The sequence below is a fragment of the Sphingopyxis terrae subsp. terrae NBRC 15098 genome, from assembly GCF_001610975.1.
Taxonomy (GTDB): Bacteria; Pseudomonadota; Alphaproteobacteria; order Sphingomonadales; family Sphingomonadaceae; genus Sphingopyxis; species Sphingopyxis terrae_A.
On sequence record NZ_CP013342.1, the window covers coordinates 2,421,667 to 2,477,595 of the forward strand.

Annotated in this window: 54 protein-coding genes (2 of these 54 cut by a window edge); 19 read left to right on the forward strand and 35 right to left on the reverse strand. The window is 64.2% G+C overall.

Annotation, left to right across the window (positions count from 1 at the left end; genetic code table 11):
• Positions 1–137, reverse strand: partial view of an adenylosuccinate synthase gene (locus AOA14_RS11615; protein WP_003048950.1) — the 5' portion only. 1,153 nt of this gene lie to the left of the window's left edge; only the first 137 of its 1,290 coding nucleotides appear in the window; it begins with the start codon at positions 135–137; its stop codon lies off the left edge, out of view.
• A 188-nt stretch (positions 138–325) separates the two neighbouring features.
• Here AOA14_RS11615 and AOA14_RS11620 point away from each other — a divergent pair, with 188 nt between their 5' ends.
• Entirely contained in the window at positions 326–1,288 is a 963-nt protein-coding gene (locus AOA14_RS11620) for an alpha/beta hydrolase (RefSeq protein WP_238929641.1), read from the forward strand.
• A gap of 219 nt (positions 1,289–1,507) precedes the next feature.
• Positions 1,508–1,885, forward strand: a complete 378-nt coding sequence (locus tag AOA14_RS11625; RefSeq protein ID WP_062903134.1) for a DOPA 4,5-dioxygenase family protein — start codon at positions 1,508–1,510, stop codon at positions 1,883–1,885.
• On the opposite strand, the gene AOA14_RS11630 is transcribed toward AOA14_RS11625, so the two are convergent.
• The 3 genes from AOA14_RS11630 to AOA14_RS11640 all read right to left on the reverse strand — a co-directional run bounded on the left by AOA14_RS11630 (position 1,882) and on the right by AOA14_RS11640 (position 5,976).
• Positions 1,882–2,997, reverse strand: a complete 1,116-nt coding sequence (locus AOA14_RS11630; RefSeq protein WP_202988483.1) for an ATP phosphoribosyltransferase regulatory subunit — start codon at positions 2,995–2,997, stop codon at positions 1,882–1,884. The genes AOA14_RS11625 and AOA14_RS11630 overlap by 4 nt on opposite strands.
• A 145-nt stretch (positions 2,998–3,142) precedes the next feature.
• Positions 3,143–4,729: a phosphoglycerate dehydrogenase gene (gene serA, locus AOA14_RS11635; RefSeq protein WP_062901926.1), complete on the reverse strand. Its 1,587-nt coding sequence runs from the start codon at positions 4,727–4,729 to the stop codon at positions 3,143–3,145.
• Positions 4,730–4,848: 119 nt separating this feature from the next.
• On the reverse strand, positions 4,849–5,976 hold the full coding sequence (locus tag AOA14_RS11640; protein ID WP_062901927.1) for a phosphoserine transaminase: 1,128 nt from the start codon (positions 5,974–5,976) through the stop codon (positions 4,849–4,851).
• Between the two features lie 171 nt (positions 5,977–6,147).
• Here AOA14_RS11640 and AOA14_RS11645 point away from each other — a divergent pair, with 171 nt between their 5' ends.
• On the forward strand, positions 6,148–6,849 hold the full coding sequence (locus tag AOA14_RS11645; protein WP_062901928.1) for an extensin family protein: 702 nt from the start codon (positions 6,148–6,150) through the stop codon (positions 6,847–6,849).
• 57 nt (positions 6,850–6,906) lie between these two features.
• Entirely contained in the window at positions 6,907–7,779 is an 873-nt protein-coding gene (locus tag AOA14_RS11650) for an LOG family protein (protein WP_003048961.1), read from the forward strand.
• Positions 7,780–7,833: 54 nt separating this feature from the next.
• Here AOA14_RS11650 and AOA14_RS11655 read toward each other — a convergent pair whose 3' ends face one another.
• On the reverse strand, positions 7,834–8,277 hold the full coding sequence (locus AOA14_RS11655) for a c-type cytochrome (RefSeq protein WP_062901929.1): 444 nt from the start codon (positions 8,275–8,277) through the stop codon (positions 7,834–7,836).
• The gene (locus AOA14_RS11660; protein WP_062901930.1) at positions 8,277–8,930 is read right to left on the reverse strand and encodes a c-type cytochrome; all 654 of its coding nucleotides are present in this window, start codon (positions 8,928–8,930) and stop codon (positions 8,277–8,279) included. Before AOA14_RS11660 ends, AOA14_RS11655 begins: the two co-directional genes overlap by 1 nt.
• A gap of 176 nt (positions 8,931–9,106) precedes the next feature.
• Here AOA14_RS11660 and AOA14_RS11665 point away from each other — a divergent pair, with 176 nt between their 5' ends.
• Entirely contained in the window at positions 9,107–9,997 is an 891-nt protein-coding gene (locus AOA14_RS11665; protein ID WP_062903135.1) for a prephenate dehydratase, read from the forward strand.
• Between the two features lie 7 nt (positions 9,998–10,004).
• On the opposite strand, the gene AOA14_RS11670 is transcribed toward AOA14_RS11665, so the two are convergent.
• The 11 genes from AOA14_RS11670 to AOA14_RS11715 all read right to left on the reverse strand — a co-directional run bounded on the left by AOA14_RS11670 (position 10,005) and on the right by AOA14_RS11715 (position 20,444).
• Positions 10,005–10,679 (reverse strand): CDP-alcohol phosphatidyltransferase family protein, encoded by a 675-nt coding sequence (locus tag AOA14_RS11670; RefSeq protein ID WP_062901931.1) that lies wholly within the window; start codon positions 10,677–10,679, stop codon positions 10,005–10,007.
• Positions 10,680–10,829: 150 nt separating this feature from the next.
• Positions 10,830–11,321: a hypothetical protein gene (locus AOA14_RS11675; RefSeq protein ID WP_062901932.1), complete on the reverse strand. Its 492-nt coding sequence runs from the start codon at positions 11,319–11,321 to the stop codon at positions 10,830–10,832.
• Complete coding sequence (gene polA / locus AOA14_RS11680; protein WP_062901933.1) at positions 11,318–14,131, reverse strand: DNA polymerase I; 2,814 nt, start codon at positions 14,129–14,131, stop codon at positions 11,318–11,320. The genes AOA14_RS11675 and polA overlap by 4 nt, the downstream gene beginning before the upstream one ends.
• A gap of 110 nt (positions 14,132–14,241) precedes the next feature.
• Positions 14,242–14,562: a hypothetical protein gene (locus tag AOA14_RS19795; protein WP_202988248.1), complete on the reverse strand. Its 321-nt coding sequence runs from the start codon at positions 14,560–14,562 to the stop codon at positions 14,242–14,244.
• Between the two features lie 57 nt (positions 14,563–14,619).
• The gene (gene purT, locus AOA14_RS11685) at positions 14,620–15,801 is read right to left on the reverse strand and encodes a formate-dependent phosphoribosylglycinamide formyltransferase (RefSeq protein WP_062901934.1); all 1,182 of its coding nucleotides are present in this window, start codon (positions 15,799–15,801) and stop codon (positions 14,620–14,622) included.
• Entirely contained in the window at positions 15,798–16,289 is a 492-nt protein-coding gene (locus AOA14_RS11690; protein WP_062901935.1) for a GFA family protein, read from the reverse strand. Before AOA14_RS11690 ends, purT begins: the two co-directional genes overlap by 4 nt.
• Positions 16,290–17,319: 1,030 nt before the next feature.
• Entirely contained in the window at positions 17,320–17,745 is a 426-nt protein-coding gene (locus AOA14_RS20300; protein WP_062901936.1) for a winged helix DNA-binding protein, read from the reverse strand.
• Positions 17,742–18,149 carry a JAB domain-containing protein gene (locus AOA14_RS19800; protein ID WP_062901937.1) on the reverse strand — a complete coding sequence of 136 codons (408 nt, stop codon included), beginning with the start codon at positions 18,147–18,149 and terminating at the stop codon, positions 17,742–17,744. The genes AOA14_RS20300 and AOA14_RS19800 overlap by 4 nt, the downstream gene beginning before the upstream one ends.
• A 116-nt stretch (positions 18,150–18,265) precedes the next feature.
• Positions 18,266–18,763, reverse strand: a complete 498-nt coding sequence (locus AOA14_RS19805; RefSeq protein WP_062901938.1) for a hypothetical protein — start codon at positions 18,761–18,763, stop codon at positions 18,266–18,268.
• Positions 18,764–18,945: 182 nt separating this feature from the next.
• A complete protein-coding gene (locus AOA14_RS11710; RefSeq protein WP_202988249.1) occupies positions 18,946–19,437 on the reverse strand; it encodes a helix-turn-helix domain-containing protein in 492 nt (163 codons plus the stop codon).
• A gap of 449 nt (positions 19,438–19,886) precedes the next feature.
• Positions 19,887–20,444, reverse strand: a complete 558-nt coding sequence (locus AOA14_RS11715) for a TetR/AcrR family transcriptional regulator (RefSeq protein ID WP_062901940.1) — start codon at positions 20,442–20,444, stop codon at positions 19,887–19,889.
• Positions 20,445–20,512: 68 nt separating this feature from the next.
• Between AOA14_RS11715 and AOA14_RS11720 the strand changes: the two genes are divergently transcribed.
• The 3 genes from AOA14_RS11720 to AOA14_RS11730 are packed head-to-tail and all read left to right on the forward strand — an operon-like array spanning position 20,513 to position 21,636.
• Complete coding sequence (locus AOA14_RS11720; RefSeq protein WP_202988250.1) at positions 20,513–20,941, forward strand: hypothetical protein; 429 nt, start codon at positions 20,513–20,515, stop codon at positions 20,939–20,941.
• Positions 20,938–21,282 carry a hypothetical protein gene (locus AOA14_RS11725; protein ID WP_062901942.1) on the forward strand — a complete coding sequence of 115 codons (345 nt, stop codon included), beginning with the start codon at positions 20,938–20,940 and terminating at the stop codon, positions 21,280–21,282. The genes AOA14_RS11720 and AOA14_RS11725 overlap by 4 nt, the downstream gene beginning before the upstream one ends.
• Before the next feature lie 3 nt (positions 21,283–21,285).
• A complete protein-coding gene (locus tag AOA14_RS11730; protein WP_062901943.1) occupies positions 21,286–21,636 on the forward strand; it encodes a hypothetical protein in 351 nt (116 codons plus the stop codon).
• A gap of 61 nt (positions 21,637–21,697) precedes the next feature.
• Here the strand turns inward: AOA14_RS11730 and AOA14_RS11735 are convergent, their stop codons facing one another.
• The 4 genes from AOA14_RS11735 to AOA14_RS11750 form a co-directional block, all read right to left on the reverse strand.
• A complete protein-coding gene (locus AOA14_RS11735; protein ID WP_003040873.1) occupies positions 21,698–22,243 on the reverse strand; it encodes a fasciclin domain-containing protein in 546 nt (181 codons plus the stop codon).
• An 84-nt stretch (positions 22,244–22,327) separates the two neighbouring features.
• Entirely contained in the window at positions 22,328–22,996 is a 669-nt protein-coding gene (locus AOA14_RS11740) for an anti-sigma factor (RefSeq protein WP_062901944.1), read from the reverse strand.
• Positions 22,989–23,597, reverse strand: a complete 609-nt coding sequence (locus tag AOA14_RS11745; RefSeq protein WP_322787181.1) for a sigma-70 family RNA polymerase sigma factor — start codon at positions 23,595–23,597, stop codon at positions 22,989–22,991. The genes AOA14_RS11740 and AOA14_RS11745 overlap by 8 nt, the downstream gene beginning before the upstream one ends.
• Before the next feature lie 4 nt (positions 23,598–23,601).
• On the reverse strand, positions 23,602–25,092 hold the full coding sequence (locus AOA14_RS11750; protein ID WP_062901945.1) for a phytoene desaturase: 1,491 nt from the start codon (positions 25,090–25,092) through the stop codon (positions 23,602–23,604).
• Positions 25,093–25,215: 123 nt separating this feature from the next.
• On the opposite strand from AOA14_RS11750, the gene AOA14_RS11755 reads away from it, so the two are divergent.
• Positions 25,216–25,671 (forward strand): DUF3429 family protein, encoded by a 456-nt coding sequence (locus AOA14_RS11755; protein WP_238929642.1) that lies wholly within the window; start codon positions 25,216–25,218, stop codon positions 25,669–25,671.
• Here the strand turns inward: AOA14_RS11755 and AOA14_RS11760 are convergent.
• Together AOA14_RS11760 and folE are read right to left on the reverse strand one after the other, a co-directional pair.
• Positions 25,646–26,638, reverse strand: coding sequence for an NAD(P)/FAD-dependent oxidoreductase (locus AOA14_RS11760; protein WP_238929643.1), 993 nt, complete (start codon positions 26,636–26,638; stop codon positions 25,646–25,648). The two genes, AOA14_RS11755 and AOA14_RS11760, sit on opposite strands and share 26 nt — an antisense overlap.
• A complete protein-coding gene (folE, locus tag AOA14_RS11765; protein WP_062901947.1) occupies positions 26,638–27,270 on the reverse strand; it encodes a GTP cyclohydrolase I FolE in 633 nt (210 codons plus the stop codon). Before folE ends, AOA14_RS11760 begins: the two co-directional genes overlap by 1 nt.
• A gap of 137 nt (positions 27,271–27,407) precedes the next feature.
• On the opposite strand from folE, the gene AOA14_RS11770 reads away from it, so the two are divergent.
• Together AOA14_RS11770 and AOA14_RS11775 are read left to right on the forward strand one after the other, a co-directional pair.
• Complete coding sequence (locus AOA14_RS11770; protein ID WP_062901948.1) at positions 27,408–27,995, forward strand: PAS domain-containing protein; 588 nt, start codon at positions 27,408–27,410, stop codon at positions 27,993–27,995.
• A 69-nt stretch (positions 27,996–28,064) separates the two neighbouring features.
• On the forward strand, positions 28,065–28,808 hold the full coding sequence (locus AOA14_RS11775; protein WP_062901949.1) for an SDR family NAD(P)-dependent oxidoreductase: 744 nt from the start codon (positions 28,065–28,067) through the stop codon (positions 28,806–28,808).
• On the opposite strand, the gene AOA14_RS11780 is transcribed toward AOA14_RS11775, so the two are convergent.
• Positions 28,802–29,719, reverse strand: coding sequence for a cryptochrome/photolyase family protein (locus AOA14_RS11780; protein WP_062901950.1), 918 nt, complete (start codon positions 29,717–29,719; stop codon positions 28,802–28,804). The genes AOA14_RS11775 and AOA14_RS11780 overlap by 7 nt on opposite strands.
• 99 nt (positions 29,720–29,818) lie before the next feature.
• On the opposite strand from AOA14_RS11780, the gene AOA14_RS11785 reads away from it, so the two are divergent.
• Complete coding sequence (locus tag AOA14_RS11785) at positions 29,819–30,850, forward strand: IS110 family RNA-guided transposase (RefSeq protein ID WP_062901951.1); 1,032 nt, start codon at positions 29,819–29,821, stop codon at positions 30,848–30,850.
• A 215-nt stretch (positions 30,851–31,065) separates the two neighbouring features.
• Here AOA14_RS11785 and AOA14_RS11790 read toward each other — a convergent pair whose 3' ends face one another.
• Both AOA14_RS11790 and AOA14_RS11795 read right to left on the reverse strand, forming a co-directional pair.
• Positions 31,066–31,698: a cryptochrome/photolyase family protein gene (locus tag AOA14_RS11790; RefSeq protein WP_238929644.1), complete on the reverse strand. Its 633-nt coding sequence runs from the start codon at positions 31,696–31,698 to the stop codon at positions 31,066–31,068.
• Positions 31,699–32,318: 620 nt separating this feature from the next.
• The gene (locus AOA14_RS11795) at positions 32,319–33,392 is read right to left on the reverse strand and encodes an AraC family transcriptional regulator (RefSeq protein ID WP_062901952.1); all 1,074 of its coding nucleotides are present in this window, start codon (positions 33,390–33,392) and stop codon (positions 32,319–32,321) included.
• Positions 33,393–33,552: 160 nt separating this feature from the next.
• On the opposite strand from AOA14_RS11795, the gene AOA14_RS11800 reads away from it, so the two are divergent.
• From AOA14_RS11800 to AOA14_RS11820, 5 genes are all read left to right on the forward strand, one after another.
• Complete coding sequence (locus AOA14_RS11800; RefSeq protein WP_062901953.1) at positions 33,553–36,201, forward strand: TonB-dependent receptor plug domain-containing protein; 2,649 nt, start codon at positions 33,553–33,555, stop codon at positions 36,199–36,201.
• 110 nt (positions 36,202–36,311) lie between these two features.
• Entirely contained in the window at positions 36,312–38,342 is a 2,031-nt protein-coding gene (locus AOA14_RS11805; protein ID WP_062901954.1) for an acetoacetate--CoA ligase, read from the forward strand.
• 30 nt (positions 38,343–38,372) lie between these two features.
• Positions 38,373–39,698 (forward strand): spinster family MFS transporter, encoded by a 1,326-nt coding sequence (locus AOA14_RS11810; protein WP_062901955.1) that lies wholly within the window; start codon positions 38,373–38,375, stop codon positions 39,696–39,698.
• 112 nt (positions 39,699–39,810) lie between these two features.
• On the forward strand, positions 39,811–41,412 hold the full coding sequence (locus AOA14_RS11815; protein ID WP_238929645.1) for a tannase/feruloyl esterase family alpha/beta hydrolase: 1,602 nt from the start codon (positions 39,811–39,813) through the stop codon (positions 41,410–41,412).
• Between the two features lie 46 nt (positions 41,413–41,458).
• Entirely contained in the window at positions 41,459–41,926 is a 468-nt protein-coding gene (locus AOA14_RS11820) for an alpha/beta hydrolase-fold protein (RefSeq protein WP_202988251.1), read from the forward strand.
• A 164-nt stretch (positions 41,927–42,090) separates the two neighbouring features.
• Here AOA14_RS11820 and AOA14_RS11825 read toward each other — a convergent pair whose 3' ends face one another.
• From AOA14_RS11825 to guaA, 4 genes are all read right to left on the reverse strand, one after another.
• Positions 42,091–42,291, reverse strand: coding sequence for a hypothetical protein (locus tag AOA14_RS11825; protein ID WP_186401750.1), 201 nt, complete (start codon positions 42,289–42,291; stop codon positions 42,091–42,093).
• 80 nt (positions 42,292–42,371) lie between these two features.
• A complete protein-coding gene (locus AOA14_RS11830) occupies positions 42,372–42,683 on the reverse strand; it encodes a hypothetical protein (protein WP_062901958.1) in 312 nt (103 codons plus the stop codon).
• Positions 42,684–42,780: 97 nt separating this feature from the next.
• Positions 42,781–42,987 (reverse strand): cold-shock protein, encoded by a 207-nt coding sequence (locus tag AOA14_RS11835; protein WP_062901959.1) that lies wholly within the window; start codon positions 42,985–42,987, stop codon positions 42,781–42,783.
• Between the two features lie 628 nt (positions 42,988–43,615).
• Positions 43,616–45,202, reverse strand: a complete 1,587-nt coding sequence (gene guaA, locus AOA14_RS11840; protein ID WP_062901960.1) for a glutamine-hydrolyzing GMP synthase — start codon at positions 45,200–45,202, stop codon at positions 43,616–43,618.
• 243 nt (positions 45,203–45,445) lie between these two features.
• Between guaA and AOA14_RS11845 the strand changes: the two genes are divergently transcribed.
• Positions 45,446–47,872, forward strand: coding sequence for a TonB-dependent receptor plug domain-containing protein (locus AOA14_RS11845; protein ID WP_238929646.1), 2,427 nt, complete (start codon positions 45,446–45,448; stop codon positions 47,870–47,872).
• A 14-nt stretch (positions 47,873–47,886) separates the two neighbouring features.
• Here AOA14_RS11845 and AOA14_RS11850 read toward each other — a convergent pair whose 3' ends face one another.
• The 4 genes from AOA14_RS11850 to AOA14_RS11865 form a co-directional block, all read right to left on the reverse strand.
• The gene (locus AOA14_RS11850; RefSeq protein ID WP_062901962.1) at positions 47,887–48,936 is read right to left on the reverse strand and encodes a glycosyltransferase family 4 protein; all 1,050 of its coding nucleotides are present in this window, start codon (positions 48,934–48,936) and stop codon (positions 47,887–47,889) included.
• A 7-nt stretch (positions 48,937–48,943) separates the two neighbouring features.
• Positions 48,944–49,825, reverse strand: a complete 882-nt coding sequence (locus tag AOA14_RS11855; RefSeq protein WP_062901963.1) for a UDP-2,3-diacylglucosamine diphosphatase — start codon at positions 49,823–49,825, stop codon at positions 48,944–48,946.
• A gap of 144 nt (positions 49,826–49,969) precedes the next feature.
• The gene (locus tag AOA14_RS11860; protein WP_062901964.1) at positions 49,970–51,403 is read right to left on the reverse strand and encodes an aldehyde dehydrogenase family protein; all 1,434 of its coding nucleotides are present in this window, start codon (positions 51,401–51,403) and stop codon (positions 49,970–49,972) included.
• Between the two features lie 98 nt (positions 51,404–51,501).
• Positions 51,502–53,148, reverse strand: coding sequence for an acetolactate synthase large subunit (locus AOA14_RS11865; RefSeq protein WP_202988252.1), 1,647 nt, complete (start codon positions 53,146–53,148; stop codon positions 51,502–51,504).
• Between the two features lie 253 nt (positions 53,149–53,401).
• Between AOA14_RS11865 and AOA14_RS11870 the strand changes: the two genes are divergently transcribed.
• The gene (locus tag AOA14_RS11870; protein WP_238929647.1) at positions 53,402–54,256 is read left to right on the forward strand and encodes a hypothetical protein; all 855 of its coding nucleotides are present in this window, start codon (positions 53,402–53,404) and stop codon (positions 54,254–54,256) included.
• A 474-nt stretch (positions 54,257–54,730) separates the two neighbouring features.
• Here AOA14_RS11870 and cobT read toward each other — a convergent pair whose 3' ends face one another.
• Positions 54,731–55,929 carry the 3' portion of a cobaltochelatase subunit CobT gene (gene cobT, locus AOA14_RS11875; protein WP_062901967.1) on the reverse strand. The gene runs 625 nt beyond the window's last position, so the window shows 1,199 of its 1,824 coding nt (coding positions 626–1,824); the start codon falls outside the window, past its right edge; the stop codon is at positions 54,731–54,733.

Consider the following 55,929-nt stretch of genomic DNA (forward strand, 5'->3'; position numbering starts at 1 on the left):
CCGACGACCAGCGTGTGACCGGCGTTATGGCCGCCCTGAAAGCGGACGACCGCGTCGGCGCGGCTGGCGAGCCAGTCGACGATCTTGCCCTTGCCCTCGTCGCCCCACTGCGACCCGATGACGGTAACATTTGCCATGACGCTGTCCTGCTGAACGGGGCCCTTTCGACCCGGCGCGGCCTTAGCGGATTTGGCTGTCGAGGCAAGGGCGAAGGCCGTAAAATCGTGCCGCGCCGCGCCGATCGCGGCTGTTACATCTTGTCATAACATCGCGGTGCGCGGTCACATCCTCGCGACAATTGCAGGCTAGTGACCCGACGGACAGCATGATGACGGAGGCGATGATGACGCGGCGATTTTCGACCGGATGGGCCGCCATGGCGGCGTTTGTCGCGGCGAGCCTGATGGTGCCGGGCCCCCTCGCCGAGGCGCGGGAACGGCTGCGCGAGCGGATTGCCGAACGCATGGCGGAGCGCATGGGCGCCGATGCCGGGGCAAAGGTCGCGGGCAGCGAAACGATCGCCTATGGCCGCGGTCCGCTCCAGACGCTCGACATATGGCGCGCAAAGGGCGCGGCCGGTCCGGCGCCGCTGATCGTCTTCGTGCATGGCGGCGGCTGGAAGCGCGGCGACAAGGACAATGCGACCGGTCAGTTCAAACCCGAACATTATCCTGCCGAGGGCTATGCCTTTGCGTCGATCAACTACCGCCTTGTCCCCGCCGCGACGGTCGAGGAGCAGGCGGCCGATGTTGCGGCAGCGGTGCGGGCGATCGTCGACCGCGCCGATGCGCTGGGCATCGACCGGCATCGCATCGTGCTGATGGGGCACAGCGCGGGTGCGCATCTGGTCGCGCTGGTCGGCACCGACCCGCGCTATCTGAAAGGCGCCGGCCTGTCCTTTGCCGATATTGCTGGTGTCATACCGATCGACGGGGCGGCCTATGACGTGGCGGCGCAGATGAAGGACGGGCCGCAAATCATGCAGTCGACCTATACGCAGGCCTTCGGCACCGATCCGGCGCGCCAGCGCGCGCTGTCGCCAACGGCGCAGGCGGCGGCACCCAACGCCCCCGCCTTTTTGCTGCTGCACGTCCAGCGGCCCGACGGCGTGCGCCAGGCCAGGGCGCTCGGCGCCGCGCTCGATGCCGGCGGCAGCCGCGTCGCGTTCGGCAGCTTTCCGGGCGAAGGATTGAAGGGCCATGCCGAGATCAACCGCCGCCTCGGCGATCCGTCCTACGCGGCGACCGCGACGGTCGACGCGTGGCTGAAGCGGGTATTCGGGCGATAGCTTCTGGGAGGCGACCAACCGCTCCACGCCTTCCAACATTTCGTGATCCCGGACTTGATCCGGGATCCATTCACGCAGTGCCGGAATAGTGGATCCCGGATCAAGTCCGGGATGACGAGGGGAGAAGGGGCCGCTACGGTCGGGATCGCCTCTGCGCGGAGCCGTTTCTCGCAAGGCCGGTGAACTGCGGGCTTGCCGATGCCCGCCAACGAGGCGCCAATGACCGATCCCGACGCACCCTATCACGCGCATATCTATTACGACCCTGCCGAGCGACCGGCAGCGGCGACCTTGCGCGACGCCTTCGGTGCCGATCCTGCAATCCTGTTTGTCGGGGCCATGACCGATGGCGCGGCCGGGCCGCATCCGATCGCGCAATATGAGGTGCATTTCCTTGCGCGCCATCGCGCCGCCGTCGTGAAGGCGATCGAGGCGACGGGGCTGCGCGCGCTCGTTCACCCGCTCACTGACGACGATCTCGCCGATCACACCCGCCTTGCGCACTGGATCGGCGAGCCGATCGAGCTCGACGTGACCGTACTCGACCCGCCGGGCGTCAACCAGGGGATTCCGCGTTTCGGCGTTTCGGATTTTTAAGCGGCAACTGGCCCTTCGGGGCCGAGCGTGAAGCCGCAGCCGAGCCGCGCCGCTTCGTCGGCATCGGTGAGCGCCGCGACCGTTTGCCATCCATCCGCGCGCAGGCTGGCGGCGAGCGCCGGATCGTGGCCGAGCGGCAGGAATATCCGCCGATCGCTGTCGCGCTCGACGCCCAATCCTTCGTCGATCAACGGGTCGGGGTAGAGCGAAAAGCCCACCGCTGGTTCTTCCTGATCGTCGCCGACCGGGATCGCATAACCGCCGCCGCGGCCGATTGCGTCGCCCTGGCCGGGAACGAAGATCTGGAAGCCGAACCAGCTTTGATAGGCAAAGCCGTGACGTTCGGTCGGATCGAGGGTCAGATCGGCGCGGCCGCGGATCGGCGCCGCGATTTCTTCCAGCGCGTCGATACGACTGGTGAGTACGCCCGCGGTGTCGAACGCGCGCAGATCGGCGATCGCGCGGTCGAAAGGCCCCGTCGCGCGCAGCAACGGCAGATAGGCTTCGGCTCCGATGCGCGCGAGCGCGCCGGCATCCTTGGCGTCGAGTTCGTCACGCAGCATCTGCAGATCGGCCGTAATGGGCAGCGGACCGGCGGCGAGCAGGTCGACGACATCGGGCAGGGTGAAGTCGATCGTAACCCGGCCGATACCCGCCGCATCGAGCGCGTCGATCGCGACCGATACAATCTCGCGCGCGGCGGCGACGCTGTCGCTGCCGATCAGTTCGGCGCCGACCTGCAGCATTTCGCGCGCCGGGCGGAGCTGGCTCGCGCGCAGCTTGACCACCTGGCCAGCATAGCACAGGCGCAGCGGCCGCGGCGCATGCCCGAGCAGCGAGGTTGCGATGCGACCGACCTGCCGCGTGATGTCGGGTCGCAGCGCGAGCGTGCGCTGCGACACCGGGTCGGTGAAGCGGAGCAGATCGCGCGCGGCGCGTTCGTCATTGCCGCCCAGCGTTTCGCGAAATTCGGCGAGCGGCGGCGCAACGCGGCCATAGCCGTGCGCGCGCATCGCATCGACGAGCGCGCGGGTCACGCGCGACGCGGCCTCGGCCTGCGCGGGCAGGCGGTCGCGAAGGCCTTCGGGCAGCAGGGCAGGGGCCTTGGTCATCATTGGGCCTTAGGCTGGCAGCGATAAGGTTTCAACGCCGCGCATGGGGTCGTTCGCGCCGGGCCGGACCGACATACCAGAGGGGAGAGAGCCTGTGAGGCATCGCGGCGTCGGCCCGGCGCAAACCGGTCAAGGGAAAGGAGCCTTAGAACTTCAGTCCCTTCACCATCTTGACGCCGGGCAGCTGGCAGACCTGCCACAACAAAGGTTCGGGCATGGCCGAGTCGAGGCTGAGCAGCAGCACCGCCTCGCCCCCGGCGGCGCGGCGGCCGAGGTGGAAGGTGCCGATGTTCAGCCCCGCATCGCCCAGCGTGCTGCCGATACGACCGATGAAGCCGGGCGCGTCCTCGTTGACGATATAGAGCATGTCGCCGTCGAGATCGGCCTCGACCTTGATGCCGAACATTTCGACGAGGCGCGGTTCGTTGTTGCCGAACAGCGTCCCCGCGACCGAACGGTCGCCGGCTTCGGTGGCGACGGTGACGCGGACGAGGGTGTGATAATCGCCCTCGCGATCATGGCGCACCTCGCGCACGTCGAGGCCGCGTTCGCGAGCAAGATGCGGCGCGTTGACCATGTTCACGCTGTCCGAATAACGGCGCATCAGCCCGGTCAGGACCGCGGCGGTGATCGGCTTCAGGTTAAGCTCGGCCGCCGCCCCCTCGACCTCGATCGAGATGGTGGTGAGGTTGTCGTGGGCGAGCTGCCCTACCAGACTGCCCAGCTTTTCGGCGAGGCTCATATAGGGGCGCAGCTTCGGCGCCTCCTCGGCCGACAGGCTGGGCACATTGAGCGCGTTGGTAATGCCGCCGGTGAGCAGATAATCGGAAAGCTGTTCCGCTACCTGGATGGCGACATTGACCTGCGCTTCGTCGGTCGATGCGCCGAGGTGCGGCGTGCAGATGAAGTTCGGCGTGCCGAACAGCGGATGATCGGCGGCCGGCGGTTCGGTCTGGAACACGTCGAGCGCCGCGCCCGCGACATGGCCGCTGTCGAGCGCCTCCTTCAGCGCCGCCTCGTCGATCAGGCCGCCGCGCGCGCAGTTGATGATGCGCACGCCCTTCTTGGTCTTCGCAAGATTTTCCTTCGACAGGATGTTGCGCGTCTGGTCGGTCAGCGGCGTGTGCAGCGTGATGAAATCCGCCTTGGCGAGCAATGTGTCGAGATCGGCCTTTTCGACGCCGAGCTCTATTGCGCGCTCGGGGGTCAGGAACGGATCGAAGGCGACGACCTTCATGCGCAGCCCCAGCGCGCGCTCGGCGACGATGCTGCCGATATTGCCGCAGCCGATCAGGCCCAGCGTCTTCGACGTCAGTTCGACCCCCATGAAGTCGTTCTTCGGCCATTTGCCTGCTTGCGTCAGCGCATTGGCCTCGGGAATCTGGCGCGCGAGGGCGAACATCATCGCGATCGCATGTTCGGCCGTGGTGATGCTGTTGCCAAAGGGCGTGTTCATCACGACGACGCCCTTCTTCGACGCCTCGGGAATGTCGACATTGTCGACGCCGATCCCGGCGCGGCCGACGACCTTCAGGTTCGTCGCGGCGGCGAGGACGTCGGCGGTGACCTTGGTGGCCGAGCGGATCGCAAGGCCGTCATAGGCGCCGATCATCGCGATCAGCTCGTCCTTCGTCTTGCCGGTGATGACATCGACGTCGATGCCGCGTTCCTTGAAGATCGCGGCGGCTTTGGGATCCATCTTGTCGGAAATCAGAACTTTGGGTGCGGTCATTTCGGTAGCTTTCAAAACTCCGTTCGTCCTGAGCTTGTCGAAGGACAGTGCTTCTCTTGGGCGTCGGAAAATAAGAGCGGCCCTTCGACAAGCTCAGGGCAAACGGAAGAGGGGAGGCGTCAGGCCTTGAGCGAGGCGTAAGCCCAATCGAGCCAGGGCCCGAGCGATTCGATATCGGCGGTGTCGACCGTCGCGCCGCACCAGATGCGCAGCCCCGGTGGAGCATCGCGATAGCCGGCGATGTCATAGGCCGCGCCCTCGGCTTCGAGCAGCCCGGCGAATTTCTTGATGAAATCCGCGTCGGCCCCAGCGACCGACAGGCACACCGACGTCTTCGATCGGCTGGCGGGATCGGCGGCGAGATGGCTCAGCCATCCGCGTTCGGCGACGATCGTGTCGAGCGCCGCGGCGTTCGCATCGCTGCGCGCCTTCAGCCCGTCGAGACCGCCCAGCGACTTCGCCCATTCGAGCGCAAAGATCGCGTCTTCGACCGCGAGCATCGAGGGGGTGTTGATCGTCTCGCCCTTGAACACGCCTTCGGCAAGCGCGCCCTTCGACATCAGGCGGAACACCTTGGGCAGCGGCCAGGCCGGCGTATGGCTTTCGAGCCGTTCGACCGCGCGCGGACCCAGGATCAGCACGCCATGCCCGCCTTCGCCGCCGAGCACTTTCTGCCAGCTGAAGGTCGCAACGTCGATCTTGTCCCACGGCAGGTCATAGGCGAACACCGCGCTGGTCGCGTCGGCGAAGCTCAGCCCCTCGCGGTCTGCCGGAATCCAGTCGCCGTCGGGAACGCGGACGCCGCTGGTGGTGCCGTTCCAGGTGAAGAGCACGTCGTTCGACCAGTCGACCTGGCCCAAATCGGGAAGCTGGCCGTAATCGGCGCGGATCACCGTGGGATCGAGCTTGAGCTGCTTGGCGACATCGGTGACCCAACCTTCACCGAAGCTCTCCCAGGCCAGCGCCGTCACGGGGCGGGCGCCCAGCATCGTCCACATCGCCATTTCAAAGGCGCCGGTGTCCGATCCCGGCACGATGCCGATGCGGTGCGTATCGGGCAGGCGCAGCATCTCGCGCATCAGGTCGATGCAATATTGGAGGCGCGTCTTGCCGATCTTCGCGCGATGCGAACGGCCGAGCGATTCGGTGTTGAGCTTTTCGGGGGACCAGACCGGCGGCTTCGCGCACGGACCGGAGGAAAAATAAGGACGCGCAGGCCGTGCCTGCGGTTTACGCACTTCAGTCATGTCAGACTCTCCTTGCAGAGAGCTCGCGCGGCGTTGGGACCGCGTGGCCCGGCGCCGCGTTTAAGGCGGTGCGCGCAACTGTCAAACAAAATGCGCGGGACGTGCGAAATTTCCGGCAAGCCGCGCCAAAGCTTTACGCCCTGTTAACCAAGATGTCGGTAAATTGACGCCATGCCGATCCCGCCGTTCCTGAAGCCCCGGATCCTGGTCGCCGCAACCGCGGCGCTGACGCTCTCGGCCTGTTTCAGCACCCCCGACGTGATGAAGCGGAGCGATGCCAAACGCCCCGCCGCGACCAAGCAGCAGCGGCCGCAGACGATCGGCGCTGCATCCTTCAGCAGCCCCGAGGCGCAGCAATGCGCCTTCGATCTCAAACAGGCGGGGGTGCGCTTCACGTCGCTGCCCGATCAGGATCATGGCGGCGGCTGTACCTCGATCGATTCGGTCAAGCTGCTCGACATCGGCACCCCGGTGTCGAACCTCGGTCCGATGACCTGTCCGCTCGCGAAGAATTTCGCCGCCTGGGCGCAATATGCCGTCCGCCCCGCGGCGCGGAAATTCTTCGGGCAAGAGGTGGTGAAGATCGAAACCTTCGGCACCTACAGCTGCCGCAACATCTATGGTGGCCGGTCGGGCCGTCTGTCGCAGCACGCCTATTCCAACGCGATCGACGTGTCGGGTTTCGTCCTTGCCGACGGACGCCGGATCATGCTCGATGGCGGATGGAAGGGCGACCGGGCGTCGCAGGACTTCCTGCGTGCGCTGCACAGCTCGGCATGCCGCCGCTTCGGCACGGTGCTCAGCCCCGATTATAACGCCGCGCATTACAATCATTTCCACATGGACATGAGCGGCAACGGCTTCTGCCGCTGACCAAGCCCGCGCGCGGGCGTCTTGGCAAAGTCAACCGAAGCGGCTAGCCGTCCGCTAATGACAAAAGATAAACAGACCCATCGTTCGCGTTTTCACAAAGCCAAAGACGACGCCCAATTCGCCCAGCAGGCGACCTCGACCCCGCAGACCGCAAGCGAAGCCTATAAGCTCGCATTTCAGGATACCGACTTCCTGCTGCGCGAAGACCTGCGTCCGGTGCGCTTCCAGCTCGAACTGCTCAAGCCCGAACTGCTGCTCGACGAAGCGAAGATCGAATCGACGCTCGTCATCTACGGCTCGGCGCGTATTCCCGAACCCGATCAGGCGGACGGCCTTGAGGCCGCGGCGACCGACGATGCGTCGCGCAATATCGCGCGGCGTCTGAAGGCCAAGGCGCGCTATTATGACGAGGCGCGCAAGCTGGCGCGGCTGGCGAGCCAGGTTCCCGTCGATGCCAATGGCGATCGCAATTTCGTCGTCTGTTCGGGCGGCGGGCCCTCGATCATGGAAGCCGCCAACCGCGGCGCGGCCGACGAAGGGCGCGAATCGATCGGGCTCAACATCGTGTTGCCGCACGAACAGGCGCCAAACCGCTATGTCACCCCGTCGCTGAGCTTCCAGTTCCACTATTTCGCGCTTCGCAAGATGCACTTCCTGCTGCGCGCGCGCGCTGTCGCGGTCTTTCCCGGCGGTTTCGGCACCTTCGACGAAATGTTCGAGCTGCTGACGCTGATCCAGACTGGCAAGATCAAGCCGATCCCGATCGTGCTGTTCGGCAAGCAGTTCTGGAACCGCGTCGTCGATTTCGAGGCGCTGGTCGAAGAGGGCGTGATCAGCGCCCGCGACCTCAAGCTCTTCACCTTCGTCGAACATGCCGAAGAAGCCTGGGACGTCATCCAGAGCTTCTACGCCAACGCCGATCATCACTAGGGCCAGGAACACCAAGGGCTTGGTCCCTGCGTAACGAACGCCGGACGGACCGGGCTATTTCGACTGGTCTTCGAGGTAGAGGATCAGCGCCTGGCGATCGGCAGCGTCGATGACCCCGGCAAAGGCCATGCGCGTGCCGGGGACGGTCTTCATCGGATCGGCAAGATAGATATCGAGTGCGGCGGCGTCCCAGACGCCGCCCTTTGCCTTCATCGCGCCCGAATAGGCAAAGCCCGGATGCGACGCGACCGGGCGGCCGACGATGCCGTGCAGGTTCGGGCCGATGCCGTTCGGGCCATCCTTGTCGATCGTGTGGCAGGCGGCACAGCGCTTGAAAATCTGTTCGCCCATCGCCGCCGTCGGCGCGACGGCAGGCGTTGCCGGAGCCGCGGTTTCGGCCACCGGTGCATCGCTCGCCGCCGTGTCCGCCGGCGGTGCGGCCTTGCCGCAACCGGCAAGCGCCAAAACGCCCGCCAGAAGGACGGGCGCGCGGCGCATTATTTCTTGGCTTCGGTGGGCGCGGCAGCCGCGCCTTCGGCCGGGGCGGCGGCCTTGTCGCCTTCGGCGGCCGGTGCCGCGCCATCCTTGCCCTCCGCCGGAGCGGCGGCATCGGCAGCCGGTGCCGCTTCGGGCGCGGGCAGCGGCAGGTTCGAACCTTGCGCGTTCAGATAGACGATCAGGTTGGCGCGGTCCTCGGGGCTCGACAGGCCGGCGAACGACATTTTCGTGCCTGGCGCGAACTTGCGCGGGCTGGTCAGCCAATGGTCCATCTTTTCGAAGTCCCAGTTGCCGCCGACGCTCTTGAGCGCGTCGGAGAAGGCGAAGCCTCCCTTGCCCTGGCCGATGGCTTCGCCCATCGTGCCGTAAAGATTGGGGCCGATACCGTTGGCGCCGCCCTGATTGATCGTGTGGCAGGCGGCGCATTTCGCGAACACCGCTTCGCCCTTCGCCGGATCGGCGGCTGCGAGCAGGTTGGGCAGCGGCACCGCCGCCGCGCCGCCGCCGCCACCGGCTTCGGCGTCTTCGATAGGAAATCCGGGCTTTTCAGGGGCATGGCTCGCACCCAGCATGCCGGTGCCGATCGTCAGGCCCAGCGCGCAGATACCGGCGAAGAGAGCCCAGCCGGCGATAGTATTGTTGCGGTCGTCCATGTCAGGCCCCGTTCGCTGGCGCCCATCCCGGGCGCATCGATTGATTTGGACGCTCCCTTACTTGGGCATGGGCGGGGGCGCAAGGGGATGAAATGTCCCGGCGGCATGCGCGCGGTCGGTTGCCTCGCCATCGCAGGGCCGCTATGCGCCGCGGCGCGGTTTTCTGGAAGGCGTTCATGGGCAGCTATTCGGCTTCGGCACAAAGACTGGTCGACACGATGACGGCGGCGGCGCTCGCCGATCCCGCGCGGGGGCTGGCCTTTCAGGGCGCGCCCGGCGCGAACAGCGACCTTGCGGCGCGCGAGTTCGACCCGCAGGCGCTGCCGCTGCCCTGCTACAGCTTCGAGGATGCGATCGAGGCGGTCCGCGACGGGCGCGTCGACCGCGCGATCATTCCGATCGAAAACAGCCTGCACGGCCGCGTCGCCGACATTCATTTCCTGTTGCCCGAATCCGGCCTGTCGATCGTCGGCGAACATTTTCTGCGCATCCGCCACGGATTGATGAGTCGCAATCTTGGCCCCGTCACGCGCGCGATGAGTCACGAACAGGCGCTGGGACAGTGCCGCCACTGGCTGCGCGCGCACCATATCTCGCCGATCGCGCATAGCGACACCGCGGGCGCTGCGGCCTGGGTTGCCGACAGCGACGAGGTCGGGCTCGCTGCCGTCGCGCCGCCGCATGCCGCCGATCTTTACGGGCTGACGCTGCACGAATCGGGCATCGAGGATGCCGATCACAATATGACGCGTTTTGTCGTGCTGGCGCGCGAACCGCTTGTTGACCTGCCTGCCGATGTGCCGCGGATGACGACCTTCATCTTCGAGGTAAAGAATATTCCGGCCGCGCTCTACAAGGCGCTGGGCGGCTTTGCGACCAATGGCGTCAACATGACGAAGCTCGAAAGCTATCAGGACGGCGGCAGCTTTGCCGCGACGAAATTCTATGCCGATATCGTCGGCGCGCCGGGCGAGGAAAATATCGACCGCGCGCTGGAGGAACTGGATTTCCAGACCAAGACGCTGCGTCTGCTCGGCACCTACCCGCAGGCGCGCGTCCGCGGTTGACCCGCCCTCAGGGTTCGCGGCGGGCCAGCGCGCGCGCCAGCGTCAGGCTCTGGATCACGAACAGCGTCACCAGAATGCTCGCCACGCCAAGCCCGAACAGGTCGAGCGGCGAGAAATGGCTGCCGAGAACGCGCTCGTCGCCGAGCGCAGGCATCGCGAGCGTCAACGCCATCAGCATCAGCCGCAATTCGGTCGGCCCGCCCGCAAGGTAGGAAAGGCGAAATTCGCCGACGACCTTCGCCGCAAGGAAAGTGTGGATCGACAGCAGAAAATAACCAACAACCCCCAGCAGCGCGACATCGAAGCGCAGGAAAGGGCTCATCCCCATGCTCGCGACCATCAGGAAGGTCGCGATCGCATCGACGCTATGGTCGACGAAATAGCCATAGGTCGGCCGCTCGATCTTGCGCCACCGAGCAAGGCTGCCGTCGAGCGAGTCGCCGAACCAGTTGACGACATAGCCGGCGAGCGACAGCGCCAGCCAGCCGCTGCCGAGCCAGCTCAACAGATAGCCGCTCGCGACCATCAGGGCGCCCGCAAAGCCGAGCGCCGTGAGCTGGTCGGGCGTTACCCAGGCGGGCAAACGCGCGCATAGCCAGTTGAGCAGGCGGCGCTCGCCACGCGCGAGGATATTCTGCTGGATACGCGTTGCCACCGGCGCGCGCTTGTCCGCATTGCTCATTGGATGTCCGCCTTTTCCGGCCCCATCACATGTCTGCGCCCTGTCATCAAATTGTCATAGGCTCCGCGCGGCGGCGCGCAAGCCTTAACCCGCGCGGCCGGGCGCAGGCGAAGCGCGTTTCGGCGCCCGTATCGCGCGGTCAGTGCGGTCTCAATCCTGCCAGGGGCCGATTTCGCCGACGTCGCCGACGGTGCGAAAGCGCACCGCGCCATCGACCCATGCCACTTCCCACAACGGTGCCGGGCGCGCCCATTCGCCGATCACGAACAGCGGCAGCCGGTTCGCGGCGACGAAGGCCAGATCGTCCGCAGTCGGTCCGGGAATGATCGTTTCCATCCGTTGGTGCAGCCGCACCACCGCCAGCGTCCCCGCCGGCGGCGCGGGCAGCGACTGCCGCGCCGGAAAGGCAAGGCTCGCCATGACCGCGGGATAGCCTTTGCCGTCGCGTGTAAGGAGCAGGATCTTGTCGGGATTGGCATAGGGCCCGCCAGTCGGCCGCCCTGCCACCTTGCGCCCGTCGATCGCCGCAAATTCGCGCAGATCCTGATCGGCGACGGGGGACGGGGCCGCCGTCTCGACGCCCGGGGCTGTGGCTGCAGGACCGGCTGCCTGCACCGCGAAAAACAGGAGCGCAGCGATCAATGCGCGTCGCCCCAGCTCTTGCCGGTTCCGACCTCCACCTCCAGCGGCACCGACAGCGTCAGGACCGGCTCGGCGGCGGCGGCCATCACGCGGCGGATCACGGCGCCGGCGGCTTCGGCCTTGTCCTCGGGTGCCTCGAAGACGAGTTCGTCATGGACCTGGAGCAGCATCTTCACCTCATCCAGCCCCGCCTCGGCGAGCGCTACGGGCATGCGCGTCATCGCGCGCTTGATGAGGTCGGCGCTGGTGCCCTGGATCGGCGCGTTGATCGCCGCGCGTTCGCTGCCCTGGCGTTCGTTCTGGTTCGCCGCCTTGATGCGCGGAAACCAGGTTTTCCGGCCGAACAAGGTCTCGGTATAGCCGCGCTCGCGCGCGCGCTCGAGCGTGCCCTGAATATAATCGGAGATGCCGGGGAAACGCTCGAAATAGCGGCTGATCAGCGCCTGTGCCTCGTCGGGCGTGATTTCGAGCCGGCCCGCAAGCCCCCAGCGCGAAATGCCGTAGAGGATCGAGAAGTTGACCGTCTTCGCCTTGGCGCGGGTGTCGCGATTGACCTCGCCGAACAATTCGATCGCGGTCGCGGCGTGAATGTCCTGCCCCTGCGCGAACGCCTCCTTGAGTTCGGGGACATCGGCCATATGCGCGGCGAGCCGCAGCTCGATCTGGCTATAGTCGGCGGCGATCAGCACATGGCCCGGCGCGGCGATGAAGGCATCGCGGATCTGGCGGCCGATCTCGCTGCGGATCGGGATATTCTGCAAATTGGGATCGGTCGACGACAGCCGCCCGGTCTGCGCGCCGACGAGGCTGTAGCTGGTATGGACGCGCCCGGTCTTCGCATTGATCTGTTGTTGCAGCGCGTCGGTATAGGTCGATTTGAGCTTGGCAAGTTGCCGCCATTCGAGGATCATGCGCGCGATCGGCACGCCGTCGCGTTCGAGCCGTTCGAGTTCATTCTGGTCGGTCGACCAGTCGCCCGACTTGCCCTTGCGCCCGCCCTTGAGGCCGAGCTTGTCGAACAATATCTCACCTAGCTGCTTGGGACTGCCGATGGTGAAGGGCTGTCCTGCCTCGGCATGGATCGCGGTTTCCATCCGCGCCATTTCCTGCGCGAATTCGCCCGACAGGCGCGCCAGATAATCGCGGTCGACCATGATGCCCGCGCGCTCCATCGTCTCGACGACGCCGGCAAGCGGCCGGTCGACCATCTCGTAGACGCGGGTGCCGCCTTCGAGCGGCAGGCGCAGCTTGAGCAGCCGCCACAGTCGCAGCGCGACGTCGGCATCCTCCGCGGCATATTCGGTCGCGCGGGCGAGCGGGACTTCGGCGAAGCTGATCTGCGATTTGCCGGTGCCGCACACCTCCTTGAACGACAGGCAGACATGGTCGAGATGCAGCTTTGCCAGCTCGTCGAGGCCGTGACCATGTTGGCCCGCATCGAGCGCGAAGCTCATCAGCAGCGTGTCGTCACAGGGCGCGACGCGGACGCCATGCTGCGCCAGCACGCCGATGTCATATTTCAGATTATGGCCGACCTTCAGCACCGCGTCGTCGGCGAACAGCGCGCCTAGGCGGGCGATGGCGTCGGCCATCGCAATCTGGTGGGGCTTTTCGGCGAACATGTCGGTGCCGCCATGGCCGAGCGGGATGTAGCAGGCCTGCCCCGGCGCGATCGCCATGCTGACGCCGACCAGCTCGCCGGTGACGCTGTCGAGGCTCGCCGTTTCGGTATCGATCGCAACGACATGCGCCGCCTTCGCCGCCGCGATCCAGCGGTCGAGCGCGTCGAGGTCGGTCACGCATTCATAGGCCGCGCGGTCGATCGCCGGCATGGCGGGCAGCACCGGCGTCGTCGGGCCGGTGGGCGCCGCCGCGGCGGGCGCAGCGCCGGCGCGCGGCAGCGTGGGCGGCCCACCGGGGGCAACGCCATTGTCGAGCTTGGCGGAAAGCGAGCGAAAGCCATGTTCGTCCAGAAACAGTTTGAGCGGCGCCGGCGGGATCGCGTCGAGCTTCAGACTGTCGAGCGTGTCGGGCAGCGGGCAATCGCGTTTCAGATCGACCAGTACGCGCGACAGTTCGGCCATCGCCCGATGCTCGATCAGATTTTCGCGCAGCTTCGACGCTTTCATCGTCTCGGCCCCGTCGAGCGCCGCGGTCAGATTGCCATATTCCTGGATCAGCTTGGTCGCGGTCTTGGGTCCGACCCCGCGCACGCCGGGCACATTGTCGACGCTGTCGCCCATCAGCGCGAGCACGTCGCCGACGAGGTCGGGGGAGACGCCGAACTTCTCGTGCACCGCGTCGATCCCCAGCCGGACATTCTTCATCGTGTCGAGCATGTCGACATGCGGTCCGTCGGCGGGTTCGCGGATCAACTGCATCAGATCCTTGTCGCTGCTGACGATGGTCACGTCCCACCCTTCGCGCACCGCGGCCTCGGCATAGGAGGCGATCAGATCGTCCGCCTCATACCCCTCCATCTCGATGCATGGCAGCGAAAAGGCGCGCGTCGCGTCGCGGATCAGCGGGAATTGCGGGCGCAGATCTTCGGGCGGCTCGGGACGGTTCGCCTTATACTGATCGTAAATCTCGTTACGGAACGACTGGCTCGAATGATCGAGGATGACCGCAAGGTGCGTCGGTCCGTCCGCGTCGTGCAGATCCTTCGCGAGCTTCCAGAGCATCGTGGTGTAGCCGTAGACCGCACCGACCGGCACCCCGTTCGGGTTCGTCAGCGGCGGCAGGCGATGATAGGCGCGGAAGATGTAGCTGGAGCCATCGACCAGATAGAGATGATTCTTCTGTGACATGGCGCGGGGTGTAGCAGGGGGAAGGAAGGCGGCCTAGCTATGTCGGGGTGCCGGGTTGGGAAAGGTCTGCTTTGGGGTAGGAAGCGGACAAAACTGAAAGCCGGCTGCCTTTAAAAAGAAGCGTGCCGACGAAATGATCCCTCATAACTTTTAATCGCGGCCGATAGTTCGCGCTTCCTTCGCGCCAATGTGCGGCTCCTTAGGAATGCGATTGCGGCGAAAGTCAGCCCTACGCTGCCGAAGGTGCCGTCAAATCGGTCCAGTTTCGAGTAAGAATAGGCTTCGCCGACAATACCGACAAGCGCCGTTGCCCATGCGGCCCAAATCATGAAGCGCTCTCGATGCCACGAAATCGACTCTTCTGGTCGGCCACTCCGAGGATTACTTACATAGCCCTCGAACTCGAACAATGATGTCACAATCTTGAACATGGCTTTGAATTAACCGGGACCACGCACGTCCGCAACCGGTCACAACCCGCGCCCCACTCACCCCGGATATCGGATCGCCAGCCTGTCCGCCGCCGCGACAGCGGCTGCCCGCGCGTCGTCAGTGGTGCCGCCCGCCACCTTTGCCAGTGCCACCCCCATGCGGCGATAGGGCCGCGTGACGGGTTTGCCGAAGAGGCGCGCGTCAACGGAGGTTTCGGCGTTCGGCGGCGTCAGGGCTTCGGCGAGGCCGGTGATCGCGAAATCACTTGCGTCGCGGTCGGCGAGCAGCACGGCGCTGGCGCTGGCTTGCGGCACGTCGACGGGCGGAATCGGCAATCCCAATATCGCGCGGGCATGAAGGTCGAATTCCGAATATTGCTGCGAAATCAGCGTCACCATGCCGGTGTCGTGCGGGCGCGGGGAAAGTTCGGAGAAGATGACATCGTCGCCCTTCACGAAAAATTCGACCCCGAAAATGCCATGGCCGCCGAGCGCATCGACGACCTTCGTCGCCATCGCCTGCGCGGCTTGCAGCGCCGCCGCCGACATGGCCGCGGGTTGCCAGCTTTCGCGATAGTCGCCGCGTTCCTGCCGATGTCCGATCGGCGGGCAGAAGGCGACGCCGTCCTTGTGGCGCACCGTCAGCAGCGTGATCTCATAATCGAAATCGATGAAGGCCTCGGCGATCACGCGCAGCCGGTCGCCGCGCATCCCGGCGGCCGCATAGTCCCATGCCGCGTCGATCCCGGCGGCGTCCTTCACCGTGCTCTGCCCCTTGCCCGAAGAGGACATCACCGGCTTCACGACGAGCGGAAAGCCGATCCGCGCCGCGGCGGCGGCGAGTTCTTCGCGGCTGGTGGCATATTCGAAGGTCGAGGTCGTCAGGCCCAGCTCGCTTGCGGCAAGGTCGCGGATCGCATCGCGGTTCATCGTGAGCTGGGCCGCGCGTGCCGAGGGGACGATGTGAAACCCTTCGGCCTCGAGTTCGGCCAGCACTTCGGTCCGGATCGCTTCGATCTCGGGCACGACATGGTCGGGGCGGTGCTTTTCGATCGCGGCACGCAGCGCGTCGCCATCGAGCATCGAGAAAACCTCGGCCTCGTCCGCGACCTGCATCGCGGGCGCGCCGGCGTAACTGTCGCAGGCGATCACATGGCAGCCGAGCCGTTTTGCCGAAATGACGAACTCGCGGCCAAGCTCGCCGGAACCGAGCAGGAGAATCTTTGCAGTGGGGGTCATTCAGGCCATCTTTCGGTATCGTGGTCGGGATGTTGATGATTGGTCGCCGCGATCGCCGCGACAAGATCGGCCATGGTTTCCTCGGTCGTGCCTTCGGCCTGGATCGGCAGATCGGCGAAGACGGGCAGGCGGGCCTCCAGCCCGAACTGGAAACGCGGCGCGAAACGGCTGGGGTCGTCGAACGATCCCGTCGTCAGATTGATATGCTTGCTCTCGAAATAATCGTAGAGCAGCGGCGTGCCGCAATCGGCGCAGAAGCCGCGCGCCGCCTTGTCCGAACTGTTGAAGGTCGCGGGCGTCCCGCGCGTCCAGACGATGGCATCGCGCGGAACACCGATCAGCGCGATAAAGAAATTGCCGGCGGCCTTCTGGCACATGCGGCAATGGCAGATATGCGACGTATCGAGCACCGCGCTGACGCGATAGCGCACCGCGCCGCACTGGCAGCCGCCGGAGGCATCGACCTCAAGTCGTTCGTGGCTGCCCATGATGCGTCACTCCCATGCAAATATTTATCGCTCCGTGAGGCGCCGATAAATATTTGAAAAAAAATTGGTCAGAGTTGACCGACAGGCGCCTCGTCAGATTCTTATGCTTTTGAAAATGAGCGAAAATTTGCCGATTTTAAAGTCTCGCTTTCAAAGGCAATCGGTAGAGCTAGATGATGAATCCGGCTTTTTTTCCGGTCTCCGCCCTTCCAATCGAATCGCTGATGCCGGAGTTATTCTCTTACATCGACCAGTTCAATTGTTGCTTCACTGCCGGACTTGGGCAGCGATACCGCACATACCGTCAGTCGATCTGCCTTCCCCCAACTATTCTGGCATGCAACGTCCGCTTCGTGCCTCATGTCGGCCGTTCCGACATAGATTGGTGAGCGTCCGAAGGTGGACTTTGCACATGCGGCGGATTCAAAAGGTCCCTTCGGTCGGCCATATGAACGAACGAGCCGGTAGTATCTTAAAGCTCCAGCGGCGCCCTCTATGGATGTGCGGAAGGCGCGGCGTACGTTGTCGCAGGCCTGAATCGCAAGGAGATGAGGACGACTTTTGGGGCTGTTCGACCTCACAGGGAAGGTCGCGCTGGTGACCGGCGGCAATGGCTGTATCTGGCTCGGTGATCCACCGCATTGCCGAGGAGGGCTATCGCATCGTGCTGGGCGGAGGGCATGTCAAAACCATTTGAGCAGCTTGTGGCTATCCGGACGAAGACCGGGAGCTTCGCCAAAAGCAGCGGCAGCGCGGCCTTGACGGGGCCTAAGATCAGGGAACATTCGTTCGCCTCGATATTTGCCACGCAATTTTCCTACGTGCCAAGGGGTTGGCGCGCGGTTCGCTGCGACGATCCGCGTGCTCTGCCAATCCACCCGGTGGCGAGGCAAAATTGATCATAATCGCGTGCTGCCTGCCCGCCGATCCAGGTGCATGGCGACAACGTGCCGGGACGCGGTCATGTGGCGCAGCTCCTACCCTACCGATATTATATGGGGAGTCCGGCCTGGCGTCTTGCGCGCTGCTGTCAGCCTTGGCGCCCTTGCTTGGTCGCCCCCGCGGCCAGTCCGCCGGCAACGGCGCTGCGCAGGCAACGCTCGATTGTCTCGAGCCCCGCCTCGGTCAGCGAGAGGAGAACGACGCGGGCATCGCTCGCGGCGCGTCGGCGTTCGATCAACCCCAGTTCGGTAAGCTTGCCGATCCATCGCAGCGCCGTCGTCGCGGGTACGGCGGCCGCAATGCACAGGCTGTGCACGCTGACCGCGCGCCGTTCGCCGCGCTGGATATAGAGATCGAGCAGCATGTCCCACGCCGGCTCGGCAAAAATGTCGAGACCGAATATCTGCTCGCGTCGCCGCCTGAAGGCATATTGCGCTTGGGCAAAGGCGATCAGAGGGGCGTCGATGTCGCACTCGACGAGGCGCAATGTCGGTGTCTCGCGCTGCCAGCTCATAGCAGCCCCCTGGCGCGCATGCTCACGACGCGGCCCCCGCCGACGATCAGATGATCGTGCAAGCGAATATCGACCGCGGCAAGCAGTCCGCCGATCTTGGCGGTGAACGCCTCGTCGGCAGCGCTCGGCTCGCTCGATCCCGACGGATGATTATGCGCGAGGATCACCCCGTGCGCCTCCGCCTCGAAGGCATGCGCGAGAAGCGCACGCAGCGACGCGGAGACGTGGGTGATCGTCCCGTCGGCGATCTGTTCGTCAGCTATATAGTCGGAAACGCTGTCGACAAATATCGCATGAAGTCGCTCGGTCGGAGCGTCGTTCAGTTGGATCAGCAAATAATCGTGCAGCCGTGAATCGCCGGCATGTACCGGGCTGCGCGCGCTTTGCTCGCGCAGCCCGGCCATGACAAGGGCCCGCGCCGCGGCGATTGAGCCGGCCAGGTGCTCGTCGCCGTCAAGAGCGCCTGACAGCTGTCGCGGCGAAGCAGCGAGGGCGCGGCCAAGGCCCCCGAAATGCGTGATCAGTTGGCGGGCGGCCGTGGTAGCGCGCTCGGCGGCGAAGGGGGCGAGGAGCTCCGCCAGGACGGATACGGCCCGTGGCGTCGCTGTCGACGCGCGTGGCGCCAGATCCCGAACCCCAGGATCGGCAAGATGATATAAAAGGGAGCATAGACCATCAACCCGTAAGCGAGCTTTGGGAAGCTGGTGGTCAGTTCGCGCGAGAAATGCCCGATCACCGAGACGAGCTGGAAGGCGGCTAGCCATAATGGATATATCCTGTTCGCCCAGAGCGCGACGGCAATGAAGCCCGCCGCCATCATGAGGTCGAATGTCAGGTGACCGATGTCGACCGATCCGTAGATCGCGCCATGGCCCGCCAAAAGGTGATAGACGGGGTCGGCGAGGGTCACGAAGCCAAGAATTGCCACGCAGATCTGTTCGGGTGCCGCTCCCCAGCGCAGTGCTGCTGCACCGAAGAGAAGCATCATCACCAGATTTGCTATTTGAAGCCGGTCCATCGGCACAGCGTGGCGCGGCGCAGCGGACGGGTCAACGCCTGGGCGATTGTAAGGCGCGCCGAAGTCTCGTCGGCGCCGCGAATCTGGTGACGAGACCGCTCCATAAACTGAGTGTTGCCTTCATTGTCTTTCCCCTCGCAGCGGCGCCCGCGGCCGATGCATTCCAATGGACAGGGGATCGGTCAGCCGTTCACGATATCCGCAAGCGCTCTGGCGACGCCAAGGCCGACCGCCAGACTGGCAAGGATCGCGAGCAGAATGATCGCGATCGCCGCACCGCGGGATAGCATGGCGTTGCTGCCATCGAGCATCCCCGGGACGACGCGCGGCTGCGGCATCTCCTCGGCCCAGGGCGCATCCAACCGAACGGCGATGCTGTCCCGAAGCCTGGCGGCCGTCTCGCCCGCATCGCTCCCGTCCCCGGTCTTCCCGAATGCAGCGCGTGCGCCTAGCTGTATAAATCCGTCATCATTTTCTACACATGGTACGGAGGCCTCCGCATCCGGCGCCATGCGATTGCGCCAGTCGCGATAGCGCCGCACAAGCTCGTGTCGCGTAATGCCGCCGAGGCGCAGACGCAGCACTTCGATGCGCCGGTTGATCGCGGGCTCGCTGACCGCGAGCGCACCCGCGATCTCCTTGCTGGTACGATTATTGGCGAGCAGTTCGAGCACGGCCCGCTGCTTTTCGGTCGCAAATGTAAAATCGTCTTCGCTGTCGCCCACGCGCTTCCCTCATCGGTGTTGAACCTAGCATAACCATCTGCGCTGATCGCAATCAATGATCGGGAGTTTTTTGGTTGAATCGGGGCGTCGAAGAGCCGGGATGCCGATTATGAACCGCTGCACCTTTCAGGATATGAAACGCGTTGCCTGAAGGCGCTGGCTGCCTTCGGGTCACGCTTTTTTGTTGAGCGCTTGACGGATAGCCGCCGACGACCCACATTCCCCTTATCGTTCAACAACGGAAAGGAGGTGGTCTGATGTCTCATTGTCATATGCCGCATGCGGCAACGCTGATGAGCTTGGCCTCCGCCATGGAGCGGCCGCTTATCTGAGCAAAGCCCCTGTTGGCTGACAATGGAAAGGCCGTCCCGCAAGGGGCGGCCTTTCACGTACCGCGATCAGCGAGGACGACCGAGATGGGAGATAGCGCGCGCGGCGCGCGCCGCCAGATCGGGCCCGCGGCCGATGTCGATGATCGCGAGACCGTCAACCGCCGCGACGATCATCGCGGCGACGGCCTGCCGATCGGCGGCCTCGTCAATCGCAAGATGCGCCTCGACCCATGCCAGGAAGCCGGCCAGCATCGCTTCAGCGATGGCGGGGAAAGGGGCTTCGCCGCGGCCCGCCGCTGCAATCATCTGAACCCATAGTCGCATATAGGGCCGGATTTCGGCGCGCGTGACGAGTGCCCCGGCCCGTTCGAGGAGGGCAAGCGGCGCGAGCCTCTCGCCTTCGCCGACCGCTTCGCCAATATGCCCGGCAAGGTCCGCGGCGATCCGCTGCGCGGCGCAGCCCAGCACCTCGGCCTTGTCGGTGAAATAATAAAGCAGCATCCGGTCGCTGACCGCCGCCGCGCGCGCGAGCTCGCGCAAACTCGTCTGCGCGAGCCCATGGTCGAGCAAATGCGCTGCCAGAGCGGCCTCGACCCGTGCACGCTGTTCTTCGCGGCTGACCATCTTCACCTCTTGCGCCCGCTGCTAGCGATCGATATGAATGTAGCAACTGCTACATGGATTCGTATCTCATGATGTACGGACCTGACCATCAGCTGTTCGAGGTTGCGCCCATTGGCGCGGCGCTGGTCTTTATCGCTTTCATCTTCATCAAAATCGCGGGCCCGGCCAGAGCGCGCGGTAGCTGGCTATTGGCGGCGGCAACGTCATCGCTCTTCGCGATCTGGAGCGGTTATGCCGTGCTTACCGGCGGTTGGGCCGGCTTTTGGCCGCTTCATCAGGCCGGCGTTTGGGGCAATCAGATCTGGTTCGATCTGCTGCTCGCGGTCGGCACCGCCTGGTCGCTGCTCCTGCCGCGCGCGCGATCGGTCGGGATGCGGGTGGTCCCTTGGACCCTCTTCGTCCTTGCGACCGGCAGCATCGGCCTTTGTGCGATGCTCGCGCGCTGTCTTTATCTGGAAGCATCGCCGCAGGGCGAATTGGGAGGGGATTTGGCATGACCTTGTTTCGGCTGTTTCTGGCGACCTGTTTGGTCGTCATCATCGCCTATACCGGCGTCACCATCGCGCATCACGGCTGGAATCTGCTGCCGGTCTTTTTCGGCGACATGGCGGCAATGCGTTGGCCCGGCCAGTTCAATCTCGACTTCTTCTGCTTCCTGCTGCTCTCGGGCATCTGGACCGCGTGGCGGGGGCATTTCAGCGCGGTATCGCTTCTGCTGGGCCTCGTCGCGGTTTTTGGCGGGATGCTGTTCCTGTCACTCTATCTCTTGTGGCTGAGCTACCGATGCCGCTGCGATGCGCGGGCGATGCTGCTCGGTCCGGTGCGCGCACAAGGCTGAACCATGACGCCGATGCTTTACGTCTCGCTCCTGCTCAACGTCGCGGTCCTCATACCGGTTTGCCTGGGTCTTGCGCGCGGCGCCCGCTGGGCCGACGAGGCATGGGGGCCGCCGAGTCCGGCGCGGGGCATATTGCTCAGCATCTATGCCGCGATCCTGATCCTGTCGGTGCTGCTGCTGTTGCTCGGCCAGCCGTTGCTCGCCGCGCCACTGCTCGCGGTGCAGATACTTTACAAGCTGATGGCGCCCTTCATCGTGCGAGACTGGCGCAATCCTGTCATCCTGAGCAATCTCGCTATCGCGGCGGTTCATTGCGTGACGCTTGCCGGGCTTTGGTCTGGCTTGCGTCTCTGAACATCCGCTTCGCTGTAAAGAGCCCCCCCGCCGCGCAGCGTGCAGCGGGGGGCGCATCGCTTTACGGCATCAGGACCGCGTCGATGACGTGAATGACGCCATTCGACTGCAGAACGTCGGCGGGACCGATCTTTGCCTTGCCGCCCTTGGCGTCGCTGACATACCAGCTTCCGTCCTTCTGCCAGACGGTAAGGGCTTCGCCCTCGACGGTCGTCAGAACGGCCTTGCCGCCGTTGGCCGCCGCCTTTGCCGCAATGTCGGCCGCAGTCAGGCGTCCGGGTACGACGTGATAAGTCAGGATACCGGTAAGCTTAGCCTTGTTTTCCGGGAGAAGCAGCGTGTCGACCGTACCGGCGGGCAGCTTTGCAAACGCCGCATCGGTTGGCGCGAAGACCGTGAAAGGCCCTGGCGAGGCGAGCGTGTCGACGAGACCGGCGGCCTTCACCGCCGCGACCAGCGTCTTGTGATCGGCTGAGGCTGCAGCATTTTCGACAATATTCTTCGTCTCGTACATCGCGGCGCCGCCGACCATGGGATTTTTGGCGTGGGCGCCGGTGGTCGCGAGCGCGGCAGCGGCAAGGGCAAGAGTGATGTGCGAAATCTTCATCGAACATTCCTTTCCTGAATTTTTCGCCCCGGATGGGGGAGGGGCAGTGAAGCTACGGAATGGCTCGGCGGGCGGATGCACCCGCTAGATAAAAATTATCGCGCCGCGCGCGAGTGGCGGTCCGCTGGGCCGGAGGTGCGGCGTCGTCGAAGGTGCCTCGATCGTGATCGCGAACTCGCTGCCGCTCTGAACCAGCGGCCTGAGCGCGCGCGGCATGATCATTTCCGAACGCCCTTGCGGTGCAAGCTGGCCGAGCGACACCGGCGCCATGCCGGGCCGCAGGATCCAAAGTTCCGGGCGCCCCGGCCCCGGCAGTGCTCCCGCTATCTCGACGTGCATCCGGCCCGACTTGGCCGCATAGCGCGCTCCGACCACTAGGTCGGGACCGACCAACGTCGCGACCGCAAGGTTCGGTACACGGCGCGCCTCGGGGGAAGGCCAGACCAGAACGGTCAGCATCAGAAGGGCCGCTGCCCCCGCCATCGCCATCGAGGCGCGCGGCCAGCGGCTCTGCGACGCCTTCCGCGCATCAATCGCGACGGCGATGCGGGTCCAGACCTCGCGCGGTGGCAATTGGTCTTCGACCTGCCAGGCAAGCGCGCCGAAATGCTCTTCCCAGGCCGCGACCTCGGCGGCAAAGCGCGCGTCGCTTGCAAGGCGGGCGGCGGCGATTGCCTGCTCATCCCGCGATAACAGGCCGAGCACCAGTTCCGCGGCGAGCACGTCGGCGGTGGCGGAACGACCGTCAGACATCGCCGAGGCAGGCGCGCAAGCGAACGAGCGAGCGCCGGATGATGCTCTTGATCGTGCCGAGCGGCAGCGCTTCGCGCGCCGCAAGTTCGCGGTAGGAAAGCCCCTCGAAAAAGGCGGTCCGCAAAAAGCCCGCGGCGCGCGCATCGAGCGCCGCGAGGCAGCGGTCGATGGTCGCGCGGCTGTCGCGCTGGTCAAGCAGCGCGTCCGGACCCGCGCCTTCGTCGGCGCGCAGGCTCAGCGCGTCGTCGATCGGTTGCTGGCGCAGCAGGCCGCGTGCTTCGGCCGAGCGGCGCCAGTCGATCGCGGCATTGCGCGCTATCGCGGCGAGCCAGCTGATCGGGCTTGCGCGCCGCCGGTCGAAGCGCGCCGCATTTTCCCAGATCTTGAGATAGGCGCTCTGCAGCACATCTTCCGCCTGCGCCCTTTCGCCGCAGATTCTGAGGCAGATACCGAACAGCTTCGCCGAGGTCAGACGGTAGAGCGTGCGCATCGCCTCCTCGTCGCCGCGGCCGACCGCCTCGATCGCGCGCACCAGCCGCGCGCGCGCAATATTGACGAGCGTCTCGCGGTCGGCCTGCATCATGGGGATCGCGGTTGCCACGGCGTCAATCCGCGACCACGAGTGCGGCGGCATCGAGCATCAGCCCGGCGGTGGCCTTGGCGCTCGCGACGACGCCGGGAATCCCCGCGCCGGGGTGGGTGCCCGCGCCGACAAAATAGAGATTGTCGATCGCGTCGTCGCGATTGTGCGTCCGGAACCAGGCGCTTTGCGTGAGCGAGGGCAGCAAGCTGAAGGCGCTGCCGTGATGCGCGGCCAGATCGGCCGAAAAATCGCGCGGCGTATAGTGGAAGCGGGTGACGATCCGTCGGGAGAGATCGGGCAGCAGCCGTTCTTCGAGCTTGGCGATGATCTTGCGCGCGAGCTTCTCGCCTTCGCGGTTCCAGTCGATCGCGGCGTGGCCGAGATGGGGGGCCGGGACGAGCGCATAAAATGTGCTGCGCCCCGGCGGCGCGAGCGAGGGGTCCGTCGCGCTTGGGTGATGGAGGTAGATTGCGAAATCGTCGCTAAGCACGCCGCGGCGATAGATATCGTCCAGCAGTTCGCGGTAGCGCTCGGCGAACAGGATCATGTGATGGGGAACGCCGGGATAATGGCCCTCGACCCCGAAATGCAGAACGAACAGGCTCGGCGACCATTTCTTGCGGCCGAGCCGTCGCGCCATCTTTCGCCCCCGCCCGCCAGCGAGCAGGTCGCGATAGCTGTGCATGACGTCGGCGTTCGAGGCGATGGCGTCGGCGCGCAGCGAATGGCCGCTCGCGAGCGTCACCCCCGTGGCCCGGCGGCCTTCGCTGTGAATGCGCACCACCTTGTCGCCGAGACGAAGGCGGCCGCCCAGTCGCTCGAACTGGCGGACCAGTCCCGCGACGAGCGCGTTGGTCCCCCCTTGCGCGAACCAGACGCCGCCGTCTTTTTCGAGCTTGTGGATGAGCGCGTAAATGGCGCTTGTCGCCATCGGATTGCCGCCGACAAGCAGCGTATGAAACGAAAAGGCCTCGCGCAGCCGCGCATCCTTTATATGCGAGGCGACGGTCGCATAGACCGATCGCCAGGCGCGCTGTCTGGCGAGCGCGGGCGCCGCCTTGAGCATCGAGGCGAAATCGAGAAACGGCACCGCGCCCAGTTTCACATAGCCTTCGGAATGAACCGCTTCGGAATAGCGCAAAAAGCGCTCGTAGCCTGCGACGTCGGCAGGGTTGAAGGCGGCAATCTCGCGGCGCAGCGCGGGTTCGTCATTGCCATAATCGAAATGGCTGCCGTCGGGCCATTGCAGGCGGTAGAACGGCGAAACGGGCAAAAGCGTGACATCGGCCGCCATATCGGCGCCGGTGAGCCGCCAAAGCTCCGCAAGGCAGGCGGGGTCGGTAATGACCGTCGGTCCCGCGTCGAAGGTGAAGCCGTCGCGCTCCCACACATAGGCGCGGCCGCCCGGACGGTCGCGTGCTTCGACAAGGTCGACGGCAACGCCGGCCGACTGGAGGCGAATGGCCAGCGCCAACCCGCCTATTCCGGCTCCGATCACGATTGCCCTGCGCACAGATAATCTCCTTGGATGGTCGAAGCTTAGGCCGCGATGGCGCGCCGGGCGACCTGTCCTTTGGGCGGTATGTGCCTCAAAGGGCAGCTTGCCGCCGCGCGCGGCCCATGCTGGACGGCGCGCATGAAGCTGACCGCAATCACCGTGTCGCCTGCTACGCGCCGTCTCGGCTTCGCCGGGCTGCTTCCTGCCGCGGCATGCCTCGCGCTCATGCTCGCCGGCGGTGAGGCCTGGCGCTGGACCGCTCTCGCCATCGGCTATCTCTATGCCGTGCTTATCTTCTCCTTCCTGGGCGGCGTCTGGTGGGGACTCGCCGTTCTGTTCGCGGACGCGCCGCGCTGGACTCCGCTCGCGGCGGTGATGCCGAGCCTCATCGGGCTCGCGAGCTTTGCCCCGTGGCTTTTCGGCTACCCTTGGCCGCGGCCGTCGCTGATTCTGGTCGGACTTCTGCTGCTGGTTTCGCCGCTGATCGATCGCGCCATCGTCGGCGCCGCGCCCGGTGGTGACGCGTGGATCATTTTGCGCGTCCAATTGTCGACCGGGCTTGGCGTACTCAGCCTGTTGATCGCGCTTCTCTGACGACCTCGGACGTCAGCTCGCTGCGCTCGGCGAAGGACGCAGCGATATGGCATCCCAGCCGATCGCCGCGCTCCCACGCGGCTTCGACAAAGCCGTGCGCGAGCCAGTCGCCGCAGGCACCGAGGCCGATTGCCGGATTCCACAGATCGACCGGATCACGGCCGGACGGCTGGCCGAACAGCCAGCGATGCGCGTGGCTGTGGATGGGCTGGGGGAGAATGAGGTCGTGCGCGCGCGCGAGGTCAACCAGCAGCGCTTGGCAGATTTGATCGGCCGGCCGCGTCAGATTGGCCTCGCTCCATTCCCAGCTGGCCTGAACCACCCAGCATTCGGCAGCGCTGCGCCCAGGGCGCGTGCCATTGCGCATCGCGAGCGTGACGGGACCGTCGCCGCGTATCAGATCGGCCGCCGCGCCGATCGGCCGCGCGAAAAGGAAAATTGCCGACCATATGGGGTGCGAGCGGATCGCCATTGCCGCGCGGGCCATGGTGAAATCGTGCAGCGACAGAAGCGGAGCGGCCTGTTCTGCCGGGATGGCGACGACGGCGGCATCAAAAGGCGCGAAGCGCCTGCTTTCGCTGTGTACCGTCCAACCCGCAGGGCTGCGCGTCAGCGCCGTGACAGGGGTCGACCAATGAATGGCATGTGCGGCGCCATAGGCTTTGAGCGGCGCGTTCATCGTCGGCACCCCGATCCACGCATCGCGGCCGGCAACGGGCCAGCGGGCTGCAAGCCCAGCGGCTTCCCACTGGCTGACAAGCGCCGAAAAGCCCGCCGACCGTGCGGTAAAATGCGTCGCGCCATGATCGATCGCGATGGTGCCTTGATCCGAGTCGATGCGGCGCGTCGACATGCGCCCTCCGGACCCGCGCGCCTTGTCGAACAGCACGGGTTCGTGGCCCGCCGCACGCAGCGCCGCGGCGCACGCCAGTCCGGCTATTCCTGCCCCGACGATCGCGACGCGCATCAATAGCCCATCAGGCTGAGCACTTCCTTGCGGCTGCGCTGATCTTCGAGGAAGCAGCCGAGGACGCGGCTGGTGACCATGCCGACGCCGGGGGTGCGCACGCCGCGGCCGGTCATGCAGCCGTGCTGCGCGTCGATCACCACCGCAACGCCATGCGGGTGCAGATTGTCCCAGATGCATTTGGCGACCTCGGCGGTCAGCCGTTCCTGCACCTGCAGGCGGCGGGCATAGCCGTTGAGCACGCGTGCCAGCTTGGAAATGCCCACCACGCGCTCGCGCGGCAGATAGGCGATCGAGGCCTTGCCGGTGATCGGCGCCATATGATGCTCGCAGTGCGACTGAAAGGGGATGTCGCGCAGCAGGACGATCTCGTCATAGCCGCCGACCTCTTCGAAGGTGCGCGACAGATGGACCGCCGGATCCTCGCCATAGCCGCTGCAATATTCCTTCCACGCCCGCGCGACCCGCTTGGGCGTGTCGAGCAGGCCCTCGCGCGCCGGATCGTCGCCGACCCAGCGGATCAGCGTTTCGATCGCGCGCGCGACGTCGGCGGGAACCGGAAGTTTGCCATCGTCCGAAACCGGAGGCACGTCCGGCGTGTCGAGAAAGGGAGGGCGGGCGACGAAGTTCATGGTGCGGTACCTCGGGTGGCGGCCCGGAGGGGAGGTGAGGGAAGAGGGCCGCCGACTATGACTTGCATTGCGGCGCTGCTTTGTCGCAACATGTCCATTGGGGCAGGTCGCTCCCCGAAGATGAAAGTCCGAATTGCATGTCCCTCAAAGCGATGATCGCAACCAGCCCGATCGCGGCGGTCATCAGCGATCCGCGGCGCCCCGACAATCCGATCGTCGAATGCAACGATGCCTTTGTCGCGCTGACCGGTTATTCCGCCGACGAGATCATCGGACAGAATTGCCGGTTTCTGACCGGTCCGGGAACCGAGGCCGAGCTCAGCCAACAGTTGCGCAGCGCCATCCGCGAACGGCGTCCCGTGCTCGTTGAAATCCTCAATTACAAGAAGGACGGCACGCCTTTCCGCAACGCTGTTCTCGTCGCGCCGATCTTTGGAAGCGATGGCAGCCTCGAATATTTTCTGGGGTCGCAGATGGAAGTTGACGATGGTGTGCTTCTGCGCGGCGAGCGCCAGGCGGAGGCGCGCGCGCGCATCGACGCGCTTTCACCGCGGCAGCGCGAGGTGCTGCTGCTGATGGCCGAAGGCAATCTCAACAAGCAGATCGGCTACAGCCTCGGCCTTTCGGAGCGGACAGTGAAGATGCACCGCGCCGCGCTGCTGAAGGCGCTCGGCGTGGCGACCACGGCCGACGCGATTCGCGTTGCGGTCGAAGCCGGCTTTTGATGACCACAAGGGCAGACTGCACCAAAGGCGGTATCGCCTGAGCGCCGCCATCGTGCAAACCGCCGCGCGATGAACGAAAGACGCGGGAGAGGGACGCCGCGCCGGGCCTGCGTGCTCGGCGCGAGCGGTGGTATCGGTTCGGCGCTGGTCGCGGCGCTTGAGCGTCGGGGCGTCGAGAAAATCTATGCCGGATCGCGGCGCGCGATTGCAGCGAGAAGCCCGGCGGTGACGTCCTTCACCTTCGACTTCGCCGATGAAGTGAGCCTTGAAGAGGCTGCAACGACAATCGCCGCCGAAGAGCCGCTCGACCTCATTCTGGTCGCGACCGGCCTGCTGCACCGCGCCAGCGCGGTAAGGCCCGAAAAATCGGTGCGGCAGCTCGACCCTGCATCGCTTGCTGAACTTTTCCACGTGAACAGTATCGGCCCGGCGATTGCGGCGAAGCATTTCCTGCCGCATCTCGCGCGCGATGGCCGCGCGGTCATGGCCTTTCTTTCGGCACGCGTCGGTTCGATCGGCGACAACCGTCTCGGCGGCTGGTACGGCTACCGCGCGTCGAAAGCGGCGCTCAATGCCTTCGTACGCGGCATTGCGATCGAGGCGAGCCGTATGAATCGCGAGAGCATCGTCGTGAGCCTGCACCCCGGCACGGTCGACACGCGGCTTTCGATGCCGTTTCAGCGCGGTTTGGCGGCGGGGCAATTGCAACGCGCCGAACAAAGCGCCGATCATCTGCTGCAGGTGATCGAGCGCCTGACAGCCGAGGATAGCGGCGGCTTCTTTGCGTGGGATGGGCAGCCAATCGTCTACTGAGAACCGTCTTCGTCCATCGCCGCCAGAAATCGACTTGCTTCGCTGCGGATCTGCCTCTGTTCCTTCTCGGCAAAACGGTTCCAGCCGCGCAGAACCGGTTGCATGCGGGTATTGGCGCCAAGCCGCACCGCGTGCCGCGCGATGAAATCCCAATAGAGAAAATTGAAGGGGCAAGCTCCCGCACCGGTCCGCTTTTTGACATCGTAGCGGCAGCCGCGGCAATAGTCCGACATGCGGTTGATATAAGCGCCGCTCGCCGCATAAGGCTTGGATGCAAGTAGCCCGCCGTCGGCGAACTGGCTCATGCCCAGCGTATTGGGCAGCTCGACCCATTCATAGGCATCGGCATAAACGGCGAGATACCAGCGGTGGAGCTCGGCCGGATCGACTCCCGCCAGCAGCGCGAAATTGCCGGTGACCATGAGCCGCTGGATGTGGTGCGCATAGGCCTCATCACGCGTCTGGCGCACGCAGGCGGCAACGCACGCCATATTGGTATCGGCGGTCCAGTAGAATGCGGGGAGCGGCCGCGTGGCGCCGAGCCGGTTCTCATCGGCATAGCCGGGCATGAAATGCCAATATATGCCGCGCATACATTCGCGCCATCCGAGGATCTGGCGAATGAAGCCTTCGGCGGCGTTGATGGGTACGCGTCCCGCGCGGCAAGCCTCGTCGACGCTGGCGCAAACCCGGCGCGGATCGAGTAGCCCGCAATTGAGATACTGCGCGATCACCGCATGGTAGAGAAAAGGCTCGCCGGCGAGCATGGCGTCCTGATTGTCGCCAAAGCGCGCGAGCCGATGCGCGACGAAATCGTCGAATGCCGCTTCCGCATCGGCACGGGTGACGGCAAATCCGAATGGCGACAGCGCACCGAAATTATCGGGGAATCGGGTTTCGACCATCGCCATGACATCGCGTGTGATGACGTCGGGTGATGGGGTGGACGCCCCCCGGCGGCATCGATGTGCCATAGTGGAGGTGTTATCACACCACTAGAGGAGGCGTCCGTGTTGGAAGTTAGCATAATCGGATTGGATATCGCGAAGAATGTTTTTCATGCGCACGGCGCGGATGCGAGCGGGCGAGCACTGTTCAGCCGCAAGATCGGCCGAGGGAAGCTGCTGGAGTTCTTTGCTGGGCACCAGCGTTGTACGGTCGCGCTGGAAGCCTGTGGGGGCGCGCACCATTGGGGCCGAGAGCTGACACGGCTGGGATACAAGGTGAAGCTGATCCCGCCCGCGTATGTGAAGCCGTTCGTGAAGCGGAACAAGAATGATGCGGCGGATGCGGAGGCGATCTGCGAGGCCGCCCAGCGCCCGAGCATGCGGTTCGTGGCGATCAAGAGCGAAGAGCAGCAGGCGTCAGGCCTGGTGTTCCGGACCCGTGACCTGCTGGTGCGGCAGCGCACCCAGCTGATCAATGCCATCCGAGGTCATCTTACCGAATATGGCTGGGTAGCGCCCAAGGGTCCCTCGCACGTCGCGATGCTCGGCGATCTGCTTGAGGACGAGATGGCCTCGTCGCTACCCGAGGCAGCCAGGTCGATGTTCCGCACGATGCTCGACCTGCTGGAGGAGCTGAACGAGAAGATCGGCGATCTCGACAAGGAGATTGCGCGCCGGGCTCGTGAGGATGCCGTCGCGAGGCGGCTTATGACGATCCCTGGGGTTGGACCGATTACGGCCACCGCATTGGCGGCTCTGGCGCCTCCAGCAGAAAGCTTCACCAAGGGACGGGACTTTGCGGCGTGGCTAGGTCTGGCGCCAAGGCAGATGTCGACGGGCGGCAAGCAGAAGCTGGGCTCGATATCCAAAATGGGCGAGCGCACACTGCGGCGATTGCTCATCATCGGTTGCAGTGCGGTGGTCCTGCAGGCCAGCAAGCGAGGCGCGCCTCAAGGCTCCTGGCTCGAGCAGATGATGGCGAGGAAACCGCGTATGCTAGTCACGGTTGCCCTTGCCAACAAGACAGCGCGGATCATCTGGGCCGTGCTTGTAAAGGGAGAGGATTACAGAGCTCCGGTCGCAGCCGCGGCGTAAGCCAAGGCGGACCAGAGGTCGCCGGAAGGCGTAGTCGGTCGAAGGAGAGTATGGCACAACAGTCGGCGAGACGGGGCCGGAAGAACCAGGGCTTTCCACTGTGCCGCGAGCACGCTGTGGGTGATGTGGTTCCGGTCCGCGAACTCCCATACGGGCCCGCAGCCTCCGATGCTGCATTGCAAGGCCGGACAGATGGCCGCATCCGACTACGTGCACTACCTCCAAAAATCGCTTGCGTCTTTTGGGGCGTCCACAGATGGGAAAGCGTGCGGGCGGGTCATCAGAAGATCGCGCTCGGCGGGTTTGCGGTTGTCGGCATCGAAATTCCAGCGGCCGCCGAGCGGGACTTCGCCATCCATCAGCAGCCCCGTCTCGCGGCGCATCATGCGGTAGAAATATTCCATCCGCAGAGTCTTCCGACCCTCGGCCCACGCCGCGAATTGATTGGGTGCAGAGAAAAATCGGTCGTCGGCGAAGATGGTGCAGTTCGTCCAGGCACGCATCGCCTCGGCGAGGCGCCACTCGCCCGCTTCGGTCACGCGCAAGGGAAGGTCGCCATGGCGATTGCGTGCGCGCGCAACCTCGCCGCCGAGCGATCCGCTATTGTCCGGATCGTCGAGGCGGACATAGTCGACGCGCCATCCCTGTGCGCACATCTCCTCGGCAAAATGGCGCATCGCGGAAAAGAGAAAGGCAAGCTTCTTGCGGTGGTGGGGAACGTATCCCGCTTCTTCGGCGACTTCGGCCATCAGCAGAATCGTGTCGGCCGGCGACGCATCGCGGAGCGACGAGATGGCGGGGGTCAATTGGTCTCCCAATATCAGGACAATCTCGCTGGGTCTGGTCATGGCACCGCGCGGCGGCATTCGCTCGGCCCTCCGGGACGGGACAGGGCTGACGGATGTGGATGATGGTCCATAAAACAGACGATGCAGCGCGCTTCGGGCTCCGCCAATATGGACTTTCGGCCAGCCATTTTGGCAGAGCAGCGTGTCTGGTTAGAGGCATCCGGCTAGAGCGCACCAGCCGGTTCTATGACCGGGAAAGCCATCCATTATGCCGTTCGTCGACGGGTGTCAGCCTTCGTCGGCGGCGCTGGTTACGCATTTTTCCTTTCCAAAATGAGTGGATTATAGCCGAAATCATTTGAGCGGACTGCCTCACCAATTTCCATTTTCCGTCGGGAACTCCGACCCGATAACCCGCGTATTGCCGCCGAGCTTCAAAACAACATTGGGTTGAATGCTTTTCACCGGGCTGCGCCGTCTGGCGCGGTCCGGAATATCTCGTCAGCCCTGCATCGTTATCGATTGCAAAAGGCCATTCCGCCGCGACGTCCAGAGCGACCAAATCGACGGCGGCGCGCGCGCTATGTCGCGGCTGCGATTCCCACCCGAAAACGGACAGACCGCGATCCGCCCCAGGCGGCAACGCCTGTTTCGCCCAGGCCGCATCACTGCGATCTCGGCTATTTTTCCGAGCGGACTTCGTTGATCGTTTTGCCGGTCCACCTGCGGACGGCGCGGCGCAGGTTGGCGCTGTCGCTGAAACCGACCTTCCAGGCGACATCATCGACGCTCATGCGTGTTGTCTGCAGATATTCGATGGCGAGTTTCCGGCGGACATCGTCGACGATCTCGCCATAGCTCGTGTCTTCGGCGGCCAAACGACGGCGCAGCGTGCGTTCCTGCAGCCCGATTTGTTCGGCGATCGCCGTCATCGAGGGGAAGTGGTTCGGGGCGAGGAGCAGGAGTTGATAAACTTCCCCCGACAGTCCCGATGATATTCGCGATTGGCCGATCAGCCGGTCGCATGTCTCTTCGAGCATCGTGCGCGTCAACCGGTTGCCCAGTTCCGGCGTCTGTTCGAGGATGCCGATCGGATAATGCAGTTCATTGGCATCCGCGGCGTAGAAGCAGGGGCAGGACAGTTCGCGTTCGTCCTCCGCCGAGCGCGCCTCTTCGGGCAGCGCGAACCGCGCGCGGACCGGAACATTGTCCGATCCCGCCGCATCGCGAATATGGGTGTAGGTCATCTTCATCTGTTGGCGGATGAGGAAAGTGCGCACGTCATTGCTCATCACGTCGCGATAGATTTCCTGAAATTGCCAAACGGCGACCTCTCCTTCCGTCCGCCAGCCAAGCCGTACCGTGGGGGTGGCGAGCGGCTGGTAGCGTACGGCGAAGTCGAAGAAGTCGCGCATCGTCGGCGAGCACATCAGCGCATAACCGTACATGCCATAGGCTGACAGATGCAGCCGCGACCCGATCGCGAAGGCGTCCGCGAACCGCGCACCGGCCACCACGATATTTTCGCAGGCGGTCAGATACTGGCCGATCGAGGTCAGCGTATGCGGATCGCGCACCTCGGCCAGCGTCAATCCCGTCCGTTCAAGTACGGTCGCCGCATCGATTCCACGCCCCGCCACCGTATCGATGACGGTCGCGATCTTGAAAGGGGCGAAGATGCGTTGATTAAGCGAGGGGAAGCCGGCGCGCGGATTGCGGCTGGTCAGCGTGCTCTGATCCTCGTCGACGGTCATAGCAGCCCTTTCGTGCGATCTTGTCCTCTAGAGACATAGCGATGTCCGACAATGCTCTTACCAACGGCTCTGGCAAACCATAAGCAGCATAGCAAGCCGGCAACGTCCGGCCGCGGCAATGTCCGTGACCAAGACAAGAGCAGCAGGGAAGAGGATCATCATGTCGACCAGATTCATTCTTACGGGGAGCCGCGCGCGCATGTTGTGCGGTTCGGCCATCTTCGCGGTCATGCTGGGTGCGGCCACCGCCGCGCAGGCGCAAGGCGCCGGCGCGAACGATGCGGTCGAGGATAGTGCGGCGGGGAGTGACTCCGAGATTATCGTCACGGGCTCCAGCATCCGCGGCATCCCGCCCACCGGCTCCGGCCTTATCAGCGTGTCGCGCGATGATGCCAAGTTGATCGGGGCCGCGAGCACCCCCGAATTGCTCGCGACCGTGCCGCAGCTCAACAGCTTCAACACCGCACCGCGCACAAGCAACGGCGGCCTCGGTTCCTTTGCGCCCGGCCTGCGCGGCTTGCCGCCGGCTGCAACCTTGCCGCTGATGAACGGCCATCGCCTGATCTCCGGCAGCACCCAGCAGACCAATCCGGACTATCCGTTCCTGCCCGAACTCGCGATCGAACGCGTCGAGATCGTCGCCGACGGCGCATCGGCGATTTACGGGTCGGATGCGGTCGCGGGGGTTGTCAATTTCATCACCCGCAAGCGCGTGTCGGGCTTCGAGGCCAATGTTCGCTATGGCTTTGCAGACGATTATCATGCCTTCAACGCCGGCGCGATTTTCGGGCATGCCTGGGACAGCGGTTCCTTCGTCGCCGCGTATCAATATTCCGAAAACAGCAACATCACCGGGGCCGACCGCCGGTATCGCTCGCTCGATTTTCGTGCTGCGGGCGGCATTGATACGCGCTCGACCGTCTGCCCGGACGCGAACGTCAATCTGTTCACCGGCACCATCTATGCTGCGCCGAGCCTGACGCCGGGGATCAACACTTGCGATCCGCGCGGACCCGTCGACCTGGTACCGCAGAACCGCACGCACAGCCTTTTCGTGTCGGCGCGGCAGGAGCTCTCCTCCGCGGTCACCGTGTGGGCCGATCTTCTCTATTCGGACCGCAAGGATATTGTCCAGGCGGCGCTGCCTGGTCAGACCTTCGTTCTGCTGACGGCGGCCAACCCGTTTTTCCGCCCCCCGCCGGGAACGGGAACGACTTATGAATATGTCGATTTCAGGCCCGACAATCTGGTTGGCGACGATCATTTCGACCAAAGCTACCGTGTCCGGACGGGCAATGCGACGGCCGGTCTCGACGTCAAGCTGGCCGGCGATTTCAAAGCCAGCGTTTATGGAACCTTCAACTGGTCGCGGAACGACACGTTCCAGCCGGGCATCAACACGACGGCGCTGGCAACGGCCGCCGCCGGAACGACGGCCGCGACCGCGCTCGACCCGTTCCGTACGGGGACGAGCTCCGCTGTCGTTGCGGCTATCCTGGATAATCCGACCGACTTCACCAATCACCAACGCACCCGGATCGGCGCGGTGAAAGTCGATGGCCCGCTGGCGGATTTGCCGGGCGGTGCGATCAAGGTCGCGCTCGGCGCCGAATATCGGCGCGAGACATATGATCAGCGCGGATCGAGCGGCGGTGTGGGCTTCCCCGAGGACCTGAAACGCAGCGTCCAGTCGCTTTACGGCGAGCTGTTTGTGCCGATCGTGGGCGAGGGCAATGCATCGCCGATGATGCGCAGCCTCACGCTGTCGCTTTCGGGGCGCTACGATCACTACAGCGATTTCGGTTCGACGACCAATCCCAAGGTCGGCCTGACCTGGGAACCGGTCGAAGGGCTGAATTTCCGGGGTAGCTATGGCCGCTCGTTCCGCGCGCCGGGGCTACGCGATCTAGGGTCCACCGTGGGGTCCTATTATGCCGCGGCGGCGCTGGTCGATGCGTTCGGTGCGCGCGACCCGTCGCGCGGGGCGACGCAAGTAAACACAATTCTCCTCTACGGCGGCAACCAGGCGCTCAAGCCCGAAAAGGCGCGGACCTTCTCCTTCGGCGTCGATCTGCGGCCGCGGCTCGCGCCCGATTTCAGCGCGAGCGCGACCTTTTATGATATCAAATATGATGATGTCATCGGAACCCCTTCGGGACTGGGCGCCATCCTGTTCAGCGACCCAACCTTCGCATCGCGGGTCATCCGCAATCCGACTGCGGGACAACTAACCGACGCGATTACCGACACCGTGCCCTTTTTCTACACCTTCGCGGCCATCCCGACGATCGGCAACATCCTCGACCTGCGTCAGGGCAATTTCGGCATCCGCAAGACCAACGGGATCGATTTCGATCTGCGCTATCGGCACACGGCGGGTTTCGGCACCCTCTTCGGCGGCATCGCGGGCAATTATATCCTGAAATATCGCAACCAGTTGTCGCCGACGTCCGCGGTCAGCAACTCACTCGAGGCCGGGATACCGCGAACCACGCTGCGCACGACATTGGGCATCGCCGCGGGGCCGGTGACGCTCGCCAATTTCGTCAACCATCGCAGCGGCGTGACGGCCGCCTATGCGACGCCAACCGGGTCGAGCCTCTACAAGGCCAAAGGCTATACGACGGTCGATCTGCGACTCTCGCTGAAGCTTCCCGACCTGCCATTCGCCAAGGGAACCGAGGTCGCGCTGCAGATCAACGATCTGTTCGACAAGACACCGCCTTTCTTCCCAGGCACGGACGGCATCGGCGGCGCCTATAATGCGATCGGGCGTTATGCCGCCATGAGCCTGCGCACATCCTTCTGATGCGGATGGCAGCGCGTCCGTGAGGGCGCGCTGCTGTTCCTTGCGGTCGACGTTCGTGAGCGCGCGCGAACCTCGGCTTCCTTCCGACATGAGATAAGGTTTGCCATTCGATGCCAATTGCCAGCAACAGCGCGGCCATCGCGGCTCCCGCCCCGCAGATCCGCCTGTATCTCGAACAGCTCAAGGCCACGTGCGACCTAGAGTTCGCGCATTATGACGATTTGCACCGCTGGTCGGTGACCGATCTCGAAAGTTTCTGGCGCAGTATCTGGGACTATGACCGGATCGAATCGCGGACGCCCTTCTCCGCGATGCTCGGCGCAGACACGATGCCGGGTGCGCGCTGGTGCGAGGGCGCCGAGGTCAGCTATGCGCGCCATGTTTTCCGCCACGCCGCGGCAGCGGATTCTGCCGGGCAGCCCGCCATCGTGGCGGTGAACGAACGGGGGGAGCAACGAACCCTCGGTTGGGCCGAGCTCAAGCGGCAGAGCGCCTCACTGGCCTTGGAACTACGCCGGCGCGGGGTGGGGCGGGGCGATCGCGTTGCGGCCTACCTTCCCAATATAGCCGAGGCGGTGGTGGGCCTGCTCGCGTGCGCCAGCCTGGGGGCGATATGGAGCCTGTGCTCGCCCGACATGGGGACCAATGCGGTGCTTGATCGGCTGCGGCAAACCGAGCCCAAGGCGCTCATCGCTGTCGATGGCGTCTTCTACGCTGGCAAAGCCATGGATCGTAGCGCCTGCGTCGCCGAAATTTGCGCCGCGCTTCCCTGTATCGAGGCATTGTTCGTCATCGAAAGCGGGTTCGGCGCTGGGGCGGTGCCGGGGGCGGTGGCGTTCGAAGCGGCCATCGCGCGGGACGATGCCGAGGTCGCCGGCTTTGAGCCCGAATGGCTACCCTTCGACCATCCGCTGTGGATCCTCTATTCGAGCGGAACAACGGGACTTCCGAAGGCGATCGTGCACGGGCACGGCGGGGTGCTGCTGGCAACCGCCGCGGGGCGACTCCATTTCGATCTCGGACCGAGCTATGAGTCCAATAATTTCGGCGACCGCTTCCACTGGTTCAGCGCCACGGGCTGGGTGATGTGGAACATTCAGGTGGGCGGACTGCTCAGCGGGACGACGATTTGCCTGTTCGACGGATCGCCGAGCGGTTCCAAGGCCGATCCTGACTGGACCCGGCTCTGGCGCTTTGCGGCAGAGAGCGGAGTGACCTGGTTCGGCGCCGGCGCTGCCTTCTTCGCGAGTTGCCGCAAGGCCGGGCTCGACGTCGCCGGACTCGACGGGTTGCACCGGGTGCGCGCGCTCGGTAGCACTGGCTCGCCGCTACCGCCGGACGTCCAGCGCTGGGGTTCGGCGCAGTTCGCCGCCATCGGACGGCCCGATATCTGGTGGTGCAATGTCAGCGGCGGTACCGAGATCGCCGCCGCCTTCATGGCCGGAAATCCCGAGTTACCCGACACGCCGGGGCGGCTTCAGTGCCGCCAGCTCGGCGCCGCCATCGAGGCTTGGGACGAGCGGGGACAGGCTGTGATCGGCGAGGTCGGCGAACTTGTCTGCACCCGTCCCTTCCCCAGCATGCCGCTCTATTTCTGGGGCGACGAAGACGGCAGCCGCTATCGCGACTCCTATTTCGCCGAATGGCCCGGCATATGGCGTCACGGCGACTGGCTCACGATCGGGGCCGACGGCAGTTGCACCATTTCCGGCCGCAGCGACGCAACGATCAACCGCCACGGCCTGCGCATGGGAACCGCCGAAATCTATGCTGCTGTCGAGCGCCTGCCCGAAATCGTCGACACGATGATCATCGACGTCGAGCGTGAAGACGGCGACAGCACGCTCATCATGTTCGTCGTGCCGGCGGAGGGGCGAGCCGTCGACCCTGCGATGGAGCAGGCGATTGCATCGGCCATACGTTCGAGTCTCTCGCCGCGCTTCGTGCCCGATCATCTGATCGAGGCACCCGGCATCCCGCACACGCTTTCTGGAAAGAAGCAGGAGCTCCCGATCAAGCGGCTGTTCGCCGGATGGCCCGTTACCAAGGTCATCAGCGCCGACGCGACCGCGACGCCTGAGGTCTTGCCTTGGTACATCGATCGGGCACAGCGCTGGAACGGGGCGGGAGATAGGATGTGATAACGCAAATGGTCTGGGAGAGGACGCGATATGGACAATAGGACATTTGCGGACAGGTCTGACCTGGAACGATCGAAGCCGGCCGGGCATCACGGCCTTGTGCTCGGCATGCTGTGCTTCGTCTATGTGCTGAACTTCCTCGATCGCCAGCTCGTCTCGATCCTCGCCAAGCCGATTCAGGACGGCTTGCACATCACCGACAGCGAACTCGGCCGGATCACCGGTTTCTATTTTGCGCTCTTCTATTGTTTTATCGCGATTCCTGTTGGTTGGCTCGCCGACCGCACCAATCGCGTAAAGGTGCTTTCGATCGCTTGCGGCCTGTGGAGCGCCGCGACCGCGGCATGCGGCATGGCGGCGAACTATGGGCAACTTGTGGCGGCACGTATGGCGGTTGGTGTCGGCGAAGCCGGCGGCGTTCCGCCGTCCTACGCGATCATATCGGACACGTTTCCGCGCGAGCAGCGCGGCACCGCGATGGGCATCTTCAACCTCGGCCCGCCGATCGGTTCGGCGCTCGGGGTCGCGTTCGGCGCGTCGCTCGCGGCGGCCTATGACTGGCGCGCGCCTTTCCTCATCGTCGGCGCGATAGGCGTCGTTACCGCAGTCCTCGTCTATATCATCGTGCCCGAACCCGCGCGCGGCCGCTTCGACCCGCTTCCTGCGGCCGCGGCGGAACCGGCGCACAGCTTCGGGCAGGCGATCCGCGCCTTTTTCGGCAACAGGATATTGACGCTCGCGGCGCTAGCCAGCGGTGCCGCAAATTTCATCACCTATGGCGTCAGCAATTTCGCCACGCTTTTTCTCATGCGTGAGAAGGGGATGACGCTTGAGGAGGTGGCAATATGGTACGCGCTGGCGGTCGGCCTCGGAATGGGGGCGGGCATTTTCGTCTCAGGGCGGCTGATCGACCGGTTCGGCGTTACCAACAAGGCGGCCTATGCGAGCATCCCGGCCTGGTCGCTCGTTCTCGCCTTGCCCTTCTTTCTCGGCTTCGCTGCTGCCGACAGCTGGCAGGTCGCGCTCCCCCTCTTGTTCGTGCCGCTCTTCCTCAATTCCTTTTTCCTCCCTGCCACGGTGACGTTCGTGCAGAGCGAGGTCGATCCGGGCGCGCGCGTGATATCGGGCGCGCTGCTGCTGCTGGTCATGAACCTGATCGGCCTCGGTCTCGGGCCAACTTTCGTCGGCATGGCCAGCGACTTTTTCCGGCCGCAATATGGCGAGCACGCACTCCGCATGGCCTTTTATTCGCTGTCGCCAATGTATCTCGTCGCCGCGCTGCTCTTCGCCTGGCTTGCGCGAATGATCAAACGGTCGTCGCCAGCATCCGGCGAGCCGCGGCAGGCCGGCGATTAGACGAAAAATGCGCTTGGCGCGCAGCGAGGTTGCGCGGCGGAACTGGGCACCGACAAGAAGACGGGAGACAGATATGACGCGGAAATATGGCGCCGCTTGCCTTACGGCCCTGGTGGCCGGATTGTTGGTTCCTACGGCGGTAGCCACGGCGGCGGAAACGCCGTCGTCCGCCGACGCCGCACGGCGCTGCACCAACCTCGCCCGATTGCGCCTTGCCGACACGACAATCGAAAGCGCTGCGCTTGTCCCTGCAAAGGCCGCCGAGCTCGGCATAGCGGACGACATGCCTGGCTATCGAAGCTTCTGCCGCGTGGTTGCGCGCGTGCGCTCGGACCTAGATTCTGACATTGGCGTCGAGATATGGCTGCCGACCGAGCGATGGGCCGGCGTCTTCCATGGCAATGGCAACGGCGGCTTTGCCGGTGTCCTTGCCGGCGGCTATTCGGGAATGGTCGATGGTCTGCGCCGCGGATTTGCGACCGCGACGACCGATGCCGGAACCGCACCGGCGTCGCCGCTGGATGGTGAGGCACTCATCGATCATCCCCGCAAATGGAGGGACTGGGGCCGGCTTTCGACGCATGTGATGACGATCACCGGGAAGGCGATCACCAAGGCTTTCTACGGCCGCGATGCAAGGCGTTCCTTTTATACCGGATGTTCGACGGGCGGGCAGCAGGGGCTCATCGAATCGCTCTACTATCCTGAAGACTATGACGGGATTCTGGTCGGAGCGCCGGTCATTAACCGCACATGGGGGCACGCCGCAGTGCTCTGGGACTATGCCGCTGCGCACCGCACGCCGGACAGCCTGCTATCCGATGCCAAGCTCAAGCTGCTCAACCGGGCGGCGGTCGCGACGTGCTGGCGGCAGGGCCATGGCCTCGCGGGCGACCGGTTTGTTTCGGACCCGCTGAATTGCAAGTTCGACCCGGGGGTGCTGCAATGCAGGGGCGCGGCGGGCAACGCTTGCTTGACCGAAGCCGAGGTTGCAACCGCGCGGGCCTTTTATTCGGGGCCCACGAACCGCGCGGGCAAGGCCAATTACTTCGGCTGGTTGCCGGGAAGCGAAACGCCCGACACCTTCGGCTGGTCCTTCCTTCAAAAGCCGATCAGGGATCAGCCACCTTTCGGGGCGCTGTTCAAATGGGTGTTCGGCGCCGATTGGGACTGGAAGGGATTCGATTTCGATCGCGACATGCCCACGGTCGATGCGCGCCTCGACCCGATCGTCAACGACGCGACGCGCGGAAGTCTTGCGGCTTTTACCGCGCGCGGCGGCAAGCTGATCATTTTCCACGGCCTTGCCGATACGCTCGTGGCGCCCGGCCAGTCGATCGCATTTTTCGATCGTCAGGCGGCCGAGGTCGGCGGCGATCACCGGCTTGCGGAGAGCGCGCGCCTGTTCCTGGCGCCCGGCATGATGCATTGCGGCGGCGGGACCGGGCCGGACAGCTTCAACGCCACGCTCGGGATCCCACCCCAGCCGCCCGGCTATGACGCAGAGCATGATCTATTTTCGGCGCTGATCGAATGGGCGGACGGGGGCGATGCGCCCGATCAGGTCATCGCTACGAAGTTCGCCAGCGACGACGCCGGCAGGATCGACATGCAACGCCCGCTGTGCGCCTATCCGCGGAAGGTCGAATATCGCGGTTGGGGGTCGACGCTGTCGGCGAGCAGCTTTCGGTGCGTCGCGCCGGACGATCGCTGAGCTGCCCCTTTCCGCCGGGCGTATCGTCTGCCGACAGGAGGTACGGATGCTGAATCGCAGGGAGTTCGCGGGCCTTACCGCCGCAGGGGCGGCCACCTCGCTGGCTACGCTATCGGCTCCTGCACCGGCGGCAGGCACTATCACCTATCATTCGCGCGCATCGTCGCTCGTCCCGGGCGAGGCGCGTGTCGCCATCTACCTGCCGCCGGGCTATGACGCCGATCGAACCGACCCCTATCCGCTGCTGCTGCTGCTGCTCCACGGCGGAAACGGTAGCGAGAAGGATCTCGCCTTCTTCAAGGGCGTTTTCGACGGCGAGATTGCGGGGGGTCGGCTGCCGCCGCTCGTCATTGCCACGCCGACCGGGCGTCGCTCGCTCTATATGGATTTCCGGGACGGGTCGGAGCGATGGGAGAGTTTCGTTCTTTCGGACGTCCTGCCGTTCGTGCGCAGAAGCGCCCATGTCTCGAAGGGGCGCGAGCACAGCTTCATCGGCGGCCTCGCGGGTCAATAGAACCCCACCGCAAAAGAGCCTCGCATCTGTATGCGAGGCCCTTTCATCCTCTGCGGTCGTGACCAAAGGAAGCCCCATTGGCTTCCCTGGTCGCAGGGAAGCCTTTGTCATGGGGGCATAGGCCAATGCTAGGTGATGTCGAGCGTTATCGCAGCCGATCCTGTCTAAATCGCTGTGACCTGCTGCTGTGCATGCGCGCTGCTATAGCCGACAAAATCAGGTTGGAGCCCGCGTTTTTCGCGAAACATATTGATCCGCTGCGCATAATGGTTCGGCAGATCGAAGTGGGCCGGTGCTTCGCCTTTGTGGTGTGCTCGGTCGGCAGCGATCACGGCAAGTTGGTGATGGTAGAAGAGCTGGTTCATATCCATTGAAATTATCCGGGTTCGGGTTCGTCAGTAATCAGGCGCGAACATCGCGCCTCGATTTTTTGCATCGCGCGACATTATTCGAGGCATTGGGCGCGGACCGCATCTGCGAGCTGCTCTTTGACGGCACGGGCCTGTTCGGATTTGAACTGGCGGTTGGCCAGCGCGTGCCAGGTGGCAGCCGAACGAAGGTTGCGCTCTCGAACCAGCGTCAGGTCCGCTGCGGCCGCTTCGGCCTCGCATCGCTCGGCCTGCTCGCGATAATTGTCGCTGCTTGCTGCCACGGCGTTTTCCTCTCGTTCAATCGACCGCGCGGACGTCGCCGATCGCTGGAGGGATGCGAAAGCATCGCATCCGTCCAGCGGTATGGGCGGTCGGCCGATGGCCATTTTCCAGGGTGACGCGGAAACCGCCGGTCGGGCAGAATTATCGCGATCGAGCCCTCGAAGATGAGACCTTCTTCCATGCCATTGCGGAAGGTCCGGATCAGGCCGCTTCTAGATTGACCCCGGAGATCTTGCCGTCGCGACCGGTTTCCAGCGCGTACGAGACCCGCTGGTCCTTGCCCAGCGTCGCCATTCCGGCGCGCTCGACCGCGGTCACATGGACGAAGCTGTCGCCCGAGCCGTCCTCGCTCGAGATGAAGCCGTAGCCCTTATCGCTGTTGAAGAATTTGACTGTGCCGATCGGCATTGGATGTTTCCTTTCACGAAAACAGAGTGTCCGCCGGCACAAGCGCCGACAGAGCTGGAAGCGTGAGAAGGGAAGAATCGCCCCGATTGGGGCATCAAAATTCCGTCGCAGGCGACGTTAGCAACTGGTACATGGGGTATCATTTTTGAAAAGTCAAGGATTTTCAATATATTTCGACATGGACTCTCATAGTATCCGTAATTATCTTAATTTCGAAATAGCGGAAGAGGCTTGTCGGGTTGGGTTTGATAAATCATTTTATTGGTATGTTTGTTCGCGTTATTTAAAATCCGGATAGATCATTCGACGCACATGAGCGCACGCCAGTATTCGCGGCTTATCGGCGAATGGATGAGGGCGAGCCGCCCTGGATCGATCACCGCATTGCGGCTCGAAATGGGCGGCGCGGTCGGGCCTCATCCTGTCGGCGCTTAAACATGGTGGGCGAGGTGATTTCGCACCCTTTCCCCGTCCGGTTGCTGAAACGGCGCTTTTCGAAACGTCCGACGTCATGCGCTAAAGTCGCTGGGCACGCGCTTTTTCGTCGGCTGCCGTGCGCGGCGGTAGTTTGACAATCGTCTGCTGCGCGCTGATGTCGTCTAGAGTCGGCGTATTTTCGTGCCCGGAATCATTCCCACTCGATCGTGCCCGGCGGCTTCGAGGTATAATCGTACACCACGCGGTTGATACCCTGCACCTCGTTGATGATCCGCGTCGCGCAGCGGCTGAGGAAGCTTGCGTCGAAGGGGTAGATGTCGGCGGTCATGCCGTCGGTCGAGGTCACGGCGCGCAGCGCGCAGACATGGTCATAGGTGCGCCCGTCACCCATCACGCCGACGGTCTTGACAGGCAGCAGCACCGCAAAAGCCTGCCAGATCGCATCGTAGAGGCCGGCATTGCGGATCTCTTCCAGATAGACGGCATCGGCCTTGCGGAGGATGTCGCAGCGCTCCTTCGACACCTCACCGGGGATGCGGATTGCGAGGCCGGGGCCGGGGAAGGGGTGGCGGCCGACGAAGATGTCGGGGAGGCCGAGTTCCTTGCCGAGCAGGCGGACCTCGTCCTTGAACAGTTCGCGCAGCGGTTCGACGAGCTTCATGTTCATCCGCTCGGGAAGGCCGCCGACATTGTGGTGGCTCTTGATCGTAACGCTTGGCCCGCCGGTGAAGCTCACGCTCTCAATGACGTCGGGATAGAGCGTGCCTTGCGCGAGGAAGTCGGCGCCGCCGATCTTCTTCGCTTCCTCCTCGAAGACGTTGATGAATTCGGCGCCGATGAACTTGCGCTTCTTTTCGGGGTCGGTGACCCCTGCGAGGCCCGCCATGAAGCGTTCCTCCGCATCGACGACGACGAGCGGGATGTTGTAATGGTCGCGGAACAGTTGTTCGACCTGCTCGCGCTCGTTCATGCGCAGCAGGCCATGGTCGACGAAGACGCAGGTGACCTGCTCGCCGATGGCTTCGTGGATCAGCACCGCCGCGACCGCGCTGTCGACGCCGCCCGACAGCCCGCACAGCACGCGCTGGTCACCGACCTGCGCCCGGATCTCGGCGATTTTCGTCGCACGGAATTCCGCCATCGTCCAGTCGCCGCTGCACCCGCAGACGTGGCGCACGAAATTGGCGATCAGCTTGGCGCCGTCGGGTGTATGGACGACCTCGGGGTGGAATTGGGTGCCGTAATAGCGCCGTTCGTCGTCCGCGATCAGCGCGAAGGGAGCGCCATCGCTCACCGCGACGATGCGAAAGCCAGCGGCGAAGCGCGTGACGCGGTCGCCGTGGCTCATCCACACCTGATGCCGTTCACCGACTTCCCACAGCCCGTCGAAGAGCACGCAGGGTTCGGTGACGGTCAGGAAGGCGCGGCCGAATTCGCCGTCGCGCTCGCCATCGGCGCCGCCCGGTTCGACCTGCCCGCCGAGCTGCTGACTCATCACCTGCTGGCCGTAGCAGATACCGAGGATGGGAAGGCCGCTTTCAAATACCGATTGCGGGGCGCGCGGGCTGCCCGCCGCAGGGACCGATGCCGGTGAGCCCGAGAGGATCACGCCCTTGGGCTTCATCCGTTCGAGCGCGGCCTCGGCGGCGTTGAACGGAACGATCTCGCTGTAGACGCCGGCCTCGCGGACACGGCGGGCGATGAGCTGGGTGACCTGGCTGCCGAAATCGACGATCAGGATCGATTCGGGGGCGGCGGAAGAGGCTGGAGTCGGCATGGCTGGCCGATACGGATGCCGGGGCCGACTGTCTAGGGTCAAGCCGAGCGCTCGGGCGCTTCGTCGGTCCGGGACGGGCGTTGGTGGAAGCGCCCTCGCGATGCCATAGTGTTGCGACAATTGGCGAATAGCTGCCCGGCAAGACCGAAACTCGCTTCATCGTCGGTTCAATCGGGTCCGGCATGATGATCAAAAGACAAGATAAAGGTTCTCCCCACCATGTATGTTCGACCGCTCCTTCCCATGCGCGCCCTGTTGCTGACCGGCGCCGCGATTGTGGCTGTCCCGGCCGCGATGGCGCAGGATCAGGCGACCGTCCCCGTCGCTTCGAGCTCGGGCACCCCGACCGACGACGATATCGACTATGCCGACGAGATCGTCGTGACCGCGCCGCGGATCGCGGGGCAACTCGATACCGATATCGCGGCCGAGGCCGAACTCGATGAAGCCGCGATCGCCAGTTACGGCGCCTCGTCGATCGAGGAACTGCTGACGGCGCTCGAACCGATCACGCGGTCGGGACGCGGGCGCGGTAGCGGGCGGCCGGTGATCCTGGTCAACGGGCGCCGGATCGGCGGCTTCGGCGCGGTGCGCAACCTTCCGCCCGAAGCGATCGCCAAGGTCGAGATTTTCCCCGAGGAAGTCGCGCTGCAATATGGCTATGCCGCAACCGACCGCGTGGTGAATTTCGTGCTCAAGCCCGATTTCAAACAGGTGTCGGTGGAGGGCGAGGCAGGCCTGCCGACGCAGGGCGGGCAGTTCAAGAGCGAGCTGGAACCCGCGGTCGTCGCGATCGGACAGAATGGCCGCTTCAACCTCAACGGGGGGTGGGAGCATCAGACGATGCTGCTCGAACGCGAGCGCGACCTTGGCGACACGGGGCGCAGCCTGTTGCCCGCCAGCGACACCTATATCATCGACGGCACGATCGTCCGCAATCTCGACAAGGTCACCGACCTGTCGGCAAGCCTGCGGTTCGACCAGACCGACAGCCTCAGCCTTCTCGGCCCCGGCGCGGGCGGTGTCAGCGATCCGCTGCGCCGCGACAGCCGGACGCAGAACTGGACGGGTTCGGCAAGCGCCAACGGCATGCTCGGCGCGTGGCGCTGGTCGGTTACGGGCAATTATGCCGACAGCGATCAGCGCATCTTTACCGAACGTCTGAGTGGCGGGCGTGACCGTTTCGACAGCAGCCAGCAGAGCTTCGGCGGCAATGCCAATATCTCGGGCAGCGTGATCGAGGGATGGGCCGGCCCGATCCGCGCATCGATCACCGGCGCTTATACCGGCCTGCGTTATGATAGCCGCGCCGACCGCAGCGGCGTCATCACGACGAGCGACCTCGCGCGCGACACGCCGAGCGTTTTCGGATCGCTGACCGTGCCGATCCTCGATCCCGACTATGATGTCGGCAAGATCGGTCGCATTTCGCTGACGCTGAACGGCCAGGTCGAAAACCCCAGCGATTTCGCCGCGCTAAAAAGCTGGGGCGCGACGCTTAATTGGGGGCTGACCGACAATCTGTCGTTGCTCGCAAGCTTCAATCGCGACGAGGCGGCGCCTTCGGTGACACAGCTTGGCGCGGCGCCGCTGGTTACCGACAATGTGACTTACTACGACTTCCGCACCGGCCAGACGGTGCAGATCCAGACGACGACCGGCGGCAATCCTTTCCTCCTCGCCGAACAGCGCCGCGATGTGAAGCTCGGGCTCAACTGGTCGCCGCCGATGGTCGAGGGGCTGAGCCTTTCGATCAACTACAACAGCAACCGCAGCGACGACACCAGCAACGGCTTCCCGCTGCTGACGCCAGAGATCGAGGCGGCTTTCCCGGATCGCGCAACGCGCGTCGGCGGCGTGCTCGTCGCGCTCGACCAGCGTCCGGTGAATTTCGACCGCGCAACCAATTCGCAAATCCGCTGGGGGATCAATTTCGGCCGCAGTTTCGGCCAGTCGCAAGCGGGCCCGGGCGCGGGCCGCTTCGGTGGCGGTCGTCCGGCTGGCGGCGCCGAGCGGCGTCCGCAGCCGGCGCAGGGTGACGCCCCGCCGCCGCCCGACGGGCAGGCGGCAAAGCCTGCTGGATCGGGCGATGCGCCCGCCGCAGCGCCTGCGCGTCCGCGTGGCCCCGGCGGCGGCTTTCGCGGGGGACGCGGGGGGCGCGGCGGTCCTGGCGGCATGTTCGGCGGACCGCAGGGCGGGCGCTGGCAATTGTCGCTCTATCACACGATCAAGCTGACCGACCGCGTGCTGATACGGCCCGGCGTCCCTGAACTCGATCTGCTGAACGGATCGGCGATCGGCAATGGTGGCGGCAGCAACCGCAATCTGGTCGAACTCGACGGCGGCGTCTTTTACAAGGGCGTCGGTGCCCGGGTCAGCGCCAAATATGACAGCGGCAGCCGCGTCGTCGGCGGCGCCAACGGCGACCTGGCCTTCCACGATCTTGCGACCTTCAACCTGCGCTTCTTCGTCGATTTCAATCAGAAGCCCGAACTGACCAAGGCGCTGCCGATCCTGAAGGGATCGCGCCTGCGCCTGTCGATCGATAATCTGTTCGATGCGCAGCGCAAGGTCACCGACGCCAGCGGCGTCGTGCCGCTCACCTACGCGCCGGGCTATATTGACCCGCTCGGCCGCTATATCGAGCTGGAGTGGCGCAAGGCCTTCTAGAGTCCTGACTCACTCTAAACCAGGCGGGCCGAAACCGTGGCCGGCGCCGATGCGGATTCGGCGGGCACGAAGGTCAGTGCGCGCAGAAACTGCCGGGTGCAGTTCGGCCAGCTGTAGCGTTGGCCCAAGGCCGCGGCGCGGGCCGGATCGCGTGTCAGTGCCAGCGCGATCGCATGATCGAGATTGGTATCGAGAGCGCCAGCATCGTCGGTGACGATGTCGGCCGGGCCGGCAACGGGATAGGCCGCGACCGGCGTGCCGCACGACAGCGCTTCGATGACGACAAGGCCGAAGGTGTCGGTACGGCTGGGGAAGACGAAGACGTCGGCCCCGGCATAGGCGCCGGCAAGACGCTCGCCGCCGAGCTTGCCGAGGAAGCGGACATCCGGAAAGCGGGCGCGCAGATCATCGAGCGCCGGACCGTCCCCTACGATCACCTTCGTTCCCGGATGTCGGGCTTCGAGGAAGGCTTCGATGTTTTTTTCCACCGCGACGCGGCCGACATAGAGCTGGATCGGGCGGGCGAGGCCCGCGAAATCGGGATGGGGCGTGCGATCGGGATGAAAGAGGGCGTGATCGACGCCGCGTTCCCACATCATCGTCTGCCCAAGACCCTGCTCCGCAAGCTCGCGTTTCAGCGAGCGCGTTGCGACCATGATGTGCTGCGCGGGGCGATGGAACCAGCGGATAAAGCGCCACACGAACTGCGGCGACACCGGGATGCGCGCCGCGACATATTCCGGAAAGCGCGTGTGATAGGCGGTGGTGAAGGGAAAGCCGGTATCGATGCACCAGCGCCGCGCCGCAAGGCCGAGCGGTCCCTCGGTCGAGATATGAATCGCCTCGGGAGCGAAGGCGCGTATGCGCCGTGCGACGGCGCGCTTGCCCGCAAAGGCCAGGCGGATCTCGCCATAGGTCGGGCAGGGGATTGACCGGAACAGATCGGGCGAGATCACCCCGACGACATGCCCCAGCGCGCGCAACTCGGCGATCGTCGCCTGCAGCGTGCGCACGACACCGTTTACCTGTGGCTCCCAGGCGTCGGTGACGATCAATATCCGCATGCGGCGCTCACGCGGCCTTGGCGGCAGCGGGTAGGCCGAGCGGTGCCGGCGATTCGCGTGCGGCGAATTCTTCGGCCCAGTGCAGGATTTCCATCCGGCCGTCATGATGTTCTACCAGCGCGGTGCAACCTTCGACCCAGTCGCCGTCGTTGTAATAATCGACGCCGTCGATCGCGCGCATTTCGGCGCTGTGGATATGGCCGCACACTACCCCGTCGACCCCGCGCGAGCGCGCCGCATGGGCGACCACCTCTTCATAGTGACCGATGAACTGGACGGCGTTCTTGACCTTGTGCTTGGCGACCATCGACAGCGACCAATAGGGCAGGCCGAGGCGGCTGCGGACCGCGTTGACGACCACATTGCACTTCATCAGCGCGGTGTAGGCCGCGTCGCCGACAAAGGCGAGCCAGCGGTGCGCGAGCATTACCGCGTCGAATTCGTCGCCGTGGACGATCAGCAGCTTTCGGCCATCGGCGGTCTCGTGAACCGCCTCCCGCCGGATTTCGACGCCGCCGAAATCGAAGCCGTCGAACGGCTTGACCATCTCGTCGTGATTGCCGGGGACATAGACGACGCGCGTGCCGCGCTTCGCGCGCTTCAGCACGCGCCAGACGACGTCATTATGCTCGGGCGGCCAGAAGTGCCGCTTCTTCAGCCGCCAGCCGTCGATGATGTCGCCGACGAGATAAAGCGTCTCGCAATCGACATGGTCGAAAAAGTCGATCAGCAGCCCGGCGTTGCAGCCGCGCGTGCCGAGGTGGATGTCGCTGACCCACACGGTGCGGTAATTGCGCCGTTCGCCGATAACCCGCTCGGGCACATGCGGTTCGGTGGTGAAGGGATCGGGAAAGCGGTTCGGGATCGGCAGGGTCGAGATCGAGGCCATGTCTCACTCCGTAGGCAGCCTTGGCTGCCCACGGCCTAGACACGAGTTTTGTTACATGCGGCGAATCAAAGCCGCGACAGTTTGAAGAATGTTTTGCGGCGGTTCGGTGACTATTGGCCGTTTCCAGACGCAGTTTATCGAGGATCAGACGCGCCGGATCACCAGGTTGCGGATTTCGCTCATATCCTCCATCGCGAAACGGATGCCCTCGCGCCCGAGGCCCGAATCCTTGACCCCGCCATAGGGCATATTGTCGACGCGGTAGGAGGAGACGTCATTGACGACGATGCCGCCGACGTCGAGGTCGTCCCACGCTTCCAATATCTTGTGAATGTCGCGGGTGAAGATCCCGGCCTGCAAGCCGAATTTGCTGTCGTTGACCTCCGCCAGTGCGGCGTTCCAGTCGGTGAAGCGCGACAGGACGACCACCGGGCCGAAGGCTTCCTCGCGCACCACGTCCGCCCCCTCGGGCACATTTTCGAGCAGTGTCGCCTCGAGCATATTGCCCCCGCAGCCGCCACCGGCGAGCAACGTCGCCCCGGCCGCGACGGCGTCGTCGATCCAGCCCTTGAGCCGCTCTGCTTCCTTTGCCGAAATCATCGGGCCGATGAAGGTGTCGCGCTTTTTGGGATCGCCCGATTTGAGCGTCTTCACCTTGGCAGCAAGCATATCGCGGAAACGGTCGTAGATGTCGGCGTGGATGATGACGCGCTGCACATGGATGCAGCTTTGCCCCGACTGGTAATAGCCACCGAAGATGATCCGCGCGAGCGCATGATCGAGCTCGGCGTCCTTGTCGACGATCACGGCAGCATTGCCGCCGAGTTCGAGCACGACCTTTTTCTTGCCGGCCTTGGCCTTGAGGTCCCAGCCGACGCCGGGCGAGCCGGTGAAGCTCAGCAATTTCAGCCGGTCATCGGTGGTGAACAGATCGGCGCCGTCGCGGCTCGCGGGCAGGATGCTGAACGCGCCTTCGGGCAATATGTCACATTCCGCCAGAACTTCGCCCATGATGATCGCGCCCAGCGGCGTCATCGAGGCGGGCTTCATCACGAAGGGGCAGCCCATCGCGATCGCGGGCGCGATCTTGTGCGCCGCAAGGTTGAGCGGAAAATTGAACGGCGAGATAAAGCTGCACGGGCCGATCGGCACCCGCTTCCACATCCCCATATAGCCCTTGGCGCGCGCCGATATGTCGAGCGGCTGGATCTCGCCATAGTTGCGCGTCGCCTCTTCGGCGGCGATGCGGAAGGTGTCGATCAGGCGCCCGACCTCACCCTCGCTGTCGGCGATCGGCTTTCCCGCTTCCACGCACAGCGCATAGGCAAGCTCGTCAAAGCGTTCCTTGAAGCGCGCGACACAATGATTGAGGACATCCTGCTTCTCGTAACTCGCGAGCCGCGCCATCGGCTCGGCGGCGCGCACCGCGCCGGCGATGGCTTCATCGATGACATCGGGGGTCGCCAGTGCGGTACAGAAAGCGATTTCGCCGGTGAATTTGTCGATCACCTTGAGGTCGGTGTTCGGCTGCACCGCCTTGTTGTTGAGATAGAGCGGGTAGACGTCCTTGAGCTGCATTTCTTACTCCGTTCGGGCTGAGCCTGTCGAAGCCCTGTCCTTCCTTGAAGACAAAAACGGCCCTTCGACAAGCTCAGGGCGAACGGGTTTCGCGACCGTCAGAGTTCCTTCGACAGCTTCTTGATGTCGATGTTCAAAATCTGGTCATTCTCCGAATAATCTACCGGGCAATCGATCAGGTGCACACCGGGAGTATCGCGCGTATGCGCAAGAAGTTCCTTGAGGTGCGCCGCGCTTTCGACGCGGTGGCCGTGCGCGCCATAGCTTTCGGCATATTTCACGAAATCGGGGTTGCCATAGGTCAGGCCCCAATCCTTGAACCCCATATTCGCCTGTTTCCAGCGGATCATGCCATAGCTTGAATCGTTGAGGATCAGCACGGTCAGGTTGAGCCCCAAGCGGACCGCGGTCTCCATCTCCTGACTGTTCATCATGAAACCGCCGTCGCCGCAGATCGCCATGACCTTGCGGTCGGGGTAGACCATCGCCGACATCATCGCGCTGGGCAGGCCTGCGCCCATCGTCGCGAGCGCATTGTCGAGCAGCACGGTGTTCGGGCGGTAGGCGGTGTAGCCGCGCGCGAACCAGATCTTGTAGACGCCATTGTCGAGGCAGATGATGCCGTCGTCGGGCATCGCGTCGCGGACCTGCTGCACCAGATGCGGCGGAAAGATCGGGAAGCGCGTGTCGGCGGCGAGCGGGGCGGTATGCTCGACCTCGGCTTTGCGATAAGCGAGCATATGGTCGAACGACCATCCGCCGTTCGGCACGATATCCTCCTTCATCTGCCAGATCGCATTGGCAATATCGCCAATGACCTCGATGCCGGGGAAATAGACCGGATCGACCTCGGCGGTCTTGGTGGACACATGGATAACGGTGGGCCCGCCGCGCTGCATGAAGAAGGGCGGCTTTTCAATCACATCGTGACCGATGTTGACAATGCAGTCCGACGCCTCGACCGCGCGGTGCACGAAATCTCCGGATGACAGCGCCGCGCACCCGAGGAATTTCGGATGCCGCTCGTCGATCACGCCCTTGCCGAGCTGGGTGGTCAGAAAGGGGATGCCGGTCTTTTCGATGAACTGCAGCAGCATCCGGCTGGTCATCGTGCGGTTCGCGCCCGCGCCGATTACCAGTACCGGCGCCTTCGCACTTTCGAGCGCCTTCACCGCCTCGCGGATCGATTTGACGTCGGCGGTGGGGCGGCGGGAATGGCTGCGCTTCAGCGGCAGGCTTTCGGTATGTTCGTCGGCGATATCCTCGGGCAGTTCGATATGCACCGCGCCGGGTTTTTCTTCCTCCGCGAGGCGGAAAGCCTCGCGCACGCGGCTCGGGATATTGTCCGACGAGGCCATCTGGTGCGTATATTTGGTGATCGGCCCCATCATCGCGACGACGTCGAGGATCTGGAACCGGCCCTGCTTCGATTTCTTGATCGGCTTCTGCCCGGTGATCATCATCATCGGCATGCCGCCAAGCTGGGCATAGGCGGCAGCGGTGACGAAATTGGTCGCGCCGGGCCCCAGTGTCGCAAGGCACACGCCGGTCTTGCCGGTGTGACGGCCATAGGTCGCGGCCATGAAGCCCGCCCCCTGCTCATGGCGGGTCAGGATCAGCTTGATTTTTTTCGAACGCGACAGGCTGTCGAGAAAGTCGAGATTTTCCTCGCCCGGAACGCCGAAGATATATTCGACGCCTTCTTCTTCCAGACATTCGATGAACAGGTCAGATGCTTTTTTCACGGTCACTCGCCCCCTTCAGCAGCGCACCCCAAATCGGTGCGGCCCAAGCCCGTGCCGGCGACCATCGGCCCGTCAATCGGCGTAGCGAGTCCCGTCGTGGGGCTGCGAGTCCCTGCGGCGCCGGCGGCAATGTGTAACCGGCAGCGAAGGGGTTGTCACCAGCGCTCAAGCACATCCAAAAGTGATTGAATTGCTCTTGTTGGTCACATCCCTTCGTGGCAATCGGCGCCTGTAAGTTTTTAAGGGGGATATTGTGGGGCGTTTTGCAAATTATCTTGCGGTTACTGGGTTGGTCATTCTTGCCCCCTATCCCGCCCAAGCGGAGACGCTGTCGAACGACACCATCGTATTGCTCCACAATGCCGGCATCAGCGACGAGGCGATCATCGCAAAGATCGCGAATGAGGATGCGGAATTTGATACATCCACCGATGCGTTGATCCAACTTAGTGGCAAGGGCATTACCGGATCGGTAATCGCGGCGATGATTGAACGGAATGCCGCGAAGGCGCCGCCACCTTCGTCACTGTCGCTCGACTCGCCTGATCCGATGATACCTCACCCTGCTGGGTTGTATATTCTTCAAAGTGATGCCGCGCCCCGGATGCACAGGATCGACTACACGGTCTCAAATCAAGCGAAGACAGGTGGCATTTTTGGGTATGCGCTTACCGGGGGCATCGCGTCCATGAGCATAAAGGTTGCGATCGCTAACGAAAGCGCGCGGACCATCACCCCTTCGAAACGGCCCATCTTCTACTTCTTTTTTGACGAGTCCAATCCGGCCACAGCCAGTAATGTCAGTCCGTGGGCGGGCGCCACGGTGGCCGCTGCGGCGTCGCCTAACGAATTTTCTCTGATCGGGCTGATGCCAAAGAAGGGGCGACGTGAGGCAAGGGTCGGAAGCATGAATATCGGTGGCAGCAAAATGGGGGTAATGGACAAGGATCGTCTGTCTTTCGATTATGATCTGGTTCGTCCGGGCGTCTATAAAGTTACGCCGACAGTCGACCTTTCTCCCGGAGAATATGGGTTCATCCAAGCGATGCCTGGTGCTGCGGTCGGTGGTGCAATGACAGCTCGTGTGTTTGATTTCACGGTTAAATGATGTTGCTTTTCCCTATTTTTTTTGATGCTCGCGGGAACCGGAGACCAGTTACCAGTAGATTTGGCGATCGAGGGTGAACGCAAGGTAGGGGGCGTAAAAAAGGCTTGGTTTGCGTTCCGGCGGGAGCCCTTAAGGCGCGCGACATCGCGCTTCCGTCTCGACGCAATGTGGCTGAGCGTGTTGGCACGGATGACGCCCTCCCTAGCATTGTCAGTATCGAGGCAAGCGTGTGCACGGCGTACATGGGCATTGGGAAGGCGCCAAAATCCCAACTTAGAATCCAGGTAGAATGGAGTTCCGCATCGGGGTCGTTGTGCGAAAAGTCGTGGGAAGGCGAAGCCAAAATCAAAGGGCGAGATTTGCGCGATGATCCAACCGTTATGCTTGAGGCAATAGACGTATCGTTCAAGCGGTGGGCAGCGGGGCGAGCGAGCTCTCCGGACTGCTCAGGCTAGCGCCCCCCCTCCGCTACGCTCATTCTATGTCGAACAACCCCGCCAATTGTTCGACCATCGTGCCGCCCAATTGCTCGGCATCCATGATCGTGACCGCGCGGCTGTAATAGCGCGTTACGTCGTGGCCGATGCCGATCGCGCACAGCTCGACCGGCGATTTCTTTTCGATCCAATCGATCACCTGGCGCAGATGCTGGTCGAGATAGGCGCCATGATTGACCGACAGCGTGCTGTCGTCGACCGGCGCGCCGTCGCTGATCACCATCAGAATGCGGCGTTCTTCGGGCCGATTGACGATGCGGGCGTGCGCCCACATCAGCGCTTCGCCGTCGATATTCTCTTTCAGCAACCCCTCGCGCATCATCAGGCCGAGCGACTTGCGCGCGCGGCGATAGGGTTCGTCGGCGGGCTTGTAGATAATGTGCCGCAGGTCGTTGAGGCGGCCGGGGTGCGGTGGGCGTCCCGCGGCGAGCCAGTCCTCGCGGCTCTGCCCGCCCTTCCACGTCCGCGTCGTGAAGCCCAGAATCTCGGTCTTCACGCCGCAGCGTTCGAGCGTGCGGGCCAGAATATCGGCGCTGATCGCCGCAATGCTGATCGGCCGCCCGCGCATCGACCCGCTATTGTCGAGGAGCAGCGTGACGACGGTATCGCGAAAATCGGTATCGCGCTCGATCTTGTAGGACAGCGAATGGCCCGGCGACACGACGATGCGGGCAAGACGCGAGGCGTCGAGCTGGCCTTCCTCCTGATCGAAATCCCAGGCGCGGTTCTGCTGCGCCATCAGGCGGCGCTGCAACCGGTTGGCGAGCTTCGTCACCGCGCCCTGCAGATGCGTCATCTGCTGGTCGAGATAGGCGCGCAGCCGCGTCAATTCCTCTTCGTCGCACAATTCGGTGGCGGCGACGATCTCGTCATGCTTCTCGGTGAAGCGGACATAGTTGAAATCGGGAACGTCGGTGGGCAGGCGGTTGGGCCGCACGGGCAACATGCCCTCGTCGCCTTCGCCGCCCATCTCCGGCTCGCCGTCGGCTTCCATTTCCTGCGCGTCGGGATCGCTTTCGCCATCGTCGGCCTGATCGCCCGACATTTCGGCGCGCGCGTCGACCTGACTCTCGCCGGTGCCGCCGTCCTCGCTTTCCTGTTCTTCCTGGCTCTCTTCGGCTTCGGTCTGATCGTCCTCGCCGCCGTCCTCGGCGCCTTCCTCCAGCGGGTCGTCGG

Excerpts from the sequence above, each read along its gene's own strand:
- AOA14_RS11620 (WP_238929641.1), top strand. The coding sequence starts at position 326 with ATGATGACGGAGGCGATGATGACGCGGCGATTTTCGACCGGATGGGCC.
- AOA14_RS11625 (WP_062903134.1), top strand. The coding sequence starts at position 1,508 with ATGACCGATCCCGACGCACCCTATCACGCGCATATCTATTACGACCCT.
- AOA14_RS11630 (WP_202988483.1), bottom strand. The coding sequence starts at position 2,997 with ATGACCAAGGCCCCTGCCCTGCTGCCCGAAGGCCTTCGCGACCGCCTG.
- serA (WP_062901926.1), bottom strand. The coding sequence starts at position 4,729 with ATGACCGCACCCAAAGTTCTGATTTCCGACAAGATGGATCCCAAAGCC.
- AOA14_RS11640 (WP_062901927.1), bottom strand. The coding sequence starts at position 5,976 with ATGACTGAAGTGCGTAAACCGCAGGCACGGCCTGCGCGTCCTTATTTT.
- AOA14_RS11645 (WP_062901928.1), top strand. The coding sequence starts at position 6,148 with ATGCCGATCCCGCCGTTCCTGAAGCCCCGGATCCTGGTCGCCGCAACC.
- AOA14_RS11650 (WP_003048961.1), top strand. The coding sequence starts at position 6,907 with ATGACAAAAGATAAACAGACCCATCGTTCGCGTTTTCACAAAGCCAAA.
- AOA14_RS11655 (WP_062901929.1), bottom strand. The coding sequence starts at position 8,277 with ATGCGCCGCGCGCCCGTCCTTCTGGCGGGCGTTTTGGCGCTTGCCGGT.
- AOA14_RS11660 (WP_062901930.1), bottom strand. The coding sequence starts at position 8,930 with ATGGACGACCGCAACAATACTATCGCCGGCTGGGCTCTCTTCGCCGGT.
- AOA14_RS11665 (WP_062903135.1), top strand. The coding sequence starts at position 9,107 with ATGGGCAGCTATTCGGCTTCGGCACAAAGACTGGTCGACACGATGACG.
- AOA14_RS11670 (WP_062901931.1), bottom strand. The coding sequence starts at position 10,679 with ATGAGCAATGCGGACAAGCGCGCGCCGGTGGCAACGCGTATCCAGCAG.
- polA (WP_062901933.1), bottom strand. The coding sequence starts at position 14,131 with ATGTCACAGAAGAATCATCTCTATCTGGTCGATGGCTCCAGCTACATC.
- AOA14_RS19795 (WP_202988248.1), bottom strand. The coding sequence starts at position 14,562 with ATGTTCAAGATTGTGACATCATTGTTCGAGTTCGAGGGCTATGTAAGT.
- purT (WP_062901934.1), bottom strand. The coding sequence starts at position 15,801 with ATGACCCCCACTGCAAAGATTCTCCTGCTCGGTTCCGGCGAGCTTGGC.
- AOA14_RS11690 (WP_062901935.1), bottom strand. The coding sequence starts at position 16,289 with ATGGGCAGCCACGAACGACTTGAGGTCGATGCCTCCGGCGGCTGCCAG.
- AOA14_RS20300 (WP_062901936.1), bottom strand. The coding sequence starts at position 17,745 with ATGAGCTGGCAGCGCGAGACACCGACATTGCGCCTCGTCGAGTGCGAC.
- AOA14_RS19800 (WP_062901937.1), bottom strand. The coding sequence starts at position 18,149 with ATGGCCGGGCTGCGCGAGCAAAGCGCGCGCAGCCCGGTACATGCCGGC.
- AOA14_RS19805 (WP_062901938.1), bottom strand. The coding sequence starts at position 18,763 with ATGGACCGGCTTCAAATAGCAAATCTGGTGATGATGCTTCTCTTCGGT.
- AOA14_RS11715 (WP_062901940.1), bottom strand. The coding sequence starts at position 20,444 with ATGGTCAGCCGCGAAGAACAGCGTGCACGGGTCGAGGCCGCTCTGGCA.
- AOA14_RS11720 (WP_202988250.1), top strand. The coding sequence starts at position 20,513 with ATGATGTACGGACCTGACCATCAGCTGTTCGAGGTTGCGCCCATTGGC.
- AOA14_RS11725 (WP_062901942.1), top strand. The coding sequence starts at position 20,938 with ATGACCTTGTTTCGGCTGTTTCTGGCGACCTGTTTGGTCGTCATCATC.
- AOA14_RS11730 (WP_062901943.1), top strand. The coding sequence starts at position 21,286 with ATGACGCCGATGCTTTACGTCTCGCTCCTGCTCAACGTCGCGGTCCTC.
- AOA14_RS11735 (WP_003040873.1), bottom strand. The coding sequence starts at position 22,243 with ATGAAGATTTCGCACATCACTCTTGCCCTTGCCGCTGCCGCGCTCGCG.
- AOA14_RS11740 (WP_062901944.1), bottom strand. The coding sequence starts at position 22,996 with ATGTCTGACGGTCGTTCCGCCACCGCCGACGTGCTCGCCGCGGAACTG.
- AOA14_RS11755 (WP_238929642.1), top strand. The coding sequence starts at position 25,216 with ATGAAGCTGACCGCAATCACCGTGTCGCCTGCTACGCGCCGTCTCGGC.
- AOA14_RS11760 (WP_238929643.1), bottom strand. The coding sequence starts at position 26,638 with ATGCGCGTCGCGATCGTCGGGGCAGGAATAGCCGGACTGGCGTGCGCC.
- folE (WP_062901947.1), bottom strand. The coding sequence starts at position 27,270 with ATGAACTTCGTCGCCCGCCCTCCCTTTCTCGACACGCCGGACGTGCCT.
- AOA14_RS11770 (WP_062901948.1), top strand. The coding sequence starts at position 27,408 with ATGTCCCTCAAAGCGATGATCGCAACCAGCCCGATCGCGGCGGTCATC.
- AOA14_RS11775 (WP_062901949.1), top strand. The coding sequence starts at position 28,065 with ATGAACGAAAGACGCGGGAGAGGGACGCCGCGCCGGGCCTGCGTGCTC.
- AOA14_RS11780 (WP_062901950.1), bottom strand. The coding sequence starts at position 29,719 with ATGGCGATGGTCGAAACCCGATTCCCCGATAATTTCGGTGCGCTGTCG.
- AOA14_RS11790 (WP_238929644.1), bottom strand. The coding sequence starts at position 31,698 with ATGACCAGACCCAGCGAGATTGTCCTGATATTGGGAGACCAATTGACC.
- AOA14_RS11795 (WP_062901952.1), bottom strand. The coding sequence starts at position 33,392 with ATGACCGTCGACGAGGATCAGAGCACGCTGACCAGCCGCAATCCGCGC.
- AOA14_RS11800 (WP_062901953.1), top strand. The coding sequence starts at position 33,553 with ATGTCGACCAGATTCATTCTTACGGGGAGCCGCGCGCGCATGTTGTGC.
- AOA14_RS11805 (WP_062901954.1), top strand. The coding sequence starts at position 36,312 with ATGCCAATTGCCAGCAACAGCGCGGCCATCGCGGCTCCCGCCCCGCAG.
- AOA14_RS11810 (WP_062901955.1), top strand. The coding sequence starts at position 38,373 with ATGGACAATAGGACATTTGCGGACAGGTCTGACCTGGAACGATCGAAG.
- AOA14_RS11820 (WP_202988251.1), top strand. The coding sequence starts at position 41,459 with ATGCTGAATCGCAGGGAGTTCGCGGGCCTTACCGCCGCAGGGGCGGCC.
- AOA14_RS11825 (WP_186401750.1), bottom strand. The coding sequence starts at position 42,291 with ATGAACCAGCTCTTCTACCATCACCAACTTGCCGTGATCGCTGCCGAC.
- AOA14_RS11830 (WP_062901958.1), bottom strand. The coding sequence starts at position 42,683 with ATGGCCATCGGCCGACCGCCCATACCGCTGGACGGATGCGATGCTTTC.
- AOA14_RS11835 (WP_062901959.1), bottom strand. The coding sequence starts at position 42,987 with ATGCCGATCGGCACAGTCAAATTCTTCAACAGCGATAAGGGCTACGGC.
- guaA (WP_062901960.1), bottom strand. The coding sequence starts at position 45,202 with ATGCCGACTCCAGCCTCTTCCGCCGCCCCCGAATCGATCCTGATCGTC.
- AOA14_RS11845 (WP_238929646.1), top strand. The coding sequence starts at position 45,446 with ATGCGCGCCCTGTTGCTGACCGGCGCCGCGATTGTGGCTGTCCCGGCC.
- AOA14_RS11850 (WP_062901962.1), bottom strand. The coding sequence starts at position 48,936 with ATGCGGATATTGATCGTCACCGACGCCTGGGAGCCACAGGTAAACGGT.
- AOA14_RS11855 (WP_062901963.1), bottom strand. The coding sequence starts at position 49,825 with ATGGCCTCGATCTCGACCCTGCCGATCCCGAACCGCTTTCCCGATCCC.
- AOA14_RS11860 (WP_062901964.1), bottom strand. The coding sequence starts at position 51,403 with ATGCAGCTCAAGGACGTCTACCCGCTCTATCTCAACAACAAGGCGGTG.